This window comes from uncultured Methanobrevibacter sp. (genome assembly GCF_900314695.1).
GTDB lineage: Archaea > Methanobacteriota > Methanobacteria > Methanobacteriales > Methanobacteriaceae > Methanocatella.
Window position 1 is genome coordinate 1 of sequence record NZ_OMWD01000019.1, and the last position, 57,671, is coordinate 57,671.

A 57,671-nucleotide genomic window follows, 5' to 3' on the forward strand; every position below is an offset into this window, starting at 1 on the left:
GATTTATGCAACTACAAATATTGCTGCAAACACTACTGTAGTTGGCAATACTTTCAAAAATGTTGCTATTTCCGGAACAAACACTACCTTTACAAACAACATTGTAACTGGTACTGTAACCGTAAGTGGTAATAAAAACACTATTGTTGACAATGCTATTGAAGCTACTTCTAGTGAATATGCTATTGATTTAAAATCAACAGTTAATAACACTGTAACCGATAACTTATTATATGCTAGTGAATTAGCTGGTGATGCAGCTGTCAAACATGACAATGAAAACAATACCATAAGTCATAACTATCCGTTTGAATCTGTATTAATTGTAGAAGTTGAGGATATTACTGTTGGTCAAGATGCAATTGTTAACATCAGATTCAATGAATCTGTTGAAGGTACTGTTGAAGTAATACTCAATGGTAAAAAATACGATGTAGATGTTATTGAAGGTAAAGGACAACTTAATGTTTCCGACTTATCTGCTAACAAATACACAGTAGGAGTTTACTTCAATGGTGATTTAAAATACAGTCCTATTGAAAACTCAACTGATTTCACTGTTGAAAAATTAGATACTCAAGTTAATGTTACTGTTCCTAGTGATGTTGAAGCTGGTGCGGAAGTAGCTATTGATATTGTTATTCCTGGTGCAACCGGTAATGTATCTGTATTTGTTGATGAAGTAGAAGCTGTTGTTGCTTTAGATGAGAATGGTACTGCTCAATTTATCATTCCTTCAGCTGAACCTGGTGAACATAGTGTTGTTGTTGTCTATTCTGGTGATGATAGTCATGCAGCTGCATCCAATACAGTTAAATTCACAGTAGATCCTGAATTCTACATGGATATTGACGCTGATGCAATTTATGGTGAAGATGCTATTGTTGAAATTAACCTGCCTGAAGATGCTACAGGTAATTTAACCATAACTATTGGAAACGAAACTTACACTGTTCCTGTTGAAGATGGTTATGCATCTGTTGAAATCCCGGACTTAGCATATGGTGAACACAACATTACTGTCGCTTACTCTGGTGATGACAAATATAAAGCAGCTTCAAAAGAAAGTACTATTGATGTACAACCGGACATTGAAATTCCTGATGAAATCGATTTCAATGATGAAGATGAAATTTCAATTACATTGCCTGAAGACGCTACCGGTAATTTAACTGTTAGTGTTGATGGTGTTGAAACTGTTGTTCCTGTTGTTAACGGTACTGCTAGTGTTCCATTAGAAAACTTAACTCCTGGTGATCATAAAATCAGTGTTTTATACTCTGGTGACGACAAATATGATTCAGCATCTGCTGAAAAATCTCTAAGTGTTGTTCCAGCAATTGAAATTCCAGAAAAAATCACAACTGATGATGATGACTCTATTTCAATTGACTTGCCTGCTGATGCTACCGGTAATTTAACTGTTAGTGTTGATGGTGTTGAAACTGTTGTTCCTGTTGTTAACGGTACTGCTAGTGTCCCATTAGGTGAATTATCTTCTGGTGACCATAATATCAGTGTTTCATACTCTGGTGATGGTAAATACTCTGCTTACTCTAAATCTGTAACTGCAAGTGTTGCTAAAACAAAACCTACTATTAATGTTACTGTTCCTAGTGATGCACAAGAAGGTAAAGTTGTTTCTATTACAATTACATTACCTGATGATGCAACAGGAACTGTTTTCGTTGATATTGATGGAAATGGTTACTACACTCATGTAAACGGTACTACAGTTCTTAATATTAGTGGATTGACTGGTGGAGATAAAAACATTACCTACAGATACACTGGTGATAACAAGTATGAGGAAGCAAGTGGAAATCTTTCCGCATTCATCTTGTTTAAACCTAAACTCACCAATAGTAAAAACTTCGCTATGTACTACTTTGATGGATCTAAATTCACTGTACGTGCATGGGGAATTGATGGTAAAGTTGCTGCAGGTGAAATTGTAACAATTACACTTAATAAGAAAACTTATAAAGTTAAAACCAATAAAAATGGTGTTGCATCTTTAAAAATACCTAACACAGTGAAACCTACCAAAAAATACACTATTACTGCACAATATAAAACAGCAAAAGTATCAAAGAAAATAACTGTGAAACAGATTTTAAAAGCTTCAAACAAGAATGTTAAAAAATCTGCTAAAAAACTTGTATTATCCGCTACTTTGAAAAAGGTAAAAGGCAAATATCTTAAAGGTAAAGTCATTAAGTTTAAATTCAATGGAAAAACTTACAAGGCAAAAACCAACAAAAAAGGTGTTGCAAAAGTTACCATTAAGAAAAATGTCATAAACAAACTCAAAGTCGGTAAAAAATACACAGTAAAAATCAGTTACTACAAAGATACTATATCTAAAAAAGTTACTGTTAAAAGATAGGGATTTTTATTAATCTCTACTTTTTTCTTTTTTTATTTTAAAACTATTTTTTTGTTATTTTCAAGTAAACTTTATAAACTATTTTTTATAGATATTACAATATCTTTTAATAATTTTTAATTATACTTGTATAGTTGATGATTATTTGAGACAACGACCTCATGGAGGTGATACGCATAGGTTTGAATAGAAAATTAATTTTGGGATTGATTATTCTTTGTATTATTTCTATAACATCAGTTTCTGCTGCAGAAATTGACGTTAATGATACTTCAGACTCTTTAAATTCTCTAGAAGTTCAAAGATTATCTGTTGATAATAGTTCCCTATTGTCTGATGTGGATGAAGAAGTTCCGGATGAGCCTGATTTGGTATTCAATGATACAATTTATATTACCTCTCAAAATTTTGATGATTATTTTGACAATAATGTTTTAAAATCAAGATGTTCAGGTAAAACATTGATATTTTCACAAAATTTTGAAAATCTCGGTAAAATAGCTATTCGTGCAGATAATGTTGTTCTTAAGGGAATAGGATTCACTTTAAAAAACACAGTATTTGAATTGGATGCAAAAAATATCACTCTGACAGATTTAAAAATGGATTTGGATAGTGAATTTGCAGGAAATGATCACGCAGGAATATTGATTTATTCTGATGATGCTGTTTTAAACAATCTCGATATTAATTATATTGTTCCTCTTAATGTTCAAGCATACGGTATATTTGCTGATGGAAATGAATATAATCCGGTTAGAAATCTTAAGATTCGCAATTGTAGGATAAATTTTGAAGGCCATAACAATGATGTTGATGTGTACAATTGTGCACTGAAATTATCGTACTGTACAAATGCGATAATAACTAATAACACAATCAGTGCTGAATTGCCTTTAAAAGACATCATATTCGGTGCAAATGGTGCTGAATTGGCTTCAGATTTGGTTTTAACAGTGGGTGTGGAATATTGTGACAATTTGTCATTTGTCGGAAACACTCTTTTGTCTGAAATCAATAAAAGACCTGAAAATTCATATCCTTCACAGGATTGTATGCTGATTTCAAAATCTCAAAACTCATTAATAGCGAATAACACTATTAATATGGTTGATTTTTTAACATTTCCAGGTATTGACAATTATCTTTATGGGTTAGATATCTATAATCTAAATAATTTGACAGTCATTTATAACAATATTTCTATTATAACAACTGGTGGTAAATTAGCTGCGGGTACTGCATATCCTATTCAGATTACCGGTCCGATTTCTGATGTTAACATCACTAGAAATGATTTATATTCATTTTCCAACGGTCCGAACATAGGAATTTATTCTCAAAATTTCTACGGCGCAACATCTTTGTCAATCACTAACAACAAGATTAATGTTACTGGTTTGGCAGGTACACATGAGTGGGCTTTAGTGGCAGGTATTGAATCTCAGGATACTCATTCACACATCGCCAATAATACAATTGAAGTGCATAGCGTTGGGGATGTGTCAGTAAATGATAATCTATATGGTATCAGTTACCGTCAAAGTACCTCAGGGGACCATCAATATAACATTCATGATAACACGGTATTCAGTGATGGATATTATTCCGTTAACTTATTAAGTTCGGTGGATTCTAAAATATTCAATAATTTATTGGTTTCATATAATCCAAATGCTGATCCAAGCAAGAGCGGATATAAATATGGGGACATTTCAGCACATAAGAATATGGAATTCTATAACAATCCAGTCATGAAGGCATTCGATTACTTTGCTTCTCGTGAAAATAGTGTTGACAATGGCAATGAATTTAATTATAATCCAAATAATAATAAGGAGATTTCCAATAATGTTGATGGAAGTAAGATATCCAATGGTGAAACAAAAAAACAATATTCATTCAATCCATTGATTCCAGGTTCTAAAAAAAATTCTGGAAGTCAGGATGATGGTGAAACAGGTAAACTTCCAATAGATGATTCCCAATCCGGTGATGATAAACCTTCAGACAATAAAGATGATGAAGGCTCCGGAGATAATCAACACAGCGGTTCAAAATCATTAAAGGATTTATTACTTAATTACATTAATTCAAATGCTGAAAACGGTAAAGAAGATACAACTTCAAATACTGATGGTGGAAAAGTAAAAACAAATTCTTTTGATGGTCATCAGCAGAATGTTAATGTGGAATCAAACAGTTCTGATGTAACTCCTTCAACTGAAGGTACTGATTCCGCTGCCAGTGAATCAAAATCAACCGCAAGTTCAGATTCATCTGCAGGTGAATCTTCAAGTGTAAGTAAAAAGATTTATGAAATTGAGGAGAAAAACGAAATTGAAAGGTTCATCCCTTCAATTGTCATGATTATTCCAGCATTAATATTATTATTGATTGGAATCAGACGCAAAAAATCAACTTTGGAATAAATTAGTTGCTTAAAACTAATTTATACTTCTTTTTTTTTTAACTGCTATTTTTCAAGATAATTATATATATTTTATTTTACATACCTTAAAATATCATTGACAAATGATTATTTATAAAATTTAATTTAATCAAAATGAGGTATTTAATTTGAAATTTAATAAAGTATTATTAATAATTTTTATTATCTTTTCAGTGTTTTTATTAATATCTTCAGTTAGCGCTTCGGATTTAAGCACTAAGGAATTTAATAATTTATCTGAAAGCAATAATGATTATTTAAATGATAATGGAAAAATAATCTATGTTGATAGTGTTAATGGTAATAATGCAAATGACGGAAGCTCTCAGGATTTGGCTTTAAAATCAGTGGATAAGGCATTAAAATCATCTAAAGATAATTATACTATCAATTTGGCAGATGGAACCTATAAAGGTACATCAAATACTAGGTTAACCATTGACAAATCATTAACTTTTGTCGGTTCAGGCAATACGATTTTCGATGGTCAGGGAAGAGATTACATTTTTATCGTTTCCGACAATGTGGAAGTAACCTTTAAAAATATCAAGTTTGTGAATGCATACAAATCTCCTGTATCATACTCAGTTTCATATAACAATAATGTCTATGGGGCTGCATTGGACATTAAGAAGGCTGATGTTACCATTGAAAATTGCCAGTTCATAAACAGTGTTTTGTATTATGATACTGTTGACAAATACATTTATGGAGGGGCAGTAAGCAATTTTGGAGATCTGAAAGTCCTCAATTCCTATTTTGAAAACAATACTGCACTGTCCACATCAGGTTTATTTTCTTATGGTGGATCCATTTATAATAGGGGGAATCTATTCATCAATAATTCCAAATTTAACAAATCCATGAGTGTTGATTTTGGATATGGTGCAGGTATAGCCAATGATGGTAATGCAACAATGGAAAATAGTATTATAACAAATTCACGTGCCCTTCAACAATGTAAGGGGTCTGCAATTTATAATGCTGGTGATTTTGTTTTATTAAATTCCATTATCGAAAACAATTATATCGAAAAGGCTGGTTTCAACATTATTTATGGTGCTATTTATAATTTAGGCAATCTTCAAGCCAGAGGATCAATATTCAGAAACAACACTGGAAATTATGAAGCTCCAATGCTTGCGTATAAAGGTTCTCCTAACATTTATAATGCAGGTAACCTGAATTTAACTTATAATGCATTCATGGACAATGCAATATTCTTTGGAATTTCCAGAGATATATATTTCAACGGTGGAGAGGCGATTTGTCTTGATAACAATTGGTGGAATACTAATGATAATCCTTATTTAGACGGTTCAAGGGTCAATATCAATCAGGTTAACTCCTGGCTGGTATTTAGTTTGGTGCCGGAATATTCAATGTTGAACATTGGTGAATCAGTTAAAATAAATGCTTCATGGACAATTAACAATAATAAAATACCTCAAATCAATATGTTTCCAATGTTTAATGTTACATTCACAACTTCTTACGGTGAAACATTACAAAAACAATTAATCAACGGTAAAGGCGATTTTATATTTAATCATTCTCAAAACAAGGGATCATTTTCAGTATATGCCAACGTAGGTAACTTCTCTCAAAATGTAACTGTGGATGTAGGTAAGGTTTACACTTCACTTGCTGTAGAAAATAATGAAAACATTACATTTTTAGATCCCCTTAAAGTTGCAATCACAGTAACAAGTCAGGATAAATCAACTCCGACAGGAGTCGTATCTCTCTATATTGGAGGTAATGTATATAAACTGAATTTAAACAATGGAAAGGCCAATACAGAAATAACTGATTTGCTTCCTGGTGACTATACCATGAAAGTGGTGTATGAAGGGGACGAAAATCACTTTAAATCATTTTTCAACAAAACAGTTACAATCAAAAAGCAGGTTGTGGATTTATCAGTTCATATTTCTGAAATTATGATAGACCAAAGGGGTTCTGCTATTGTTTCTCTTCTTCCTAAGGGAGTGCAGGGCCAGGCAATAATGTATATTGATGGTGTCAGAAAGAAAATTGTCTATCTTTATAACGGAAACACAACAATTTCATTAAACAATTTTGGAGAAGGTGAATACAACATTACCTTCGGATTTGTTGAAAGCAATTATTACTATGCAGCCAATGCAAGCGCAATATTGAAGGTAACAAAATATGATTGCAGCTTAAACGTGACTGCCAGTGATATAGATGTGGGTCAAAATGCAACAGTTCTAGTTAATGTAGTTCCAAATACTCTCAGGGGTGAAGCAATTTTAACTGTTAATGGTGTAAATACCACTATTTATCTGGACAATGACACCACATCAATCAATTTATACGAATTGCAGGCAGGAACTTATGATGTAACTGTATGGTTTGAGGGAGATGCCAAATATGTCTCTTCAAATGCATCAACTTCATTCAAGGTGTCAAGACAGGAAACCTCTTTGGATGTGGTGGTTGATCAGGATGAAAAAAATCTAAACGGTACTGTCACTATAAATATTAATCCTGCAACTTGCACTGGAATTATTGGACTTTATATTAATTATAATCACTATACTGCAAATATCACCAAGGGTAAAGTAAAATTCAATGTCAAATTCGACAAAGGAACAAATTATGTCTTTGCATATTATGAAGGAAATGAAAATTGCTCTGATGCAACATGGAATACAACAATTGGTGTTGCGGATGAATTTGTTTTCATAGGCGAAAATTCAACCGGTTGGAATTATAATGATTTTAATTATTCGGTAAGGTTGTTGGAAGTGACAGGCATTCCGATGCCTAACAGAATTGTAACAATAGATTTCAATGGAAACAAATACAATATAACAACAGATGACGACGGATATGCATACTTTGATTTAAATCTTCCAACAGGTAGTTATTCCATTTCAGCAACTTATAAAAATGCAACAATCCATAATGATTTGACAGTAAAGGACATTAAATTTAATTTAACGGCTGAAGATATTCATTATGGGGAAATGGAAAAAATTAAAGTCGACTTTGATAATGGTGTATCTGGTAATGTCAATTTCATAATTGAAGGAATTTTAAGTAAAACAATTGAAATTGTTAACAACACAGCAATATGTGAGGTATCTGGCTTAAACACTGGAAATTACACTGTTAAAGTGATATACTCAAATGATAAATTCACAAGTGAAGAGATTAAAAGTACTTTTTCAGTAAATAAGGCTAATTTGATTTTAAATGTTTCTGCAGATGACTGCACCTATGATGTTGACCAGATTATTAGGGTGATTGACCTTAAAAATGCCAGTGGGAATCTAACTTTCAAAGTTAATGAAAAGCAATACATTAAAGAGATTAAAAACTCTGAAGTTATTCTAAACTTATCCAAACTATCTACTGGTCAATATTCATTGGATATTTATTATTCTGGTGATAACAATTATTACGATTCTACTTTCACTACTATATTTTATGTAAAAGAGATGGCCAGCGATGTAATTTTACGGGTGAATGATACTGTTTACGGTGAAAATATAATTGTCGTTGCAACACTTAATGATAATGCAACTGGTATTGTACGCTTCAAATCAGGCAGCATTACAAAAGATATTGAAATAGTTGAAGGTGTTGCTGTCTGGACATTTTCAGGTCTCGATGTTGGAAATTATAATATGACTGCAGAGTATTTGGGTGACCATTACTATATCAACTCAAAAAATTCCACCTCTTTCAATATTGCCAAAGCCAAATCCCAAATTTCAATATCAGTCGGTGAAGTATTGCTTAATGAAAATATTAGAATTTATGCTAATTTAAGTCCTAATGCAACAGGAAAAGTAATTTTCAGCATGATTGGTTATTATTCACCTAGAAGTAAGAATATCATTGATTCAAAAGCTATGTGGTACATTTCCCCATTGCAAACCGGAGAGTATACAATCATTGCCAGTTATAATGGTGATAACAACTATTATGCTTCAAATACCACTTATGAATTAAATGTAACTCAAAAAAGATCCATATTAACAGTTGAAATTGACGATGTCGGATTGAATGACAGGGTAGTTGCAAGAATCAATTTAAATTCAACTGAGGGAGATTTGATTAGTGATAGAATTACTTTAAAAATAGGTGATAAGTCATATTCAATTTTAGTTAACAATGGAAAATCCTCATTTGTCATTGGAAAATTGGCTGAGGGCAATTATTCTTTCCAGGCTACCTATAATGGAAACGAAAACTATTCCAAAAGTTCATGTGAAGGCAAATTTATTGTACGTGATACATTATTGAATGTTGATTTGACTGCTAAGGATGTAGTTAAATATTACAAGGGTAGTGAACAGTTAATCATCTATTTAAAATCCGAGTCCGGTAAAGCCATTGTTGGCGAGTCAATTTATGTTAAACTTAACGGAAAAGAGTCTGAAATTTTAACTGACAGTTCCGGCAAAGCAGTGCTCGATTTGAATTTGCCTTCTGGAAATTACGTTGCACTAATATTTTTCAATGAAACTGACAGATATCGTTCAGCTTCAACCAATGCATCAATCAATATTTCTAAAACTGTTGAAGGAATTGATGTAATTAAATTGTATGGTACTGGAACACAGTATTTTGCAATATTTTGTGATTCCAACGGTAAGGCTTTGGGAAATACAAAAGTCACATTTAAAATTGGAAGCAATTCCGTTACCACAAAAACATTGCCTAACGGAATATCCAAACTAAATATTAATTTTAAGGTTGGAAGTTACACTATTGAAGCAAAAAATCCTGTAACTGGTGAAAAGGCATACAATAATATTTTGATTTTCAAAAGATTAGCGGGAAATAAAGGCTTTTCACAATACTACGGTGCAAATAAAAATTATAAGGTGCGTGCCTATGGTGATAACGGAAAGCCTGTCGGTTCAGGTGTAAAAGTTAAAATTAGAATAAATGGAAAGACATATAATGTAAAAACCAATAAAAAAGGTTACGCATTGTTTAAAATTAAACTTAAGCCTAAAACTTACACAATTACAGCTACCTACAAAGGATATAAGGTATCCAATAAAATTAAGGTCAAATCAACAATTATTACTAAGAATTTATCTAAAAAGAAATCAAAAACCGCAAAATTCAAAGCCAAACTAGTTAACAAAAAAGGTAAAATATTGAAAAATAAGAAGATTACTTTCAAATTCAAAGGTAAAAAATATGTTGTTAAAACAAACAAAAAAGGAATAGCTGCCATTACTATAAAATCCTCTTTAAAAGTGGGCAAGTATAAAATAGTCACTAGCTATGGGAAACTAAAGGTTTCAAATAAAATTGTTGTAAAAAAATAGGGTTTTTTCAAACCTTTAATTTTTTTATTTTTTTTATGTAGATTACTGATTTCATTTTATCTGATTTTTATCATGCTTTCATTATTTTTAATTTATCTCCTCATAATTTTGCATTTGTGAGTTAAATATTATAATATAATTTACCAATATTTCATTTAAACGCAATGAAAAATCTTATTAATTTTTTCATCCAAAGTTATAATCATGATTTTCAAACTTCAAGCCAAAGGTCATAAAAATGTAACCTCTCATCACAAGTCCACTTTTGAAATTACAAAAGATCCTGAAATCGGTCCAACTGCAGATTGCATTGTAGGAACAGGTGCTGATAAATCAATGCTTGACTTTCCTCAGGAACTTAAAGATAAAATCGCCAACTCAAAAAGCAGAATAACTGTTATTTTGGATACTGAAAACGGTCATGATGAAATTGTCGGCTTTGGCCATGAGGATTTGACCTTGACTCATCCAACAGATATTGTGTGCAGAACTAGTGATTATACCTGTTCAAGGACATTGATGATTAAAGCAGATAAGGCTGCAAAAGATTTGAATCAAGATTTGATTGAAGATTTGAAAAATGATGGGATTATGGAAGTTACCATAAAGGTTGATACTTAAATTAAATTTTTTAGAAAAATTAGCTTTTTTTTAATGTCTATACTGTAGTTTTACCTCACGATACTACTCATTAGACATTAAAACCATTTAATAGATTTCGAGGTTTTCTTCATTGAATTGAACTACCCCAACTTATAGAAGTTGGGGATTCTTACTTCACGTTTTGTTAATAATTTATTTTTAATTTAATTTATGGTTTGAGAATTCAAAAGTCGTGAAAATTGTGATAAAAATAGTTAACTTTAAATAAGTTAAGGGATATATTTTTTTATAACTACTTTTGTTTTATGCGGGGGTGGTCGAGCGGTCAAAGGCGCTAGGTTGAGGGCCTAGTGGGTTAGTCCCTTCGCGGGTTCAAGTCCCGTCCCCCGCACCATTTATATAAAAATTCTTATTTTGAAAAGTTTATTAATCATTAAATCAAATATATTTCTCAATTGGAGGAATTTAATTTGATTAAAAAAACATTTTTTATTTTATCAATTTTTGCATTAATTGTCCTATCGCTATCCTGTGTAAGTGCAGCAGATACAGGTAATAATGCTACAGCTAATCTTGAAGACTTGGCTGGTGAAATCAACTCAACTGATGTTGGTGAAACACTTAATCTAAATCAGGATTACAAAAGCACAAATTCATCAAATCAAATTATAATTTCAAAATCAATCACAATTGATGGAAACAATCATACGATAGAGGCTCCTGATGTGGAAAGAGTGTTTTTGGTAAATGCGGATAATGTCTGCATTAAAAATTTAAATTTTATCAATTCAAAAGCAACAGGCCTTGCTGGGGGAGTCATCTCCTGGTGGGGAAATAATGGCTCATTGTCCAATTGTAATTTTGAAAATAACTCTGCTTCATCAGCTGCAGGGGCAGTTTTGTGGAAAGGAAATAATGGACTTATTGAAAACTGTAATTTCATGAACAATAATGTAACTTACGGTCCTGCAGTCGGCCTAACAAGTGGTGAGAGTTTTGATCCTCACCAGATTCACATTCAGGTGGTAAACAGTGAAGGGGGAGCTCTTTATTTGCAGGGATATAACCTTCTTGTCAATAATTGCAATTTCCTGAACAATCTTGCACTTTTTCATGGCGGTGCAATTTGCGTTCATTGGTATAGCAATGTAACAATTTCAAATTCCCGCTTTAAAAACAACTCTGCAGCAGAGTATTCTGGTGCACTACATTTGGATGGAGATAATCCAACTGTTATAGGATGCGATTTTGAAAATAATCATCAGAAGGATTTGCAGATTCATGCACATGCAGCTATTGCCAATTCCACTTTTGATTGTCTCTCTTCTATTGAAGATGAGTATAATTCATCTTACATTAATGTAACATTCAGATATGGCAATTCATTTGAAGATTTGTCTTTAAAAATTAACAACACTCCTGAAGGAGGTGTTTTAGTTTTAGATAGGGATTATATCTACATCAATGGATCAAATAAGGGAATTCTAATTAATAAAACCATTATAATAGATGGTAATGGCCATACAATTGATGGAAATAATGCATCAAGAATTTTTAACATAAGCGCAGACAATGTAGTTATTGAAAACATCAATTTCATCAACGGAAATCCGATTGCAAAATACTTCTCAAGAGATATTGGGGGCGGAGCAATTTATTGGAATGGTGCAAATGGTAGGGTTAAAAACTGCAACTTCTCAAACAATGTGATTCGTGGCATTGAAGATGACCCGTTCGATAAGGAAGAAGAAATTGTCATGGAAGATGGGACTATCATACATACTATCCGATTCCGCCAAATGGGTGCAAAAATAACTGAAGGTGGAGCAATAGTCTGGAATGGAACAAACGGCACTGTTTTGGATTGTGTATTTAGAAATAATCATGTCGGATATGCAAATTCTGGTGGAGCTATCCAATGGAAAGGTGATAATGGAAAGATATTGAAATCCCAATTTTACCAAAATGATGCATGGTGCGGTGCTGCAGTCTGCTGGGTTGGAGACAACGGATTTATAAGCGAATCAACAGTAATGGACAATGGATTTTTCGATGGAGGAATATACTGGTTTGGTAAAAACGGAACAATAGTTCACTCAATTTTGGTTGGAAACGGATATCCTTTAGTATTGAGATCCAGCGAAAAATTAACTGCAGAATATAACTTCTGGGGAGATACAATTTACAATATCTCCAAAGTGGAAAAACCTGATTTTGTATCTAAATGGCTGGTCTTAAATTACAATCATGACGGTAAATTTATACTCAAAGGTGATAACATAACTGTTCGTTATGATTTATCCTATTTGGTAGATAAGGATGGAAACGTGTCACGTTACAGTGATGCTTCAGGTCTTTATGATGGTGAAATTAATTATACTGCTGAAAGAACAGGATATTTGGATATAACATTTGACAATGGCATCAAAATAAAAATCGATGCTAGGGAAGCTATTGTAAGCAGTGATGTAACCAAATATTATCAAAACAGCAAAATTTCTTTTAAAGTCACTGTCTATGATTTTGTTGGAAAAGTCGTTTCAAAAAAAGTTAAATTTACAGTCAACGGTAAGAACTATTTTGTCGAAACCGATAAAAATGGTGTTGCAACTTTAAAATTAAAATTCAAACCTGGAAAATATACAGTTTATTCTTCTTATGGGGATGCAAAAGTTAAAAATAAGATAATAGTTAAGAATACATTAATTACTAAAAATATTTACAAAAAATTCAAAAAATCAGGTAAATTCTATGTTAAGGTTTTAAATTCAAAAGGAAAAACATTCGCCAAAAAAGTAGTTAAAATTAGTTTTAAAGGGAAAACCTATAAAATCAAAACCAATAAAAAAGGAATAGCTACTTTAAAAATTTCTAAGAATTTAAAAATTGGAAAACATATAATTAAAACAACTTATAATGGTTTAACAAATACAAATAAGATTATAGTTAAAAAATAACTATTACTCTTATTTTTTTGTTAAATATTCTTTTTTTCATTTTTAATCAGTTTCAAAAGTTCAATTGGATAATTTTAATAACCTTTTTATTAGATTAAATTAAAAATTATAATTAATTAAAGTTTATGGTGATAATTTATGAAAGCTGTAATTCCAGCAGCAGGTTTTGGAACAAGATTTTTACCTGCTACTAAGGCACAACCTAAGGAAATGTTGCCTGTTTATGACAAACCTACTATTCAGTATGTTATTGAAGAGGCAGTGGCATCAGGTATTGATGATATTTTAATTGTAACTGGTAGAAACAAAAGATCTATTGAAGACCACTTCGATAAATCCTTTGAACTGGAACAAACATTGCAAAGCGCTGGTAAAGATGACCGTTTAAGACAGGTTCGTGCAATTACTGATTTGGCTGATATCTGTTATGTAAGGCAAAAAGAACAGAGAGGACTTGGAGATGCAATTTATTGCGCTGAAAAGCATGTTGGTGGAGAACCATTCGCTGTTCTTTTAGGTGATTCAATCACTAAAGGTCCAACTCCCTGCACAAAGCAATTAATTGATGTTTATGAAAAGTATGGTGCATCTGCAATTTCTCTTGAAGAGGTTCCAAAGCATAAGGTAGAGAGATATGGAATCATTAAAGGAACTGAAGTGGAAAAGGATGTTTATAATATTGAAAAACTTGTTGAAAAACCATTGGCCCACCAAGCTCCTTCAAATCTTGCTATAATGGGAAGATATGTTTTGACCCCTGATATTTTTGATAAAATTGATGAAACAGAACCTGGTGTTGGTGGTGAAATTCAGCTTACCGATGCTCTTCAAAAATTGGATGCAATTTATGGAGTTACATTTGATGGAAAAACTTATGATATAGGTAATCGTTTCGAATGGCTTAAAACTTCAATTGAATTTGCAATGGATGATGAAGAGTCCAAAGATGATTTGATGGAATATATGAAAAAAGTGATTAGTCAAAATGAATAGTTATTTCATGTAAAATAACTTTTTAACTCTTTTTTTTATGGATGATATTATGCAATATCGGTTGATTGAAAAAACCGGCGATGAAGTTTCTGCTTTAGGTTTTGGGGCAATGCGCCTTCCTTTAAAAAATGGTAAAATTAATCGAGAATTGGCTAAAAGGCAAATCTATTATGCAATTGATAATGGTGTTAATTTTATAGATACTGCCTATCTTTATGGAGACAGCGAAAAATTTTTAGGCGAGATTCTTCAGGGTGAGTATAAGGATAAGGTTAAGATTTGCACAAAGCTGCCATCCATTCATGTTAGAAAATATGAAGATATGGAAAACTTTTTGGATGAACAGCTAAAACGACTCCAAAGAGATTATATTGATTATTATCTTATCCATTCAGTTGATTTGAAAACCGTTAACCGACTGCTTAAGAAAGGATTGATAGATTTTTTAAACAAGGCAAAAAGTGAAGGCAAGATTAAGCATGTTGGATTTTCATATCATGGTGTTAAGGAGGAATTCGACTTATTGATTGATGGCTATGACTGGGATGTGGTTATGGTTCAGTATAACTACTTTGATGAAAATGTTCAGGCCAGCACTGAAGGTATTGAATATGCTGCTTCAAAAGGAATGGGTATTTTTGTAATGGAACCTTTAAAGGGAGGTATTCTTGCAGGTAAAATGCCTAAAGATGCTGAAGAAATTTTCAAAAAAGCAGATTCCACCAAAACAACTGCACAATGGGCACTTCAATGGGTTTTAAACAATCGCAATATTTCCTGCGTATTTTCCGGAATGAATTCCATTGAACAAATTGAAGATAATTTGGTTGTTGCTAATTCCACAACACCTCTGTCCATGACATTTGAGGAAATGGAAACTGTGGAACTTGTCAAAAGAGTCATGAGAAATTCTTTAAAGATTAACTGTTCTACTTGTGGATACTGCATGCCATGTCCTCAGGGCGTCAATATTCCAGAATGCTTAAAAACATACAATGAAAAATACTTGTTCGATCATAAAGGTTTCATAAACACCTCATTGATAGATTACTATCAGTATGTTGGTGGAATCATGGGAAAAGCGGCCAATGCTGGTTTATGCAATGGCTGCGGCAAATGTCTGAGGAAATGCCCTCAAAAATTGGACATCATTTCCGAGCTTGAAAAAGTTAAAAAGGAATTTGAATTTCCAGGAATCAAATATATCCTTCCGATTGTTAAAACTGTTGGCATTCCAATATATAAATATGCCATTAAGCTAATTAATCGCTAATTATATCTTAAAAGATAATATAATTCAATAAATAATTTGTCTTCTGTTTTTAACCAGTTTTGTGACATGACAAAATCAATGCTTTCAGCCCATACGTTATCTCTTACTATGTTGCTTACTTCGATAAACAATGGATTGCTTTTTTCTTTCATGAACAGGTCATATAGATCATTAGGCATTTTAATCACTTTAATTTTAAATTTAATTTATTCTATCTGTTTATATGGTATTTAAAGCTTGTTGAAGTCATTTTGAAAAATTGCAGTCATTTTTACATATTATTTAAACTTTTCGGATAGTGAAAAATTAATATAATTTAAAAACTAATTTTAGATTATAGGTGAAAATATGAAACTTGAAGAATTATTGGCACCATGTCCAAAATGTGGTTCAAAAGATAAAATTGCTCACAGAAAATTATTAGACAATCACAGGGCACATGCAGAAATGGAAACTGTAAAATGTGAAGAATGTGGTTATATTTTCTTTGTAAATGATGATATGGAAGAAGATGAAAAGAAAAAACTGTTAAATGAATTAAATAAGATACATGGTTAAAATGACATTTCATGTAATGATTATCCCTACTCTTAACTGTCCATCAAATTGTAAATATTGTTGGGGTTCTGAAAATAAAAAAGAAATGATGGATTTGGAAATTATCGACCAGATATGTGAGTGGTTAGCTGATTTTAGAGATGATAAAGTTCATTTCACTTTTCATGGCGGTGAACCTCTTCTTGCAGGTTATGACTTCTATGAGTATTCTTTGGAAAAGTTATCCCAATTGCCAAACTTCGAAGGATTTTCCCTTCAAAGCAATATCTGGCTTTTAACAGATGAATTGATTGATTTATTTGTTAAATACAATGTTGTTGTAAGTACAAGTATTGACGGACCGAAAGAAATAAATGATTATCAAAGGGGAGATGGATATTTTGATAAAACAATGTCCCGATATGAACTTGCAAAAAGCAAGGGGTTAATCATTAACTTTGTTTTGACAGTAACTGATTATTCTAAAGATTTCTCAGATGAACTGTATGATTTCTTTAAAAATGAAAAAATGAACCTTAAAATACATGCTGCCCTTCCGTCACTGAGGGGTGACAATGCTGATCCATGGGCTCTTGATCAGGAGGAACATGGTAAACTGCTTGTAGATTGGTTGGACAAGTATCTTTATGATTTGGATAAGTTCACTGTTATGGATCTTGACCATATCTGTAAATCTTCACTTAGAAGAAGAGGCACTCTCTGCACATTTGCAGATTGTATAGGTACAACATTGGCGGTAGGCTCTGACGGTTCGATTTATCCATGTTACAGATTTGTTGGAATGCCTGAATATGTTTTAGGAAATGTAGGTGTTAATCCTAGTTTTGATGATTTAAAGGAATCTGATGCATGGGCAAAACTAATGGAATTTAGAGATTATGTTGATGAAAACTGTAAAAAATGTCGATATGTTAAATATTGTGAAGGTGGATGTCCTTATAATGCTATTGTTGCATATCAAACACCTCAGGCAGTTGATCCTCAATGTACTGCATATAAAATGATATTCGGAGAAGTTTCAAAAAGAATGAATAAAGAATTTGCCAAATCAGCCTTTGGAATGGGCGCACCTGCTCCAAGAAAAGAAGGCGAACCATTTAGCATCATGGATTTGGCGATGAAACCTTGATGATAATTATGGATAGTGATATTTTAGAAAAATTATCAGATTTGGAACATAGGCAATGGTGTGAATGGTCTGGTTCAGTATCTAAAGATATATTTTCATTAATCACTATTTTGGATAGGTTTGAAGACGATTTGAGTGATGATGAAAAGTTGACTGTATCCAGAATTAAAGACAAGTTGGCTCGTTGGGATAATTTACATGTAAATTATTCTGATTTGCCTGAAAATGAAAAGGAAAAGGATAGAATCTATGCTAAAAGAGTATTGTCTATTCTAAATGATTAATTTTTCTGTAATCTAATTATAGAATGCTCTGTGGCTGGAAAGTCAATGGGATAATAAATTATTTGTAATTGCAAATATATTTCTGACTAATTTTTTAAGTAATACGTGGTATTTAAATAAATCCAAAAAAAGTAATACTTTATATACTATATTTTACAAATATGTATCATAGTAATACTGAGTATTTAAATGAACTCAAAAAAAGTAATACTTTTGGGCTGTTTGGTACTTACTGAATTTAATTTTTTAATTGGTTTCAAGATTTTGGAATTTCCATTGAAAAATTTTTGAGTAATACTGGGTATTTAAATAAATTAAAAAAAAGTAATACTTTGAGGTGTTTTTGAATGATTGATGAAATAACTGACTTTCTATTCGGACTAAAAATGACTATTATTTCCGGCATATTTTTATTGATTGCAGTTATTTTTATGATTTTTGGAGTTGAAACTCCTATTTATTTAAACCCTGCATGGGGAACAGTAATAATAAGTGGTATTCCGATGTTATTGCTGGCAATGACCAGATTAATTCGTGAAAAATGGATTTCATCTCCACTATTGATTGCAATAGCAATGGTGGCATCCCTTTTGATTGGAGAGATATTTGCAGCAGGTGAAGTTGCATGGATTATGGCATTAGGTGCACTTCTTGAAGATTGGACTGTTGAGAGAGCTAAAAAAGGTTTAAGAAATTTAATTAATTTAACTCCACAAACTGGAAGAAGGATTGTTGATGGTGTTGAAGAAGTAGTGCCTGTTGATGATATAAAAATCGGGGATACTTTAAGAATTCTTCCGGGTGAAAGCGTTCCAGTTGATGGTGAGATAATAAGCGGTACTTCATCTCTAGATCAATCAATTATGACTGGTGAATCATTGCCAATTGATAAGGAAGTTGGTGATGAGGTATTCTGCGGAACCATGAATATGTATGGTGCGATTGATATAAAGGCAACCAGTTTGGGTGAAAATTCATCACTTCAAAAATTAATAGACCTTGTTAAAGCAGCCGATGAAAAACAGGCTCCAACACAAAGAATTGCTGATAAATGGGCTACCTGGTTAGTGCCGGTAGCATTAATAATAGCAATTGGAGCTTGGTTAATAACTGGTAATATAGAAAGAGGTGTTACAGTTTTAGTAGTATTCTGTCCATGTGCATTAATTTTAGCTACACCAACTGCAATTATGGCTGCTATTGGTCAAGCAACAAAATATGGTGTGCTAATTAAATCTGGTGAAGCTTTAGAAACCTTGGGTGGATTAAATACATTGGTATTTGATAAAACTGGAACTTTAACTTACGGTAATTTAGAAGTTTCTGATGTTATTTCTGTAAAAGAAGATCTGACTGATTTGGATTTGCTTAAACTCACTGCTTCATGTGAGAAATTAAGTGAACATCCATTGGCTAAAGCTATTGTAAATAATGCAAAAGAAGCTGAAATCGACATTGAAGAGCCACAAGACTTTAAAATGTATCCTGGAAAAGGTGTTACATGTAAAAATTCTTATGGTCATGTATATGCAGGAAACTCCAAATTTCTATCTGAAAACAATATTGATATAAATATTGATACACAGCTAAATAAATTAAAAAATGAAGGTAAAGCTTCAATTATTGTTGCATTGGATAGTGAAGTTGTTGGTTTGATTGGTTTATCTGATGTAATACGTGAAGATTCCAAAAAAATGATTGATAGTTTACACAACCTTGGAACTGAAACAGTATTGCTTACAGGAGATAACACAGAAACTGCTAATTACTTTGCATCACAAGTTGGAATTGGTAAAGTCTATGGAAATCTGTTGCCAGAAGAAAAACTTTCATGGATTGAAAAATTCAAAAGTGAGGGCAAACAGGTATGTATGATTGGAGATGGTGTAAATGATGCACCTGCACTCAAAACAGCTGATGTTAGTGTTGCAATGGGTTCTGTTGGAAGTGATGTAGCAATAGAAGCAGCAGACATTGCACTTTTGGGTGATGATATAGGTAAGATTCCATATCTTAAAAAGCTTTCTAATTCCACATTATTTACAATCAAAGCAAATATTGCAATTTCAATGACAATTAATGCAGTAGCTATTGTATGTTCTGTATTGGGACTCTTGAATCCTGTAACCGGAGCTATTGTTCACAATGCAGGATCATGTCTTGTAGTTCTTAATGCAGCATTATTATATGATAGAAAATTCGATGACTCCATCAAGAAAATAGACACAAAAAATACGGAACACTCACATTATCACTTCCATGATGACGGCGAGCATTCTCATTCCCATGAAGGTGTTGAAATAATTGATGAAATCAAAACTGAAAAAGGAATAAAGCATATGCATGTACACAAACATGCATTGGATAGACAAAGTTGTGAACCATATCACAACTGATTATTTTCTTTTTTTTAAAGAGTGTCTTCAATACTATTTTTTTTTTATTTTGGTTTCTGCCAAATTGTTTTTTTTTTGATTTTTTGTCAAAAAATTTTTTAGTCTTATTTTTATTGTTTTTACCATATTTTAATTATAATATAACAGGCAAACAAATACACAAAACCATCCAGAATACGGTTCAGAAATCCAAAAACAATGAACCAAATAATTGAAAAACAAGAATATAATTCGTTATATCAAAAAAATAGTGCCGGCCACACCACACGGTGCGACCAAAACATTCAAAAAAATTGCATTAAACGATTTGTTAACTCAGTGACTCAACCATATTTACAAGTGTATCCATATCATAATGAGTACTTAGAACCATAACCATTTCAACGTCTTTGATTCTTAAAGCTCCATTCAATTCATTTGCACCGATTTTATACATGTCACCAGTTTTTGTCACATTAGCACCTTTAGCTTTCAAATCTTTAAGGGTTTTATTGACTAATGAGTCATCCACATCAGAACTCATTAGATATGTGACGTTCATATCGTTTGCAGAGTCAGAATATGATACTGCATCATCTAAAAGTCCGCCTGATGAATCGGTTTTTTTGAATGTTGCGTTTTTAGGAACTTTCAATTTGAAATGGCCGTCAAAGTCATGGTCCACAAGTTCTACTGCAGCAGAAACTCCACCCATTACAAGACCGAGTGTTGCCAAAACAATCAATATTGCGAATATCTTTTTCATATTGTATCTCCTTTAATATAATTTGACCGCTTTGAGGACAATGCATATCAAAAAGTTCAACTGAACCATACTGAAAGCAAATGCCCTTGTCTAGCCAAGTTACTCTTATCAGCCCATTTCATCACCAATTACGAAATTGATGATAAGTGCACTAATAATATAAATATATATGAAAATTCATTATATAAATTACTTTTTAATTAAACATATGTCAAGTCACTTAAAACTGAATCTATGATTCCTTGAAAATTTGTCCAATGGAAATTTTGACGGACAACCAATCATTAAAACTTTAAATATTTTGAATGATAATAATATGTTTAGGTATTACTATGAATGATAAAATAATTTTAGGACTTCCAAAGGGAAGTTTAAACAATGTGAAAAGAGGAAATACTCACCAATTATTTGTTGATGCAGGTTATGAAGTCAAAGGATATGAACCTGGTGATGAATCTTATGAAATTGAAATCTTAAATGATGATGATATTGTAGCATTTTTAACCCGTCCGCAATCCACTCCTGTTGAGTTGAACAGGGGAATGGTTGATATTGCAATTGTTGGTGAAGATTGGATTAAGGAAGAATCAGTTTTAAGACCTACAAATACTGTAAAACTTGGGGATTTGGACTATGGTAAAACCAGGTTGATAGTTGCTGTTCCTAAGGAATCTCCATATGATAATCTCTCAGACTTTTTCAGAGCAAATAAGGATAGAAAAACTCCAATTTTATGTTTCACTGAATATCCTAATTTGACCAGAAAATTCATCATGGAAAATGAGGTATATCAAGAAATGTATGGTGATTCAGTGCCTTTTGTCCAAGTTAGGGGATTGACTGATGGTGATAATGAAATGGTTCAGGTCATTAACTCTGATGGGGCTACTGAAGTTTACATAGCTAAAGGTGCTGATTTTATTGTTGATAATACTCAAACAGGAAGCAGCTTAAGAAAAGCTGGTTTAAAAGAGATTGAAACCATATTGCATTCTTCAGCAGGTCTTTATGCTAGTGAAAAATGTACTGGTGAAAAACTCAAAAAAGCTCAAATGATTTATGAGCAGTTATTGGGTGCCATAACAGCTAAAAAATATTTTGATGTAAAATTCAATATTGCAAACTCAAAAATTGAGGAAGTTTCCAATTATCTGGTTGAAAACAAGTTATGTGCTGATGAACCTACACTTACGCCAGGTTCTGATTTTACACAGATTAACGTGTTAATTCCTAAAGCTAAATTCCCTGAAATGATTGATGCTATTAAAGGTTTTGATGCAACTTCCATTATCAGAAATGATTTGAAACAGTTAGTTGAATAATCATTTATTTTCTTTATTTTTTTTTAAATATTTTTTAATATTATTGTTTTCCAATTTCAACTATCATTATTTATCATTAACATTTATAAAGTATTTCAAACATATTTAATAATAATTAAATTATTTATTATGGGGATAAATATGTTAACATCTGTACAAAAAGAAATTTTACAAACCCTAATTAACTTATACCAGTCTTCCAATGGTAAATCAGTCAAGGGTGAGGATATTGCAGAGGTCATGGGCAGAAATCCTGGAACAATTCGTAACCAAATGCAATCCTTAAGAAGTTTAGGTTTAGTTAAAGGTGTACCGGGTCCTAGAGGAGGATACAAACCAACAATTGAAGCTTATCACTCTTTAAACATTTCAGTTTCTGATAAGGATTCAAAGGTACCGATTTATAAAAATGGAAAAAGGGTGGAAGATGTTTCTGTTGCTAAAATAGAATTCACTAGTGTTCCTCAACCTAGTGAATGTGAAGCGGCAATTAAAATTTTAGGAAGCATTAAAGATTTAAATCTTGGAGATATCATCAGTATTGGCCCAACACCCGTAAATAATTTAGGAGTTATTGGTGAAATTGTAGGAAGGGACGATATGGACAATATTTTATTGGTTGATACCACTACAATCAGAAGTATTCCAAAACAAACAGTCGGAGATATTGCAAGCAGGGATGTAAAATCATTTAAAATTGATTGCTCTGTTAAAGAAGCTGCTAAAAAGCTAGTCGATAATGAAATTGATGGAGCACCTGTTATAAAAGATGGTAAAGTTGTTGGAGTATTTACATTAACTGATCTTGTTCAGGCAATAGCTGATGATAATGAAAACAAAAGTGTTGGAGAGTTAATGTCTACAAATGTGGTAATTGTTAATGAAGATTTAAAAATAGCTAACGCAATTGAAGTAATGCTTAAAAAATCTATTTCCAGATTGATTATTGCAGATAATGATAATAATTTACTTGGAATTGTTACAAGAACAGATTTAATTAATATTATTACTAATTTAGAACAATTTCCAATTGTAACCAATTAATTTTTTAGTGATTTAATGAAGGTAAATCAAATTAATGTCAATCAAGATATGAAAGTATCAGATTTATTAAATCAGTTTGATGAATCTGGTGTTTTGGGTGCGGGTAAAGTAGCACGTGCTTGTAATATATTGGTGGATATGATTTTAGATGAGGATATGAGCGTATTTTTAAGTTTAGGTGGTCCTTTAATACCTGGGGGTATGAGAAATATTGTCACAAAAATGATTGATGAAGGCCATGTTGACTTGATTGTAGCAAGTGGTGCAAATATTACTCATGACCTTGTTGAGGCTTTTGGAGGATCTCATTATCGGCATGAAGGAAAAGATGATGAAGAGCTAAATGAAGAGGGTATAGGTCGTATTGCAGATATTAATGTTGGATCTGATGATTTTACAATTTTTGAAGAGGAAATCATTAAAATCTTTGAAAAAATTGCTTCAAAAAAGAAAGTTGTTTCAATTCAGGAATTGCTCTATGAAGTAGGTTTGCAGGTTGAGGATGAAAACTCCTTTGTTGCAACTGCTGCAAGAAATGATGTTCCGATTTTCGCACCGGGGCTTATTGATTCAATGATGGGTCTTCAATTATGGATTTTTTCACAGGACCACGATTTCACGATAAGTGCTGCAGGGGACATGCCTTTATTGTCAGATATTGTTTTTGATTCTAAAAAAGTAGGTGCAATCCTTTTAGGCGGTGGCCTTACTAAGCATTACACTTTAGCATCAAATGTAATTAAAGGTGGTCTTGATGCTGCTATTCAAATTACGATGGACAGGCCTGAAGCAGGTAGTTTAGGTGGTGCTCCACTTGAAGAGGCAAAATCATGGGCGAAGGCTAGATGTGGATCCAGTCTTGCAAGTGTTGTTGGAGATGTTACCGTTATTTTCCCATTGATTTATGCTGCTGCATTGGATAAAATCAGCAATGATTAAATGAGTTAGATTATTTTAGTATTATTATTTTATGGGTTTTAGGCAATATTACAGAAAATAATGTCTTGAATTTATTTTTGAACATCGCTATGTGATAAAAAGTTGTATTATTATTGCTTGCGATTGTGGTGTATTTAATATTTGGATTTTTTTTGATTTTTTATATTTGATGAAAGTTTGAATTAAAAAAAGAAGTAAAAAGGAATTTGAAATTCCTTTAAATTTAGTCGTCTCCGAGTTCAATACCCATTTTACCTGCTACTCTTGCGAGTAATACAGTAACAATAACAGCAATAATGGTTACAACTATAGCATATATGAATAAACTTGGAAGAGCATCTCCAGTACCTATAAATTGTTCGATTAATTTTTGAATAGCACCATTCCATGCTAAACCTGCAACAAATGCGAATGCGGTTGTAATCAATCCTAAAATTGTTTCCATAATTAATTTTGTTACTTCGTTTGCCATGATTTTTTCCTCCATTTAAATAAATTTGTTCAAAGATAATAAGAACAATATTATTTTTATTTCTTTTGATTAAAATAGTTTAGTTTCAATTCAATGATTCGATTAATTTCGCACATGCTTCTTTTGGATTATCTGATTCGTAAATACTTCTTCCAACAATAATTGCATTTGAATATTCCAATGTTTTTTTACCATCTCCTCCCTGCTTTCCAACACCTGGAGAGATGATAAATGAGTCTTTTCCAACAATGTCGCGAATATCTGACAATCTGTCAAGCCTGGTTGCTGGTGCAACATAGTTTGTGATTCCCATATCAACACCCATCTGAGCTATTGCATCGGCATTTTTTTGCAGAAACATTTTAGCTCCAGGATGTGACATTTCTGTCAGTAAGAACAGTTCTTTGCCATGTTTATTTGCCATGTCGAGACATGCCTGTACGCTGTCAGATCCGACAAAGCCATGGCATATGATTGCATCTGCTCCTGCTTTGAATGTTTCGTCGCAGATTTTTTCGTTTGTTGCATCAATGTCAGCCACTTTAAAATCACATATTACTTTAAATCCAAATTTATTTTTCAGTTTGTTTATTATTTCAAGGCCTTCGGCCAGTGCCAGCGGGTATCCGATTTTAATTGTATCGATGTATTCTTTAATTGAATCGCAAATTTCAATAGATTCACTTTCACTCATCACATCTAGGGCTAAAATTAAGTTGTTTTTTATGTTCATGTTATCATCTTTTGGTATTTTCATATTAAAATAATTAGGTTATCCTAAATTTTGTTTAATGTATTACTAATAATATTTATATATAATAAGGTATATAATATCATTATCAATAAAACTTTAATAAATTTTAATTATATTTTAAATTTTTATTGAGTTATATATCAATTAATATTGATAGGTTATTTGGAGGAAATTATTTATGCATATTATGGAAGGATATTTACCATTGAACTGGTGTATTATATGGTTCGTCATATCATTCATCGTTGTAGCATTTGGTTTATATCAAATTAAGAAAATCGTAGATGAAACCCCTGAATCCAAAGCTTTACTCGCAGTAAGTGGTGCATTCATGTTCGTCTTATCATCTTTGAAATTACCTTCTGTTACTGGAAGTTGTTCTCACCCTTGTGGTAACGGATTAGGTGCAGCATTATTCGGTCCTGCTGTAACCGCAGTACTTGCAACTATTGTACTTTTATTCCAAGCATTATTACTTGCTCACGGTGGATTAACTACTTTAGGTGCAAACATATTCTCTATGGGTATTGTTGGACCATTAGCAGCATGGTTAATATATAAAGGTTTAACAAAAGCTAATATTTCATCAACTGTTGCAATCTTCTTTGCAGCATTCTTAGGTGACTTATTGACTTATGTAGCTACTTCATTCCAATTAGCTATTGCTTTCCCTGCTCCAAGTTTCGGATCAGCATTAACAAAATTCTTAGTTATTTTCGCAGTAACTCAAGTACCATTAGCTATTGGTGAAGGTCTATTAACTGTAATTATCTGGGACAGATTAAAAGCTTACAAACCAAAATTATTAGATAAATTAGGTGCTTTAGCTCCTAATGAAGCATAAGGTGATATAAATGAAAACATCAACATTAATTATATTGGCTGTTGTCTGTATCATATTATTCATTGCACCATTAATAATGTTTAATGGTCATGGAGAAGATGACGGATACTTTGGTGGTGCAGACGATGCAGCAGGTGAAGCTATCGAAGAAACAGGTTTCAAACCTTGGTTTTCATCTATATGGGAACCACCTAGTGGTGAAATAGAAAGTTTATTATTCGCTCTTCAAGCAGCTATAGGTGCAATCATTATTGGATATGCATTTGGTTATTGGAGAGGACAAGGTAAAGAAGAATAATTTTATTCTTCTTTTATTTTTTCTTTTTTTTTAAAGTGATTTTATGAAATTTGATATGGATTATATTGCACATCACAATGAATTAACAGAATTTAATCCTTACTTTAAATTGTTTTTAACAATCATATTGTTAATTGTTACATTAGCGCTTGATAATCTATATTTTGATGTATTCATATTTGTTGTAATGTCTATTGTCATTTTAGCCATTGCAAAAATCAACTACAAATCCTATTTAAAATTCCTGTCAATTCCAATGGCATTTCTTGTTATAACATGTATCTTTTTACTGTTATTCTTTGGAAAGGGCGAGGTAATATATGAAACAGGAATATTTGGCATAGTGGTCACTGATGATTCTTTTCATTATGCGGTTTATACATTTATGCGTGTAGTGGGTTGTTTACCAATTTTAGGTTTTTTAGCACTTACAACACCTATAGCAAAGATTTTAAATTGTCTCAGGACTTTGAAAGTCCCTAAAATCATGATTGAAATTGCACTTTTGATGTATAATGTCATTTTCATATTCCTGAATGAAATCGATACCATGCAGAAAGCCCAAAACTCTAGGTTGGGATATCATTCCTATTGGACTTCATTCAAGTCTTTGGGTGCTCTTGCAAGTACAATATTTTTGAGATCCCTTGATAAAAGCGAAACATTACAACATTCTCTCGATTCTAGAGGATATACAGGTGAACTTCCTGTTTATGTACCACCAAAAAAGGAGGAATAATATGTTAGAAGTAAAAAATATTAAATATGCTTATAATGCTGATTATCAGGCTCTTAAAGGAGTTAGTTTAAAGGTTGAAAGGGGAGAAATGGTTGCTCTCTTAGGTAAAAACGGTGCAGGTAAGTCAACTTTGTTTTTACATTTAAATGGGATTTATGAACCTGATGAAGGTCAAGTTTTCATTGACGGAGAAGAATTGAAATATGATAAAAAGTCTTTACTCAAATTCAGACAAAAAGTTGGTATTGTGTTCCAAAACCCTGATGACCAAATTTTTGCTCCAACAGTAGAGGAGGATGTGGCTTTCGGACCTCTTAATTTAGGTTTGCCTATGGAAGAGGTTCAAGACAGAGTTGAAGAAGCACTTGCTCGTGTTGGAATGAGTGGCTTTGAAAAAACAGCTCCGCATCATTTAAGTGGAGGTCAAAAGAAAAGAGTTGCTATTGCAGGAATTCTTGCAATGAAACCTGAAGTTATGGTTTTGGATGAACCTACTGCAGGTTTGGATCCTCAAGGAGTAGTTAATCTTCAAAAATTATTGAGGAATTTAAATGATGAGGGAATTACAATTATTATTTCAACTCACGAGGTGGATTTAGTTCCAAACTATGCTAAGAGAGTATTCGTTTTGGTTGATGGATTATTGATTGCTGAAGGCACTCCTAGAGAAATATTTGCACAACCTGAAATATTAGAACAAGCTAATTTGAAAGTTCCTATTGTTACTGAATTATTCCAAGACCTTGAAAAGGAAGGATATGACATGAATGGGGACTATCCGTTAACAATTGATGAAGCTAAGGATAAGTTTTTAGAATTGTTAAACAAAAACTAATTTTTTTTTAAATCAGATTTTTTTCATAATTATACTGCCCAAAGTATTACTTACAGTATTAATTCATAATACTTTTTAATTATTAACTAAACATTTATATTATTAAAGACATATTTTTTCATAAGGTGAATTTATATGAGAATTGGAATTTGTGACACTACATTTGCACGCTTTGATATGGCTTCAGCAGCTATTGATGAGCTTAAAAATAATGCTTATGATTTAAAAATAATTCGTGAAACTGTTCCTGGTGTTAAAGACTTGCCTGTAACAGCTAAAATTCTCATTGAAGAAGAAAATTGTGATATTGTAATGGCACTTGGAATGCCTGGACCTATGGAAAAAGATAAGATGTGTGCTCATGAGGCATCAACAGGCCTTATCAATGCACAGCTCATGACAAACACTCATATTTTGGAAGTATTTGTCCATGAGGATGAAGAGGAAGATCCTGTTGAGCTTGCAAAGCTTGCTGAAAACAGAGCACGTGAACATGCTCAAAACCTAATTAAAATGATGTATCACAGAAAAGCAATGAGAAAAGAAGCTGGAATGGGAATGCGTGAAGGAAAAGAGGATGCAGGACCATTATAATTAAAGGTGTAAAATGGAATATGAGATAACTGCCGAAGATAAGAATGCAACATATGTGGTTCTTCCGGCATATAATGAGGCAACAAGAATCCAACCTGTATTGGAATCTATTGCAGAGAAAGGATATAATATGGTCATCGTCAATGACGGTTCAACAGACAACACTTTGGATGTTATTCTTGAATCTAAAAGAAAATATCCGAATCAAATTCATGTCTTTTCTTTGATGATTAATCGTGGTGTGGGTGTTGCTACACAAACAGGCTTTGATGCCGTTTTGAATTTTAATCCAAAATATGTTGTCAGTATGGATTCGGACGGTCAGCACTCAGCTGATGATTTGGATAAGGTAATAAAACCATTGGTTACAGGTGAAGCTCAGGCTGTTATTGGTGTAAGGCCACTGGAGGATATGCCTAGAAGCAGAAATTATGCCAATGCAATCATGAATTTTTTAACAAAGATTTTTTATAGAGTGGATGTAAGCGATTCCCAAACAGGTTTCAGGGCAATTACCAGAGATGCATTGGATAAAATTACCATTAACGCTACTGGATATCTCATATCTTCAGAATTCATACGTGAAATCAATGACAATGATATTCCATTTGCAGAAGTTCCAATCGAAACAATATATACTCCTGAAACTCAGGCAAAAGGAACAAATACTACTGCTGCAATAAAAATATTGCTTCAGATGATTAAACATCAATTTTAAGGTGATAATATGTTTTTATATTCTTTAATATTTCCAATAATTTCCATTATAGCGATAGTTTGGTTTACACTCAGATATTTAAGGGGAAAACATTCTGCAGTTACAACTGTATTATGGGCTCTTTTCTGGATTATTGTAGCAATATTTTCACTTTTCCCAAATTTAAGTAATCAATTCGCTAAATTAGTGGGTATAACTCGTGGTTTAGATTTTATTATCATTTTAGTATTCATAGTATTGTTCTATACTATTTTAAGACTTTACTTTATTGTAGATAAATTGCAGAATGACTTGAATACTGTTGTAAAGCAGGTCGCAATACAAAATGAAGTTACTCTTGATGATGAAGAGGAATAATCCATGTTATATTTTAGAGGATGCACTGCAAGGGAAAAACAAAATGGCATTGCAAAAGCCACTGAAAGACTTCTTGAAATTGCAGGTGTCGATTTTCACACATTGGATGATGAAAAATGTTGTGGATCTGTTTTGCTTAGAACTGGTTTTGTCGATGAAGCGCAAGAGCAAATCAAAAAGAATACTAAAATTTTAGAGGGAGAAATCATTGTCACTTCCTGTGCCGGTTGTTATAAAACTTTAAAAGATGATTATGAAGGTTTGGTTGTAGTTCATATTTCACAGCTTTTATATGAACTGATTAAAGAAGGCAAACTTAATTTTTCTAAAAATGAAATGAATGTTACTTATCATGATTCCTGTCATTTGGGTCGCCATTGCAATGTTTTCGATGAGCCTAGGGAAGTAATAGAATCTGTTGCAAACCTGATTGAAATGGAAAATATTCGTGAAAACAGTCTGTGCTGTGGTGCTGGTGGGGGTGTAAAATCAGCATATCCTGAAATTGCTGATGAGATGGCATCTTCAAGGATAGGTCAGGCAAAGGAAACGGGTTGTGAAACATTGGTTACTCCATGCCCTTTTTGCAAACTCAATCTGGAAAATGATGATATTGAAGTTTTGGATTTGACTGAATTTTTAGTAAAATATGGTGATGTAAATGGAGAGCAGTGAACTTGAAACAATGAGAAAATCTTTCAGTACAGTTAAAAAAAGATCAGGCACTATTAAAGATTCAGCATCTACCAAAAGACTAATCAAAAGAGTTCAGGAAATTAAAAAGTTCTCCATTGAAAACAACGAAGAGTTATTAAATCATGCATTGGAATCATTTAAACGCAACGATATTGATTTTAAAATTGCCGATTCATCTAAGGATGCATTGGATATTATTGACGAATTGCTTGTGGAATATGATTGCACTACAATTGCCAAAGCCAAATCAAATACATTAGGTGAAATCAATCTTAAAGCACATCTTAAAGGAAGTAACATTGATGTTGTCGAAACTGATTTGGGTGATAGGATACTACAACTTAAAAAGACTGATAATAAACCTGTTCATCCAACAGGCCCTGCTTCTCATTTAAATATTTCCAAGATTGCGGATATCGTTAACGATTCATTGGATGTTAATGTTGACCCTGAAGCTAGGGAAATCATGGAAATTGTCCGGCATGATGTGTTGAAACGTCTTGAAAATGCCAATGTAGGTATAAGTGGAGCCAATGCAATAGCTGCTGAAGAAGGCTCTCTTGTAATGGTGCATAATGAGGGCAATATTTCAATAGTTTCACTAAAAGATTTGCATATAATTGTAGCTGGAATTGATAAGATTGTACCTTGTCTTGAAGACGCAATATCAATTGTAAAACTAGAAACAATTTTTGCAACAGGCAATTTTGTAACATCATATATGAATGTAATATCAGGGCCATCAAAAACAGCCGACATTGAAAAGAAACTCTTAAAGAACATGTATGGTGCTGAAAAAGTAGTTGTCATTCTTTTGGACAACGGAAGAAGTGAAGCTACTGATGAATGTCTTTATTGCATAGGATGTGGAAATTGTGTAGTTCACTGTCCTGTATATAATGCCGTTGGAAATGAATTTGGTTTCAATAATTATTTGGGCGGTCGTGGAGTGGCAATGTCCAAGTTTATTGAAGATGAAGAGACTTGCTATGATTCTGGCCTTTATATGTGTACTTTATGTGGATTATGTACTTTAAACTGCCCAGTAGCTATTCCGACAAATGAAATAATTGAAAATATGAGAAAATTATCTGCTGAAGTAGGATTCTATCCGAAGGCTCACGGCAAAATAAAAGAGAATATTTCTAATAATGATTCTCCATATTAACTACTTTTTTTTAAAAAAACAATAGTATTATAAGTAATAAGAAAGTAATATTAATATATTATAATATTATATTTTATTGGAGGAAATTTATGCTTCTATTAATAAGTCCTATAAATCGTGAAGAGGCTCTTGAATCTATTGAAGGCGGGGCAGACATTGTTGATGTAAAAAATCCTAAGGAAGGTTCTTTAGGTGCTAATTTCCCTTGGGTTATTAAGGAAATCAGGGAATTAACTCCTAAAGATAAACTTGTTAGTGCTACTTTAGGTGATGTGCCTTACAAACCAGGTACAGTTTCCCTTGCGGCAATGGGTGCTCATGTTTCTGGAGCGGATTATATTAAAGTTGGATTATATGGAACAAAAGACCATGATGAAGCGGTTGAAGTCATGGAAAATGTTGTCAAAACTGTTAAAGATGTAAGTGAAGATACTATTATTGTTGCAGCAGGATATGCTGATGCTCATCGTGTAGGTGCAGTAGGTCCTATGGAAATTCCAAAAGTTGCTAAAGATGCTGGATGTGACCTTGCAATGCTAGATACTGCTGTTAAAGACGGTCATACATTATTCGATTATTTAGATATTGATCAATTAAAAGAATTTGTAGAAGAAGCTCATGGTTATGGTTTATTGACTGCGCTTGCAGGATCCGTTAAAAAAGACCAATTAAAACCATTAAATGATATTGGCTGTGATGTTGTCGGTATCAGAGGAGCTGCATGTGTGGGTGGTGACAGAAATACTGGTAAAATACACCATACTGCAGTAGCTGAGCTTAAAGAATTATTGGATTCATTCTAATCAGGTGTAAATTATGTCATTTTCAAAAAAAGTTCAAGAAGCAAGAATGTCTTATACTTTTGATGATTTTCTCTTATCTCCTAATGCAAGTTATGTGGAGCCTAAAGATATTGACACTACCATAGAATTAGGTAATGGAATTAAATTAAATATTCCAGTACTTAGTGCAGCTATGGATACTGTAACCGAAGCAGACCTTGCAATCGCTATGGCTCAACAAGGTGGTGTAGGAGTAATTCATAGGAATATCTCACAAGAAAGACAAGTTGAAGAAGTAAAGAAAGTAAAAAATGCTGAAGATTTAACTATTCGTGATGTTATTACTATTCCTCCAGATTCCACTGTTGCTGAAGCTCAATCTTTAATGCATGATGAACTTATCAGTGGTTTGCCTGTTGTTGATGGTGATAAAATCATGGGTATTATCTCAAAAAGAGATATCAGACCAGTTTTAAAATCAGAACCATCCACAGCAATTAAGGATATAATGACATCGGATGTTGTCACTGTTGATGAAGGAGTTTCTACCGAAGAAGCGTTAAATGTTGCATATGAAAATAAGGTTGAAAGACTTCCTGTCGTTAATGATGGTAAATTAGTTGGAATTATTACCATTAAGGATATCTTAAACCAAAATCAATATCCGAATGCTGCACGTGACGATAATGGAAACTTTTTGGTTGCTGCTGCATGTGGACCGTTTGATTTGGAAAGGGCAATGGCTCTTGACCAAGCCGGTGCAGATATCATTTCCATTGACTGTGCTCATGCTCATAACATGAATGTGGTCAAATTCACTGAAACAATCAAAGATAATATTGATGCTGAATTATGTGTAGGTAATATTGCTACAGCTGAAGCTGCTGAAGATTTAATTTCTATGGGTGTAGATGCACTTAAAGTAGGTATTGGTCCGGGTTCAATGTGTACTACTCGTATCGTAGCTGGTGTTGGTGTACCTCAACTTACTGCTATTTCTGATGTTGCTGATGCTGCCGCTGATTCTGGAGTTCCTGTTATTGCTGATGGTGGTATAAGATACTCTGGAGATGTTGCTAAAGCTATTGGTGCAGGTGCAGATGCGGTAATGCTTGGAAACCTGCTTGCAGCATCCTTGGAAGCTCCTGGTGATATTGTAGTAATGAACGGTAAACAATACAAAAAATACCGTGGAATGGGTTCTATGGGTGCAATGACCAGTGAGTATGATGGAGGATCAGACAGATACTTCCAAAGTAATAAAAGTAAAATGAACCATACTAAGTATGTTCCTGAAGGAATTGAAGGTGCTGTACCATATAGAGGAACAATTGCAGAAATATTATTCCAGTTAGTAGGTGGTTTAAAATCATCTATGGGTTATTGTGGTGCGAAAGATATAGCTGCAATGAAAGAAAATGCAAGATTTGTTAGAATTACAAGTAGCGGTATTAAAGAATCCCACCCTCATGACTTGTTGATTACTAACGAAAGTCCTAATTATCCAACTCTTGAATAGTTGGATATTTTTTAATTTTTGTTTTGATGAGAATCCAGTGAAAAATTTGATTTGTAGGAAGAAGTATTTTCTCATCAAAATTATTTATATTTCAAAGAGAACCTTGTGTTTTCTATTAAATTAACTAGTTTTAAGAAAACATTTAAATATTAGTAAATGCTATATTATCATATTAGATAATTTTATGATTATTTTAGATAATCTATGTAAATTAAAATAATTTACATTTTAATTAAATTTTATTGATTACGGAGAGAATATAAATGGCAAGAACTAAAAAAGTTGGTATCACAGGAAGATTTGGTGCAAGATACGGAAGAAAAGCAAAAAGATCTGTAAAAATCATTGAAGAAAACATGAAAAAAAATCATGTTTGTCCTAAATGTGATAGACCTTATGTAAAAAGACAAGCTGCTGGAATTTGGAAATGCAGAAAATGTGGTGCAGTATTCACTGGAGGAGCTTACGTTCCTGAAACTCCTATGGCAAAATCTGCAGCACGTAGTATCAGAGATATTCGTGTGGAGGAATAGACTTTGTATAGATGTCCACGTTGTGGAGCAGAAGTAGACCATAAAAGCTACATGGAAAATAAATGTCCTAAATGTAGATATAGGATTTTATTTAAAAATGTTCCAGAAACAACTAGAGTTATAAAAGCTAGATAATTTATCTGCTTTTAATATATTTTTTTACTATTTTTGATTTTGTATGTTAATTTCAACTTCTAGGAAACCTTCTCAAAAAACCAGGAAGTTCTGTAAAAATTTAGCCCATTCAACAGGTTCAACTTCTGTTAACAGGGGTAAAATGAATATGCGTGAACTTCTTTTGAAGGCTTTGGAGTTAGATGAATTTAACTTAGCAGTTGTTAATGAACTTAAAGGAAATCCAAGTAAAATTACTTTTTATTCTAACAAAGGTGAAGTTTTACTTGTAATTCTCATTGGAGCTTCTCTTGAATTTGAAAAGTTAAATATTGCTCCATCCAAATTAAAAATAGTGTCTCATGTTAAAAAACTCGATGTCTTAAGTGAAATTTTGGACATTGAGCTAGCTGATAAAGCAGAGGATAATTATATATTAATTTCTAGTGATGATGATTTGGTAGCTAAAATTAATTTTATCAATAAATTCGGCGATAAAACCAATTTTCAGATCAATGTAAAGAAAATCTTAGAGGGTACACATGAGTGAAGGTCCTCTTGAATCTGTCAAAAGTGATATAGTTATCGAATTTGAAAGTAGCGCTCAGGCTAAAATAATTTATGATTCTATTATATTGGAATTCGATACGGCTCCGGATTTTAGATCATCAATGTCTATAGAATTGGAAGATTCTAAAATATTAATCAATATTGATGCAGAGGATTCCACCTCTTTTAGAGCTTCCATTAACTCGGCGATTAAGTGGATTAAATTAGCATTAGAGATAAATAACTTAACAAATTAATGTTCATATATAATTAAATAGGTGATATAATGGAGATTCCAGAAAATATTCAAAATCAATTAAATCAGTTTCAACAATTACAACAACAAGCTCAAGCAGTAAATATGCAAGTTCAAAATGTTGAAGTTCAAATTCAAGAAACTGAAAAAGCTTTAGAAGAACTCAAAAAAACCGATGAAAATACTGAAGTATTTAAACAAGCAGGTACTTTACTTATTAAAGTGGAATACAGCGATGCTTTATCTGAAATGGAAGAAAAATTAGAAACTCTTCAATTAAGAAAACAAACTATGGCTCGCCAAGAAGAAAGAGTCATGAAAAAACTTGAAGAGATGCAAGCTACTATTCAAACTGCTATGCAAGGAATGGGCCAATAGGCTTATTTTCTTAATTTCTTTTTTTCATCGATTTTTATGTCAAAGTTAAAAGTATTAACTCAGGAAGATTTGTCTAAAATTTCAGATGATTTTGGCGAAATTTTAGAACAGGAAGTTTCAAAAGTAATTTCCACTAAGGAATTGGAAGATTTAGATTTGGATATTGTTCTTAGTTATGAAAATGAACAATTGGACGTTGATGTTGATGTTGGAGTAATTTTTGATGAGCTTTCAGAAATTAATCAAGATCAAATCACTAAAGCCATTGATGAAGCTTATTTGAAGTTTGATTCTTATATCGATGACAATTTCAGAGTTTAATTATTTTTTTTAAATATTTGTGTAATACTTTTTTTATATTTTTTAGTAATTTAAGTAATACTTTTTTATAAAAAAGTATTTATATTATAAAGTTCAACTATTACATAAGTTTGAAGTAATTGCAATAGCTTAGCAATATAAGGACAAACACGTAATACTATCTTTCAAATTCCCTCTTTTAGTTACTTCAAACTGCCTACTTTATTTTTTTCAATTTGACTTTATCAAGCAAATTTTATTATTTTTCACGGGATTATGGATTTTTAAAAAGGTGGAGTTTATCTTTATTTTTAATTTTTTATAATATGTTTATTTTTTAATAAATCAATTAAAAATTTTTTAAAATTTTTATAATTTTTCTACAATTCATATATTCAAGTTTACTTTAATTTTTTTAAACTTTAGTAACATTTATATACTATGTAAATTAACTTATTAAATAGAGGTTCATAACATATTTGTTATTAATCGAAAATTGATCATTATTTTTAGTATACTCGGAAGGGGCTAAAAAACATTTTAGCTCTTTCCACCTCCTTACGATTTTTTTAAATACTTGTTTTATATAATTATAATTATGATTAAAAAAATACCTGTAATTGATTTAAAACAACACCAGGCTGTAAGTGGCAAATCTGGCATGAGAGATACTTACCAACCATTAAGAACTGTTTTTGCACCATCTTCCAATCCCGTTGAAATTGCTCAAGGATTAAAATTAAACGGTGCCGATGAGATGTACATTGCTGATTTGGATTTGATTGAATCAAGCGGTCACAACATTTCCGAAATTAAGTTGGTTAATACAATTTTGCCTGTAATGTTTGATGGTGGTGTAAAAAACTGCGAATCCTTTGATTTTTTCCTCGATTATGCTTATAAAATTATTGTCCCAACAGAAACTATAGAAAGCATTGAAGAGATGGAGAAAATATTTGAAAAATATCCTAAAGAAAGAATTGTTGTAAGTATTGATGTAAAAAACAATGAATTATACTCTAAAAATTTAGATTTAAATTTATCTGAGTTTAAGAAAATTTTAAAGAAATTGGATCCCAATGAAATCATTCTTTTGGATATTACTGGTGTCGGTACAGAAAAAGGATATAATCAAAAACTTTTAGATGAATTTGAAGATATGAAAGAAAAGTTAATTATTGCAGGTGGTTTGAATAAAGAATCTATTGGTGAACTAGATTCTCAGGGTATAAAAAAAATATTAATTGGAACTAGCCTACATTCCGGCGAAGTAGGAATTCTAGATTAACATTCTTAAAATCACATATGGCAGTAAGCAAGCTATAACGAATAATGTTATTCCTAAACCTAATTTAGTTTTGCTTTCTTCAAGTGAACCAGAAATAATCATTATTAATGCTAAAAATCCTAAAATTACTGGTAAAATATGAGAAAATATAGTTGTTCCTATAGTCGCCATTTTAAATCACTATTATATTTATTTATTTTTAAGTTATTTAAAGATAACTTAATTGTACTTTAAATTTTTTATTTTTAAGATTTAATAACTTTTTTATTATATTATTGTTAAATATTATTATTATGAGAATTGATAAGCATCATCATCACAAAAAAGCTGGTGATAATTTAGCATTTGTTTTTTTCATGAATCTCGCATTCAATATTATTGTCCTTGTTGGGGCGTTTGCTACCAACAGTATGGCGATTCTTGCTGATTTTATTCATGACATGTCGGATACCATTTCAATTGCATTGGCTTGGGTACTGGAGCATGTTGCCCAAAGGGATTCAACAGATAACTATTCCTATGGTTATCAAAGATTTTCAATTCTTGGCGCAGTCATAATTTCCGTTTTTGTGATTGTAATGGCTTTTGTAATTTTGTCGGAAGCAATTCCAAGACTGTTTTCGCCGGAGGGTGTTGATGCTGAAGGGATGCTGATTGTTGCAATTGTTGGAATAATCTTCAAATCACTTTCAGTTTACCGTTTGCACGATGGGGAGACATTCAATGAAAAGGCAATTTTGTTCCATCAGTTGGGAGACATATTTGAATGGATTGCCATTTTGATTTTAAGCGTTATATTGATATTCTGGGATGGTGCACCATATCTTGATCCTTTTGTTTCAATAAGTATTGCTATCTGGTTGATATTCAATTTGGGAAGGAATCTTTATAAATCCCTGGAAGTCCTGCTTCAAAAGACTCCTGATAATTTCGATGTTGATGAGTTCAAATCACAAATTTTGGCAATTGAGGGCGTAAATCATATTGATGATTTTCACATTTGGTCACTTGACGGAATTGATTCTGTTATGACTCTAAAGGTCAATGTTGATTTTGGAGAAAATGTTGAGGAAATTAAAAAAGAGATTTATAATATTTCAAACAGATATCATGTTGTTGACATTACTATAGAATTTGATTAATTCAGAGATCTTTTTTTAATTAGCAAATGGATGATTGTTATGACTTTGGTTGTTATCGGACCTGTGACAAGGGATCTGGTTGTTATCGGAAATGAGAAGTCTCATAAGGTAGGTGGAGCGACCTATTTTCAAAGTTTCGTTTTTGAGCAGTTTTACAAAGATTATTTGGCGATTGTAAATTGTGATGATGAAAATCTTGTCAGTGATTTTCCTGATTTGAGTAAAGTTAAGGTAATTAAAAAAGACAATACTCATTTTTTTATTAATTACTATCCTTTTGAGGATAATTTGGATATTCGTAAGCAATTAAGCAATTTCGCAGATATTTCAATTTTACCATCTGATTTAGAGGGGATTTTGCCGGAAAAAATTGATGCTTTTGTCATAAATCCATTAAATCGTCAAGATTTCCCTGCTGAAACCATGGAATATTTGAAAAGTTTTAACGTTCCGATATTCATTTCTGTACAAGGTTTTTTAAGAGTCCCTGGCATGAAAGATAATGAAAATTACGCTATAAAATTAGATAACTTTGATGATTTGAGTAGCATTTTATCAGGGGTTCATGTAATATTCATGGATGAAGGTGAAGCAAGCATTGTTGGGTGTGAGTTTGATGTATGTGAGATGGTCATAACCAACGGTTCCAATGGGTCTAGGATTATTGGTGATGGGGAAATTAAAATTGATGCTGTGAAATGTGTTGATGTTGTGGATACAACAGGTTGTGGGGACACTTATATGGCGGCATATATTTCTCAGAAATTATTGTCTAAATCAACTGAAAGCGCTGGAAAATTTGCATCTAAGATTGCAGGTGAGAAAATAAAAAATTCAGGACCTTATTTTAGCAACGATTAGATTGGTAGTCTAATTTGATGATTTCAATATTGTTATTTATTCATTTTTGAATTTTGCAACTTTTTAATTAAAATTACTTTATTTAGAAAACTTTATAAATTAATATTATTATATTTATATAATGTATTTCTAAATTTTTTAAACACTACAAGGGTCATCATGTTAAATAAGTCAAGTAATATAATTGAAAAGGAATTTAAAAATCTACGTAAGGAGCTATTGGATTTAACTTTAAGAAATCAACTTCTTAATTTTAAAACAAGAGCTAAAACCATTACTATCGTAAATCAGTCTCCTGTAAACCTTTTTCAAACATTGGTTCTCCAAGATAATAAGATGTATTTTGTAGCCAATAAGAAGGATAAAAAGGAGGATAAGTCTTCTGTATGGGATCATATTCCATTCGATTTTTCAAAGTTTTCAGAAGGAGACAAGAAATTAGCTACTGATTTAACTCCAAAAGAGCTTCAAAAAAGATTATATTACATTAACAATCAAGCAAAAACAATGCTTCAGGAGCAAGGTTATAACATTTTATATTTGGCAATTGGATTTTTGCAATGGAAAGACAAATCCAAACCAAGACAAAAAAATAATGCTCCATTGGTGTTAATTCCAGTTGCAATGGAAAGAAAAAAGGTTGGTGAATCATTTAACCTTGAATGGACTGGGGAAGATATTCAAACAAACATTTCTCTTAAAGCCAAATTGTTGGAGGCAGGAATTGAACTTCCAGATTTTGAATTCAAAAGATATGGTGAAGTGATAGACCATTATATTGCAAGTGTCAGAAGGGCAGTATCAAGAATGGATGGATGGGAAGTAAACAATAATGTGGCCTTAGGATTCTTTAGTTTTACAAAGTTTGTAATGTATAATGACTTAAACCCTGAAGCATGGGAAGATAATGTTGATTTAACTAAAAACGAATTGATTCAGGCTATTTTCAATCCTGCAAAAAATGACCAGGAAGCATTTAAGGAAGAAGATATCGACTCACAACTCGAATATCGGGACATGTACCAGGTGCTTGATGCCGATTCATCACAGATTGCCGCCATTCAGGATGTAAAGGCAGGGCGTAATCTCGTTGTAGAGGGTCCGCCGGGAACCGGTAAGTCACAAACAATTGTAAATTTGATAGCGGAATTATTGGCTGAAGGCAAATCTGTTTTATTTGTTTCAGAAAAGATGGCTGCACTTGATGTTGTAAAGGACAGATTGACTGGTGTAGGTTTGGGCAAATTTGTATTGGAGCTCCATTCCCATAAAACCAGACGTAAAAAATTCCTGAAAGACTTGCAAAAGGCAACCAATGTGAGGGCTCAGGATCCATTAAACATTGACCAGACCATTCGTAAATTGGAGACATTGCGCCGTCAACTTGATGATTATTCTCAAATTATTCATAAGCCGGCATTTGCTGTTAATCTATCTCCTTTCCAATTATATGGAATGAAGGAATCAGCAGATGATCATTTTTCAAGAAAAAATGCTTTAATGCCATTGGTTAGATTCCAAAATCCTGAAACAATAACTCTTAAAGAATTGGATGACATGAAAGTGTCTTTGGAAAACCTTGCTGAGTTGTATCAGACAATCTCTAAGGAAAACCCTTGGAGCAAATGTTCACCGAAAAGTTTGCTTCCAGCTGATTTAAGAGAAATCGAGATGTTAATCAATGATACTTTGCATGCATTGGATAATTTCCTGGTTGAAAGGGGAAGAGTCTATGACATTTATGGAATCAAAAAGCCGGATACATTGAATGAGTTTCAAAATTCACTTTCAGCTTTTGAAGTTATCAAATCTCAGAATGCTGAATTAATCGATGGGAGCATCTTAAAATCAGGGGCATGGAATAATAACAATGATGATGCATTTAAACTAATACAGGAGCTTGAAAGATATCAAAGATATTCTGGAATTTTAACTAAATTCAATCAAAGTATTTTCCAGGTGGATATTGACAGGTTAATATATGAGTTAAGAAATATTTCAACTAAAAAATTCAGATTCTTCAATAACAAGCAGCACATAGAACTTGTTGAGAGATATTATGCAGTTCCTGTTCCTGGAAGTGTTGATGAGATTATAAGAGATTTGCAGGAAGCAAAAGCAGTTATAAAAATAAGAAACAATTTGGAAGCTAATAGGGCATTGGGTGAAAAATATTATGGTGCATATTGGCATTTAAATGCAAATCCAAATGATTTAAAAGAAATTGCCAGATGGATGAATGAATTCACTGCACTCGTGCGTGATGGAACATTTTCCGAAAATACCATTGATTTGATGAGTAAGGATTTATTTGATATTAAACCTGAAAGGGATCTTGCAGAATATATAGATTCAGGTGAGGAATTCGTACGTGTACTTTCGAAACTTAAAGATAAATTGAATCCAAGAAGTAAATTAATATTCAAAAGGGAAACCGGTGATGTGAGTTTTGAAGCATGGCAGGAGCAATTGTACAAATGGAGAGGCCAATTGTCAAGTCTTCATTTATGGTCTCAATACTTAAATACAAAAAATTCCTTAAAAAATTCTAACGCTTCCATGTTTGTTGATTCCATTGAAAAAAGAAACATTAAAAAAGATGATATTGAAGCTTTGGTTGATGGAAATTTTGCAGATTCACTTTTAAATATATTATTTGTTGAAAATCAGGAATTAGCTACATTTATTGGAGAATTGCATGAAAATAGAATCCGTGAATTTAAGGATTTGGATAAAAAGATATTGGTTCTAAACAGAAAAAGAATTTTCCATAAATTAAACAGCAACATTCCGAAGATATTTGGCGGAACAGAAAATCCTCAGGCAAAAATACTTGCAGGAGAATTTACAAGAAAAAGCGGACACATGCCAGTTCGTAAACTCTTGGAAAAAGCTGGAGGGATGATAAAACAAATCAAGCCTTGTTTTATGATGTCTCCATTATCAATTGCACAATATTTGGATCCTACAAATGAGGAATTACAATTTGATGTTGTTATTTTTGATGAAGCAAGTCAGGTAAAACCGGAAGATGCATTGGGTGCATTTATGAGGGGTAAAACTGCTGTAGTTATGGGAGATACTCAACAATTGCCTCCAACTTCATTTTTCGATCAAATGTCTGATGCAGATAGTGATGAAGAGGAAGCAACTTCTCTGGATATGGAAAGTATTTTGCATTTATGTAAACTTTCATTCCCTGTAAAGATGCTTAAATGGCACTACAGGTCACGTCATGAATCATTAATTTCCGTTTCAAACAGGGAATTTTATGATGATGACCTATTGGTATATCCTTCCCCTTCACATTCAGACCCTGAATTAGGTTTGAAGTTCCATTACAATCCAAATACTGCATATGATAGAGGTTCATCCTCCGCAAACCCTCTTGAGGCAAAGGATGTAGTTGAAGAAATTTTCAACCATTTCGAAAAATATGGGGATACTAAAAGTTTGGGTGTTGGAACATTTTCTGTTGCTCAAAAAAATGCCATTCTTGAAGAATTGGAGGTTAGACGTAAGGAAAGGCCTGAATTTGAAGCTTTGTTTTCTGATAATAAGGATGAACATTTCTTTGTTAAAAACCTTGAAACAATTCAAGGGGATGAAAGGGATGTTATTCTAATCAGTGTAGGTTATGGTTATGACAATGACAGAAAAATGTCTCTTAACTTCGGTCCGTTAAACCAAGACGGTGGGGAAAGAAGGCTAAATGTATTAATTACTCGTGCAAGAGAAAAATGTGTTGTTTTCTCTAACTTCAAGGCATATGATATGAAATTAACAGCCAATCCTCCATATGGTGTAAAATCCCTTAAAGAATTTTTAGAATATGCTGAAAACTTGACTTTAGGAACCCAAGGACCTGAAATGCATACTAAAGAACCGTTTGAAGATGCAATTGCCAACTATTTGGAAGAAAACGGTTACATTGTTGATAGACAAATCGGTTGTGCAGGATTTAGAGTTGATTTGGCTATTGTCGATGATGAAAATCCAGGAAAATATATTTTGGGAATCACAACTGATGGAAAAATGTATTCATCAAGTAAAGTAGCTCGTGACAGAGACAGGTTGCGTGAACAGGTATTGACTGGACTTGGCTGGAAATTGTACCATTTATGGTCTACTGACTGGTATAGAAACAGGGATTTGGGTCGTAAAAAATTATTGGATTTTGTTGAAAAATCCATAAAGCAATCTCGTGAAGAAGAAAAACGAAGAACTGAAGAGGCTAAAAAATTAGCTGAAAAACGTAGAATTGAAGCTGAAAAAAGAGCTGAAGAATTAAGATTAGCTCGTGAAAAAGAAGAAGCTGAAAAAAAAGCTCAGGAAGAAGCTGAATCTGATGATGAAATTAATCCGGAAGATATTGGTCCAAGTGATTTTGTTGAAGTTGAAAAAGTTGATGATGGTGACGTTTTAGAAAAACCTATAGATGTAAGTGAAATCAATCCATCAGAATTCTTCGAAGATGACAATCATGAAAAATCTACAAAAAATGAAAAATTAGATGATGTTGAAACCGTTTCTGAGTTTGTTGCTGCGGAAGAGGTTGTTGATGATTCTGTTGATGTTAAGGATGATTCTGAGTTTGTTGCTGTGGAAGAGGTTGTTGATGATTCTGTTGATGTTAAGGATGATTCGAAGAGGTTGTTGATGATTCTGTTGATGTTAAGGATGATTCTGAGTTTGTTGAAAATGAAATTGTTGATTCTTCCGAAGTTAATGTTACTCAAGATAAATCAAAAAGTGATGATGACTTGAATGATGTTTATGTAGAAAATGACTCTGAATTCGTTGCTGATATTCCTGAATCTGCTGATGAAGAAAAAGCAGATGATTCAAAAGTAGAATTGGCAGAAGATGAAGATAAATCCTCTGATGATGAAGTATGGGAGTCAAAAGATGAAGATACCTCTCAAAATGATGATGCTGAGGTTTGGGAAGAAGATGATGGAATCTCTCCTGAAGATAATGCAGAGGTTTGGGAAGATGAAAAAGATTATTCCGATGATGAATCTGAAAATAAATCTTCAAACCCTATACGTGATAAAATCAAGTCATTTTTCAAACATGATGATTCTGAAGAAAAGATGGATAAAAATCCATTATTTTCAGGACTTAGGTTTACTAAGGATTTAGGTAAAAATTCAGATTTAGAAAAAGAATTTGAGGATTCTCTTAAACAAGATAAATCATCTGATGATAAGGTTGATTTAGGCTCTGATGATGACTATATCTATGTGGACCACAGTCATGATGATGAACGCTTTTTAGAAGATGAAGAAGAACCTATAATCTTTGATACACATGAAGATATTCAAGATGATGCAGATAATTTAGATGATGATTCTATTATTGTAGACCACAGTCATGACACAGTTAAAAAAGATTCTATCAATGAAGAAATGACATCAGAAAATGTCAAAAAAGATGATGATTCTTTCAATTTCAAACAAGAGCCGATTAATTCTGATGTTGATGATATTAAATTTGACTCAAATGTAGAAGATCACCCTGGTGTTGATGATATTAAATTTGATTCAGATGTAGGCGACCATCCTGGTGTTGATGATGTTAAAATTGAAAACATTGGGGATGATGAAGTCATAGAAGAAAATAATTTTGATAATCCTAAAGAAAATGATGATAAGGTTGATTTGGGTTCTGATGAGGACTATATTTTTGTTGACCACAGTACTGATGAGCCAATCGAAGAATCTGATGATAAAGAAAATATTGTTGATGAAGATTCACAACCGAATATTGAAGAAAGACAAAATGATACTAAATCAAAAATGAGGCATAAATTGGATTCATTCATAGCTGATGTTATTAATAATGCAGAGTCTCAATTGGAGCCTGAAGAAATTGAAACCCTTCGCGGTGAAGTAATTGATGAAGATATTGAATCATCACATAAGCCTGCTCCTGAAGATGAATTTGTTGTTGAAGCTGAAATTGTAACTGATGGTGAAGATCTCAATATCTTTAATGATGTGCTTCCAGATTTAAATAATGATGTATCAATAAATGATGATGAAACCGAGAGTATTGAAGATTATAGTGATTTAAAAAGGCCAACTCCAAAAACAAACTTTGAAGATGAATTAAATATTTTCAATGATGACTTGCCTGATATGAGAAATGATGTTCATGATGAAGCGACTAACATTGTTGACAGGGCAATGGATGAATTTATGGAAGAAGTATTCAGCAGTAATGATTCATCTAATGAAAAATTCACTGAAACCATTGAAAATGATGATACGGATATTATAGAAAATGAAAACAGTAAAATAAATTCTGATAATCGTGATGATTGGTCTGTAGGTAATGATGATGTTGGAATAAATTCTGATAATCGTGATGATTGGTCTGTAGGTAATGATGATGTATAATCGTGATGATTGGTCTGTAGGTAATGATGATGTTGGAATAAATTCTGATAATCGTGATGATTGGTCTGTAGGTAATGATGATGAAGTAAATTCCAATAACTCTAGTGATGAATCTATAAATGAAGATGGCGTTACTTTCTATCAGGGGTCTAATGATGTAAAAAGCAAACTCAGAAAAAATAATTTGTATTATGATGATGAAAAACCTAGGTCAGTTAGGGATTCAATTCTAGGATTTAAAAAAGACATGCAATATATCAACAAATCATTAAAGGAAATAGAAAATCCTACTAAAGTTGATTATGTTTCTGTAGTCGATAGGACTGAGGAGTATAATCCTGAAGATTACCTAAATATGCCGAGTGATGATGATTCCCAATTGATTATTGATCGTGAAGAGGAATTGACATTTGCTGAAAAAGAGGAAAAAAGAATCGAAAGAGAGCTTATGGCAGAATCTATTGAAGAAGATTTGACTGATGATGTTATTGTCAATGTTAACAATAAGCATGTCCAGGAGGAGATAAAAGACCAAACTCTTGAGGACATCATTCAATCTGCAAATGAAGATTATAAGGAAATTGAAAAGGAAAGATATAAAAATAACAATACCCTAAAATCTTTCGACGATAAGAAACTTCCTGGAAAAAGAAAACTGGAAGACAGTATTTTTGATTATGTTGAAGTTACTGACATTGGTATTCATTCCTCTGATGAACTATACAAAAAACCATCCTCTGAAGTTGCCAAATCCATCAATGCCATTGTAGATGTTGAAGGACCAATTCATGTTAATGAAGTTATAAAGAGAGTTAAAGACAGCTGTAATATTAAAAGAGCAGGTTCCACTTTGAAAAAGACTGTAAATTCAGCTATAAGTGAATCAGAAAATTCAGGTGATATAATCAAGATTGGTGACTTTTTATATGATGCTTCAAACAACAATGTTGTTATTAGAAGACGAAATAAACCTAATATTGATTTAATTTCTGATGAGGAAATCTCTAAAAACATTGAATTAGTCTTGCTTCACAAACAGAATATGACCACAAAACAAATTGCTAAGGAAACTTCACGCAATTTCGGATTTAAATCAACTTCCAAAAAGACAGCTGACAGGATTAATGGTGTTTTGGATTTGATGATTGCAAACAATAAAGTTAAAATTACCAATGATGTTGTTGAACTTAATTAGGGGGTTTTTAAATGTCTACAAAACTCAAATCTCCTGATAACTTGCCTAATAAGCCGGGTGTCTATATAATGCGTGATGATACGGATACCATAATTTATATAGGTAAGGCAAAAAATTTAGTCAAACGTGTAAAGTCTTATTTTCGTGAAAAGCTAGATAGGCCGAAAACTCAAATATTAATGAGTCATTTTGACAGTTTGGAGTATATTGTTACTAATTCTGAAAAAGAAGCGTTAATTTTAGAGGCTACTTTAATTAAAAAGCATCGTCCCAGATATAATGTTCAACTGAAGGATGATAAAAGATATCCCTATGTAAAGATTACTTCCGAGAGCTTTCCTCGATTGGTCATTACTAGAAATGTTACAAAGGATGGAATTTATTTTGGACCGTTCACTGATGTTGGTTCGGTTAAGCAAACTGTAAAATTCCTAAAATCATTATTCAAAATAAGAACTTGCCGCAATATGGATGGGCCATGTCTTAATGCTCAAATTGATTTATGTTATGCGCCATGTGATGGTAAGATTTCAGAAAAGGAATATTCTGAAATTATTAACAAGATTGATTTGTTTTTCCAAGGAAAATATTCAACTATTGTTAAGAATCTCAAAGAAGAAATGGCTGAAGCTGCAAAAAATGAAGAATATGAAAAGGCAGCAGTAATAAGAGATCAAATTGCATCAATCGAAGAGATAATGGAAAAGCAATTTGTTGACTTGGTGGATGATGATTTGGACCAGGATGTAATAGCTATTGCACCAAGTAAAAATGAAGTTGTTGTTATCATAATGCCTATAAGAAACGGTAAGATTGTAGGGCGTGATGACTTTTTAATGAGTGGTTCACAATATGATTCATCATCTGAAGTATTATTTGCATTTATTCAGCAATATTATGGATATAACAGGCATATTCCAAAACAGATTCTTTTGGATGAAGACATAGATGAAAAGGAATTGCTTGAAGATTGGCTAAGTGATTTGAGAGGAAATAAAGTTCATATTAAGGTTCCTCAGAAGGGAGTTAAATTACGTTTGGTAAAAATGGCTCGTAAAAATGCCGAAATTATCCAGCATCAAAAGAAAAAGATGGAAAATGCATTAATAGAACTTAAAAAATACCTCAAACTAGAAAATTTACCTCGTGTAATTGAAGGATATGATATCAGTAACATTTCCGGTAAGTTTGCCGTAGGATCAAAAGTTTCATTTAAAGATGGAAAACCTAATAAAAAAATGTACAAACATTTCAAAATGGAAACTCCAGGACCTAACGATTTTGCTATGATGGAAGAACTATTGACTCGCAGATTAAAAATGGTTGATAGAGATCCCGAACCGGACTTAATAGTAATCGATGGAGGTAAAGGACAACTTGGTATGGCATGTGGTGTTTTAGATAAATTGGACCTCGCTCATATTCCTATCATTGGTCTTGCTAAGGAATTTGAAGAGATATATGTTCCAAACACCAAAAGACCAATTATTATTCCAAAAAATAATAAAGCGTTGCATTTGCTTCAGCAAGTGCGTGATGAATCTCACAGATTTGCAATAACATACCATAGAAAGTTACGCAGCAAGAATATTCAAGCCTCTTCACTTGACGATATTGCTGGTGTTGGTAAAAAACGTAAGGTTGCTCTTTTGAAAGAATTTGGCACATTGGAAAATATCAAAAATGCTTCAATAGAAGATTTAGCTAAAATAAAGGGCATGAACAAGAAAACGGCTGAAAATGTCTATAATTATTATCACTAAACTATCTACTTTTTTTTCAAAATTTAGCCTATTTTCCATTAACTTTAAATATAAGTATTTTAATAATGTTTTTATAATAATTGTAAAAGGTTTAATGAATATGGTTAAATGTCCCCGGTGTGGCTATGAAAATTCCGCCACAGCTACTTATTGTGATAACTGTGCCTATCTTCTAACTGATCATAAAGGTAATAGATTAAATAATAATAAAAGAACAAGCAGTTGGAATATGGGTGTTGCTAAAAAAATTGTTATTGTTTTGGGTATTGTTGTAATTGCTTTGTTATTATTCTCTTTTGTTTATAATAATTCCCAACCATCTTCTGAAGAGGCTTTAAATGTCATTACGGACAATGGAAGTCTAAATCATTCTGATTCTTATCCTTATACAGCAGTCGTAAAATATGATGGCAGCTGGTTTTCAAGAATGGGTGATCCAAATTACCTTGTGGATGAAGCAGGTACTGGTCAAAAAAGAGTTCTTTTGGATTGCGCATCTTGGGAAAGGGTACATATTATGGCTCAAAAAGAAGATGCTGGTGAAGGCAATCTTACTATTCAACTTTTGAAAAATGGTAATGTTGTAGCTCAAAATTCAACTACAAATGCTACTGGAAGTATTGAAATAAATTATAATTATTAAAAAAATTATAATTCATTTATTTTTGCTTCAAGCAGTTCAATTAGTTCATCAGTTTTGTAAAGACGAATTTCCTGTTCTTCTTTATCTTTGAAGATTCGGATAAATTTTGTAAGGTCATTGCATAATTGGTCGTATTGAATATTTAATGTGTTAAAGTTAGATAGTAGTCCAAATGCTTTTTCTTGGTCTAATTTTGGGTTATCTTGTAATATTCTTTCAATATTTGCAAAATGAGTTTCAATCATTATTTTTTCTTGCTCTAAACTGTCCATATATTCTTGAATTTTATTTTCACTAACCATTTAAATCACTTGTTTTAAATCTTTAATAATTAAAATATAAATACTTATACTGATAAAAATTTGTATGTTAAAAAAGGGGCATAAAGAATGATAAAAGTTGAAAATGTAAGTAAAGATTATGAACTTGATGACGGTACAAAAGTTAAAGCTTTAAAGGATGTTAGCTTCGAAGTTGAAGAAGGTGAAATACTTGGAATCATGGGGAAAAGTGGTTCTGGTAAAACAACACTTTTGAGAGCTTTAAGAGGTGTTGAACATATTGATGCTGGAAAAATCACTGTTGATGATACTAGTGTTGAAGCTGGAGCATCCCAATTTTATTATAATAATCTTAAAAAAGTCACTGCTATTCATCTTCAAAGATCATTTGGTTTATGGCCGGATACCGTACGTGAAAATGTTTTAAGAAAATTATATGCTCGCAGGTACTTTGATGAAGGTGATGCAAATTTTGAAGTTGCAGAAAGTGAATTTGGCCAGGAAGCTGATGAAATACTGGAACTTGTTTCTTTAACTCACAAAGCCGACCATTATGCATCTGTTTTAAGTGGTGGTGAAAAACAAAGGCTTATCATAGCAAGACAACTTGCAAAACAACCGAAAGCTCTGCTTCTTGATGAACCTGCAACAATGGCATGCCCCAAAACAAAACAAGAGATATTGGATGCAGTTAAAAAAATCAACAAAGAATTAAACATTACTGTTATTTTAGTTTCTCATTTGCCTGATGTTCAGAAGTATTTGGCTGACAGGGTTATTTTACTTGAAGATGGTGAAATAGCTGATGAAGGTTCTCCTGATGAAATCTGTGACAAATTTATGGAAGGTATGGAACCTATTGCAGATATTGAAAATATTTCATCTGATGAAGATGTCATCCATGTCAATGATGTTTTCAAAAGATTCTACCTGTTAACCGGCGGAGAAGTTTTACAAATTGAAGATATTAATTTTAAAGTACAAAAAGAAAACATATTAAGCTTGATAGGACCTAGTGGTGCAGGTAAAACTGTACTCTTAAGAATGCTTGGTGGACTTGACGACCCTGACAAGGGAGAAGTTTTATACGATGTTGATGGTGAATGGGAGGACATTGACATTCCGGGAATGGGTCGTATGAAAATAAGGTCCAAATTGGGTTTCATGCACCAGGAATTTGCATTAAATCATTATGCTACTGTACTTGACCAGTTGGCTGTACGTTTGGGATATAAAAATCAGGATATTGTAAAAGATGCACGTAAAAGGGCTGAAAAAATTGGTCTTAGTGAAGAGTTATTGGATTCATTCTATTTATTAACAGATTTACCTGAAATTGAAGCAAAAGAACGTTTACGACAAGTCGGTTTAGATGCTGAAATCTTAAATGATTTATTCCCTAAATTCCCTGAGACTGCTACCAAAGAGGCTGTTGAAGATATCTTTGAAAGTCTTGATTTGGATTTGGAAATTTTAAATAGAAAATCTTATGAATTGTCTGGTGGTCAAAAGGTACGTGTCATGCTTGCATTGATTCTGGTTTCAAGACCAAAATTCCTGCTTTTAGATGAACCATTTGGAGATTTGGACCCAGTTACATTGAGAACCGTAACTAATTCACTTAAAAAGATTTCAAAAACTTATGGTATTACTGTAATTATGGTATCACATAATACTGACTTCATTAAAGAATTAAGCAACCGTGCAATATTCATGGATGATGGAAAACTTATTGACGATAGCGAAGATATTGACCAAATTGTAAACAATTTCATTGATTTCTGTCATGCAGACTATTTGACAGGGGATAATTAGATGTTTGATGTGATAATGGTTCCTATTGATGGGTCTGAGTATAGTTTCAAGGCGGCTGATGTTGCAATTGAAATTGCTCAGAAATTTTCTTCTAAAATCGCTGCTGTTCATGTGCTGGAAGAATTTTCATTTAACAGTTATGATTCTGAAGAGGATTCAGGTGATGCACTTTTAGCAAAAGTCACTAAAAAAGCTAATGAAGTTGATGTTGAAGTTGTAGAACATTTGCTTACTGCTGATCCTCTTAGAGACATGAAATTTATAGCAGATCAAACTCGAGCAGATTTAATTGTTATACATGCTCACGGATCCAATAATAACAGGTTTGTATCATTTGATGAAAATGATGTTTCAGACACACAAATTGGTTCAGTTTCAGAAAGGCTGTTGAGAAATTCTGAAGTACCTGTATTGCTTGTTAAATAATTAATTTCTTTTCTTTTTTTCATTGATTAAATGGTTATCTTTTACTAAACTTTTAAATAGTATAAAAAACTTAGTATTCATAACATAAACTATTTAATTTAAGGAGATATTTATGATTGTTAAAGATTGGTGCTCATTCTGCGGAGAATGTGCTGGAGTTTGTCCAAGAAATTTAATTCAAGTTAGAGAGTATGCTTTAGTATTTAATGATGATGACTGTAAAGATTGTGATACTTGCATTAAAGCATGTCCAATTGATGCATTAGAAAAAGAGGACTGATTATTATGATTGAAACTGATGTTATTGTAGTAGGTTCAGGACCTGCAGGTTCTAGCGCAGCAAAACACGCTGCTTTAGGTGGCGCAAAAGTTATTTTAATGGATAAAAAGTCAGAAATTGGTTCACCAAAAAGATGTGCTGAAGGTGTTTCAATTCAAGGATTAGAAAAATTGGGAATTGAACCTTCACCTCGTTGGGTAACTAAAGAAATTGAAGGTGTAAGAATTCAAACACCTGACGGAACTGACGTATGGTTAACTAAAGATGAAGTATCATTGCCTGAAGCAGGTTACATCTTAGAAAGAAAAGTCTTTGATAAACATATGGCAATGGATGCTGCAAGAGCAGGTGCTGAAATCAAAATTAAAACTTTAGTCACTGGTATTGAAAAGATAAATAACGGTTACATTGTTGAAACTGAATGTATGGGCGAAAAAATTGACTACAAATGTAAAATATTAATCGCTGCTGATGGTCCTGAAGGTCACGTTGCAAGATGGGCAGGCTTAAGACCAGCAGCAAAAGCAAAAGAAATGGAATCCGGTATTCAATATGAAATGTGTAATGTTGAATTTGAAAAGCCGGGTGTAATTGAATTTTACCTAGGATCATGCGCACCTGGTGGTTATGTATGGATTTTCCCAAAAGGGGATGACATTGCAAATGTCGGTTTAGCAATTTTACCTCACAAAGCTGAAAAAACCGCTAAAGAATACTTGGATGACTTTGTAGCTAAGTCACCATATTTGAAAAATGCTCAAGCTGTTGAAATGAACGTAGGTGGAGACCCTGTAGGTGGAATGACTAAAAAACTTTATGATGATAATATAATGGTTGTTGGAGATGCAGCAGGTCAAGTAAATCCATTGACTGGTGGAGGAATTATTTCCGGTATGACTGGTGGTATGTGCGCTGGTCAGGTAGCTGCCTTGGCTATTAAAGAAGATTGTTCCAAAAAATTCTTGAAACAATATGATAAAATGGCTCATGAAGAATTAGACCACGAAATCAAAAGATACAAAAAAGTACAGGAATACTTGCTTACATTATCTGATGAAGAACTTGACAGTATTGCTCATGCTTTCCAAGGTGAAAGCTTTGAAAAGATTTCAACAACTGAAATAGTTAAAAAATTAATCAAAGTATCTCCAAAAGCATTACTCAAATTAGGTAAATTCGTTTAGGTGTTCTAATTGATTTTAATTACTGGAGGCGCTGGTTATATAGGTGCCCATACAAATAAAGCACTTCATAATGCAGGTTATGAAACTGTTGTTGTAGACAATCTCTGTAAAGGTTATGAAAACTTCGTTAAATGGGGAAACTTTGAAAATTATGACTTTGGAAGCAGTGATTTAAGAGAAGTTTTTGAAAAATATGACATTGACGGCGTTATTCACTTTGCAGCTTTTTCATCAGTGGCTGAATCTGTTCAAATGCCACAGAAATACCTTAAAAATAATTATAAAAACACTTTAAATCTTTTAAAAATCATGAGAGAATTCGGTGTTGATAAATTCATCCTTTCATCAACCGCTGCAGTATATGGAAATCCTGAAAAGATTCCTATTACTGAAGATACTGAATTAAAACCAATCAATCCTTATGGACACTCCAAATTCATCACTGAAAAAGCTTTACAAAGGGAAGCTGAAAAAGGTGATTTCAATTATGTATCTTTAAGGTACTTTAATGCAGCAGGTTGTGACTTTGATTGTGAGATTGGGGAACTGCATGACCCTGAAACTCACTTGATTCCATTGGTATTGGATGCGGCAATAGGCAAAAGAGAATGCATTTACATATTTGGGGATGATTATGATACTCCTGATGGAACTTGTATTCGTGATTATATTCATGTTAATGACCTTGCTGATGCACATATCAAAGCATATGAATATTTATGCAATGAAAATGAATCAAATATCTTCAATTTAGGAAATGGTGAAGGATATTCCGTTCGCGAAGTAATTGATATGTGTAAAAAAGTTACAAAACAGGATTTTGAAGTAAAAATTGATGAACGTCGTGAAGGTGACCCTGCAATATTAATTGCTGATGCTTCCAAAATCAATGAGAAATTGGGTTGGAAACCTAAATATGATCTTGAAGAAATTGTTTCTTCAGCATGGAAATGGCATGAAAAAATAAATGGAGTTTAGGTAATTTCCATGGAAAATGAAACTAATGAGTCAAAAATTGATGTTCGTATAATCGTTCAAGGATTGGATATTGCTCAAATGGTTTCAAAGGCTGTCAGTAATATTCAACTTGAAAGAGATTATAATATTATTGTTTCATCTATTATTCCAACTACTGAAGTAAGCATTGTTAAAAAGGTAGCTAAAGGTGCTGACATTATACTTATTGGTAGTTATGGTCGTGATGAAACTTATAATATTCTTTTTAATGAATTAAAAACTGATTTTAACAATGTTGGATTGTTTGATTATAATAATATAATTATTGAAGACGAATCCATAGACTTTAATTTGGCTCAAAAGGAAATCTTAAATTCAATAATAAAATCTACCTTATCTTATTCTTTAAATTTAATTAATATCCACACACTGGAAAATAAACTGATGAAAGTAACTCATAATTATAATAATTTACTGGATGATTATAATCAGGTTTTAAAAGAAAATGAAGTTTTTTCCCGTGAAAACAAGGAATTGCTTGAAGATATAAAGGAAATCAAATCTGAATTTGAATCATTTAAGTTACGTTATGAAGACATTTATTCCCGTGAAATTTTAGAAATTTTTGACTTGAATGAATTGTGGCAAGAAACCTTTAGGCAGGAGTTAACTTCAGAACAACAGGTTGTTATTGCAACAAATAAATTCAAACCGGACAATATTATTGTTGGTCAGGGGTATATAGCATCCCAATCAAAGCAGGAAGCAATTGACTGGTTGAAAATAATTAGGACTGCACTGATATTTGTTGAAGAAAACAAGGAAGATTTAAAGCAAAATCTGAAAGGTATTGATGAACCAAAACCTCCAGAAGTTCGTGATGATTATGAAATTCCGGATACTTTTGAAAATTTCTGGGACTAATTTATAAAAAATAAATATTATTTTATACTAGTTAAAAGAAAATTATAATTATACTATTTATGGGAGTTTGCATATGCAAGGTGAGATTGAAGATAAATGTGGTATTGTTGGGATTTATTCCAAAGATGATTCTAAAGACGTTGCATCCTTTGTTTATTATTGTTTATATGCTTTACAACATAGGGGTCAGGAATCTGCAGGTATAGCTACTTTTAACCCTGAAAAAGGTTTGAATTATTACTGTGGGATGGGTTTAATTACTGATGTTTTTAAAGACTATGAAATCCAGAATTTGTCCGGAAACATGGCAATAGGTCATGTAAGATATTCAACTACAGGACAGTCAAAACTCGAAAATTCACAGCCTTTTGTAACTGATTTTGATGATGGATTTATAGCTATGGCTCATAATGGGGATATTGTTAATTCCGATGATTTAAGAGATGAGCTTATAGCTGAAGGCTATGAATTCAAATCCGATACTGATTCTGAAGTAATTTGTTATATGCTTAAAAAGGAGCATTATGACAACAATAAAGATATTTTGGATTCCATTGAATCCGTTTGTGATAAATTAGTAGGATCTTATGCATTAACAATATTGGTTAATGGTGATTTATATGGTGTACGTGATCCTATGGGAATAAAACCTCTTGCTGTTGCTAAAAAAGGTGATGACTTTATTCTTGCTTCCGAAACCGTTGCTTTTGATGTAATAAATGCTAAATATGTTAGGGACATCAAGCCTGGTGAAGTTGTTTACTTTGAAAATGATGAAATTAAATCTCACATGCTAGAAAGTGCCGGTAGATGTAAGCTTTCACATTGTATGTTTGAATACGTTTATTTTGCAAGACCTGATAGTACTATTGATGGCATTAATGTTTATCAGACCAGGATGAATATCGGTCATCAGTTATATGAATTGTATCCTATTGATGCGGATGTTGTAATTCCAGTGCCTGATTCATCAATCCCTGCAGCTATCGGATATTCCAGAGCTTCCGGAATTCCTTATGGTGAAGGATTAATTAAAAATAGGTATGTTGGAAGAACTTTTATCATGCCGACTCAAGAAGAAAGGGAATTGGCTGTTAGACTAAAACTAAATCCTATTAAAGATGCAATTAAAGGTAAAAAGATTATTTTAATTGATGACAGTATTGTTAGGGGAACTACTTCCAAACAATTGCTCGACTTAGTAAAAGAAGCGGAACCTGCTGAAATTCATTTCCTTGTAGGTTGTCCTCCGGTTGTTGCTCCATGTTTCTATGGTGTCGCAATGGCTACTAAAAAAGAATTAATTGCCGCCAATTATAGTGTCGATGAAATTCAAGAGCAATTAAATATTGATTCTTTAGGTTATATTACTTTACCTGCTTTGGTAGAAGCTATTGGAATGCCTAAGGAGAATTTATGTTTGGGTTGTCTTAACGAAGAATATCCTACAGAACTTCCTGAAGGTCTTGAAGCTGAAACTTATTATAAACCTTAGATATCATGGTTGAATTATTAGCTCCGGCTGGAAATTTTATATCATTACGTGCCGTTTTGGAAAATGGGGCGGATGCAGTTTACTTTGGTCTTGACGATTATAATATGAGGGCCAATGCAAAAAACTTTTCAATAGATGATTTAAAAGATGTTTCTAAAATTGCCAGTGAATATGGGGCTAAAACTTATTTATGTACAAATGTTATTTTAAATGAACGTTTGGCTCACGAATTAAATGATAATTTGGAGGCTATTTCTTCATCTGAAATAGATGGACTTATTTTATCTGACATTGGACTAATTGAGGATACTGCATCTCACGGACTTGAAGCTCACATCAGTGTTCAGGAAAATGTTACCAATTCATTTACTTTAAAAACACTGAAAAAATTAGGTGCCAAAAGGGCAATTCTTTCACGGGAATTGTCTTTGGACGAAATTGCCGAAATCAGCAAAAAATCTCCAATAGAAACTGAAATTTTTATTCATGGAGCAATATGCATGGCGATTTCAGGAAGGTGTTTTTTAAGCTATGGATTATATGGTCGCAGTGCAAATTGTGGGGACTGTCTGCAGCCCTGCCGTAAAAATTGGACATTGACATATGAAGAGGGAGAAGATAATGTTATTAACTTCTCGGATGTTGAAGATGAACGATTTATTGTTACTGGCAGTGATGATGGTAGTTATAGGACAAACTTTT

General features: G+C 32.5%; 53 protein-coding genes and 1 tRNA gene (1 of these 54 running past the window's edge). 48 read left to right on the forward strand and 6 right to left on the reverse strand.

Going from position 1 to position 57,671, the window contains the following annotated elements:
- From QZN45_RS07225 to QZN45_RS07260, 8 genes are all read left to right on the forward strand, one after another.
- Window positions 1–2,389: Ig-like domain repeat protein (locus QZN45_RS07225; RefSeq protein ID WP_296812177.1), on the forward strand; the 2,389-nt coding region annotated here is incomplete at its 5' end.
- A gap of 182 nt (window positions 2,390–2,571) precedes the next feature.
- Window positions 2,572–4,821: a right-handed parallel beta-helix repeat-containing protein gene (locus QZN45_RS07230; protein WP_296812180.1), complete on the forward strand. Its 2,250-nt coding sequence runs from the start codon at window positions 2,572–2,574 to the stop codon at window positions 4,819–4,821.
- Window positions 4,822–4,969: 148 nt separating this feature from the next.
- Entirely contained in the window at window positions 4,970–10,162 is a 5,193-nt protein-coding gene (locus QZN45_RS07235; RefSeq protein WP_296812182.1) for an Ig-like domain repeat protein, read from the forward strand.
- Between the two features lie 204 nt (window positions 10,163–10,366).
- Window positions 10,367–10,783 (forward strand): DUF371 domain-containing protein, encoded by a 417-nt coding sequence (locus tag QZN45_RS07240; RefSeq protein ID WP_296812184.1) that lies wholly within the window; start codon window positions 10,367–10,369, stop codon window positions 10,781–10,783.
- A gap of 289 nt (window positions 10,784–11,072) precedes the next feature.
- Window positions 11,073–11,159, forward strand: a tRNA-Leu gene (locus QZN45_RS07245).
- A 76-nt stretch (window positions 11,160–11,235) separates the two neighbouring features.
- Window positions 11,236–13,722, forward strand: a complete 2,487-nt coding sequence (locus QZN45_RS07250; RefSeq protein ID WP_296812187.1) for a right-handed parallel beta-helix repeat-containing protein — start codon at window positions 11,236–11,238, stop codon at window positions 13,720–13,722.
- A 138-nt stretch (window positions 13,723–13,860) separates the two neighbouring features.
- Window positions 13,861–14,715, forward strand: coding sequence for a UTP--glucose-1-phosphate uridylyltransferase GalU (gene galU / locus QZN45_RS07255; protein WP_296812190.1), 855 nt, complete (start codon window positions 13,861–13,863; stop codon window positions 14,713–14,715).
- A 49-nt stretch (window positions 14,716–14,764) separates the two neighbouring features.
- On the forward strand, window positions 14,765–15,988 hold the full coding sequence (locus QZN45_RS07260) for an aldo/keto reductase (protein WP_394346772.1): 1,224 nt from the start codon (window positions 14,765–14,767) through the stop codon (window positions 15,986–15,988).
- Here the strand turns inward: QZN45_RS07260 and QZN45_RS07265 are convergent.
- Window positions 15,985–16,167 (reverse strand): hypothetical protein, encoded by a 183-nt coding sequence (locus QZN45_RS07265; protein WP_296812194.1) that lies wholly within the window; start codon window positions 16,165–16,167, stop codon window positions 15,985–15,987. The two genes, QZN45_RS07260 and QZN45_RS07265, sit on opposite strands and share 4 nt — an antisense overlap.
- 169 nt (window positions 16,168–16,336) lie before the next feature.
- Here QZN45_RS07265 and QZN45_RS07270 point away from each other — a divergent pair, with 169 nt between their 5' ends.
- The 4 genes from QZN45_RS07270 (at window position 16,337) to QZN45_RS07285 (ending at window position 20,355) form a co-directional block, all read left to right on the forward strand.
- Complete coding sequence (locus QZN45_RS07270) at window positions 16,337–16,546, forward strand: TIGR04165 family Cys-rich peptide (protein ID WP_292609357.1); 210 nt, start codon at window positions 16,337–16,339, stop codon at window positions 16,544–16,546.
- A 1-nt stretch (window position 16,547) separates the two neighbouring features.
- Window positions 16,548–17,675, forward strand: a complete 1,128-nt coding sequence (locus tag QZN45_RS07275; protein WP_292881184.1) for a TIGR04083 family peptide-modifying radical SAM enzyme — start codon at window positions 16,548–16,550, stop codon at window positions 17,673–17,675.
- Window positions 17,676–17,683: 8 nt separating this feature from the next.
- Window positions 17,684–17,959: a hypothetical protein gene (locus tag QZN45_RS07280; protein ID WP_296812203.1), complete on the forward strand. Its 276-nt coding sequence runs from the start codon at window positions 17,684–17,686 to the stop codon at window positions 17,957–17,959.
- 347 nt (window positions 17,960–18,306) lie between these two features.
- A complete protein-coding gene (locus QZN45_RS07285) occupies window positions 18,307–20,355 on the forward strand; it encodes a cation-translocating P-type ATPase (RefSeq protein WP_296812206.1) in 2,049 nt (682 codons plus the stop codon).
- A gap of 310 nt (window positions 20,356–20,665) precedes the next feature.
- Here QZN45_RS07285 and QZN45_RS07290 read toward each other — a convergent pair whose 3' ends face one another.
- Window positions 20,666–21,100, reverse strand: a complete 435-nt coding sequence (locus tag QZN45_RS07290) for a hypothetical protein (protein ID WP_296812207.1) — start codon at window positions 21,098–21,100, stop codon at window positions 20,666–20,668.
- 332 nt (window positions 21,101–21,432) lie between these two features.
- On the opposite strand from QZN45_RS07290, the gene QZN45_RS07295 reads away from it, so the two are divergent.
- The 3 genes from QZN45_RS07295 to QZN45_RS07305 all read left to right on the forward strand — a co-directional run bounded on the left by QZN45_RS07295 (window position 21,433) and on the right by QZN45_RS07305 (window position 24,405).
- The gene (locus QZN45_RS07295; RefSeq protein WP_296812208.1) at window positions 21,433–22,422 is read left to right on the forward strand and encodes an ATP phosphoribosyltransferase; all 990 of its coding nucleotides are present in this window, start codon (window positions 21,433–21,435) and stop codon (window positions 22,420–22,422) included.
- Between the two features lie 141 nt (window positions 22,423–22,563).
- Window positions 22,564–23,466, forward strand: a complete 903-nt coding sequence (locus tag QZN45_RS07300) for a CBS domain-containing protein (RefSeq protein ID WP_292609345.1) — start codon at window positions 22,564–22,566, stop codon at window positions 23,464–23,466.
- Between the two features lie 15 nt (window positions 23,467–23,481).
- A complete protein-coding gene (locus QZN45_RS07305; RefSeq protein WP_296812210.1) occupies window positions 23,482–24,405 on the forward strand; it encodes a deoxyhypusine synthase in 924 nt (307 codons plus the stop codon).
- 223 nt (window positions 24,406–24,628) lie between these two features.
- Here QZN45_RS07305 and QZN45_RS07310 read toward each other — a convergent pair whose 3' ends face one another.
- Window positions 24,629–24,877, reverse strand: a complete 249-nt coding sequence (locus QZN45_RS07310; RefSeq protein ID WP_292609341.1) for a DUF5654 family protein — start codon at window positions 24,875–24,877, stop codon at window positions 24,629–24,631.
- Window positions 24,878–24,962: 85 nt separating this feature from the next.
- A complete protein-coding gene (gene pyrF / locus QZN45_RS07315) occupies window positions 24,963–25,610 on the reverse strand; it encodes an orotidine-5'-phosphate decarboxylase (protein ID WP_296812245.1) in 648 nt (215 codons plus the stop codon).
- A gap of 199 nt (window positions 25,611–25,809) precedes the next feature.
- Here pyrF and cbiM point away from each other — a divergent pair, with 199 nt between their 5' ends.
- The 18 genes from cbiM (at window position 25,810) to QZN45_RS07405 (ending at window position 37,599) form a co-directional block, all read left to right on the forward strand.
- Window positions 25,810–26,475, forward strand: coding sequence for a cobalt ECF transporter S component CbiM (cbiM, locus tag QZN45_RS07320; RefSeq protein ID WP_292609339.1), 666 nt, complete (start codon window positions 25,810–25,812; stop codon window positions 26,473–26,475).
- 10 nt (window positions 26,476–26,485) lie between these two features.
- Window positions 26,486–26,773 (forward strand): energy-coupling factor ABC transporter substrate-binding protein, encoded by a 288-nt coding sequence (locus tag QZN45_RS07325; RefSeq protein ID WP_292609337.1) that lies wholly within the window; start codon window positions 26,486–26,488, stop codon window positions 26,771–26,773.
- A gap of 43 nt (window positions 26,774–26,816) precedes the next feature.
- A complete protein-coding gene (gene cbiQ, locus QZN45_RS07330; RefSeq protein ID WP_292609335.1) occupies window positions 26,817–27,512 on the forward strand; it encodes a cobalt ECF transporter T component CbiQ in 696 nt (231 codons plus the stop codon).
- Window position 27,513: 1 nt separating this feature from the next.
- Window positions 27,514–28,347: an ATP-binding cassette domain-containing protein gene (locus QZN45_RS07335; RefSeq protein WP_292609333.1), complete on the forward strand. Its 834-nt coding sequence runs from the start codon at window positions 27,514–27,516 to the stop codon at window positions 28,345–28,347.
- Window positions 28,348–28,482: 135 nt separating this feature from the next.
- Window positions 28,483–28,941, forward strand: coding sequence for a riboflavin synthase (gene ribC / locus QZN45_RS07340; protein ID WP_292608987.1), 459 nt, complete (start codon window positions 28,483–28,485; stop codon window positions 28,939–28,941).
- 13 nt (window positions 28,942–28,954) lie between these two features.
- Window positions 28,955–29,659, forward strand: a complete 705-nt coding sequence (locus QZN45_RS07345; protein WP_292881198.1) for a glycosyltransferase family 2 protein — start codon at window positions 28,955–28,957, stop codon at window positions 29,657–29,659.
- Window positions 29,660–29,668: 9 nt separating this feature from the next.
- Window positions 29,669–30,016: a DUF2304 domain-containing protein gene (locus QZN45_RS07350; RefSeq protein ID WP_292608981.1), complete on the forward strand. Its 348-nt coding sequence runs from the start codon at window positions 29,669–29,671 to the stop codon at window positions 30,014–30,016.
- Between the two features lie 3 nt (window positions 30,017–30,019).
- Window positions 30,020–30,691 carry a (Fe-S)-binding protein gene (locus tag QZN45_RS07355; protein WP_296812212.1) on the forward strand — a complete coding sequence of 224 codons (672 nt, stop codon included), beginning with the start codon at window positions 30,020–30,022 and terminating at the stop codon, window positions 30,689–30,691.
- The gene (locus tag QZN45_RS07360) at window positions 30,678–31,880 is read left to right on the forward strand and encodes an LUD domain-containing protein (protein WP_296812214.1); all 1,203 of its coding nucleotides are present in this window, start codon (window positions 30,678–30,680) and stop codon (window positions 31,878–31,880) included. The genes QZN45_RS07355 and QZN45_RS07360 overlap by 14 nt, the downstream gene beginning before the upstream one ends.
- Window positions 31,881–31,969: 89 nt before the next feature.
- Window positions 31,970–32,683, forward strand: coding sequence for a (5-formylfuran-3-yl)methyl phosphate synthase (locus QZN45_RS07365; protein ID WP_292608972.1), 714 nt, complete (start codon window positions 31,970–31,972; stop codon window positions 32,681–32,683).
- A 13-nt stretch (window positions 32,684–32,696) separates the two neighbouring features.
- Window positions 32,697–34,181, forward strand: a complete 1,485-nt coding sequence (guaB, locus tag QZN45_RS07370) for an IMP dehydrogenase (RefSeq protein WP_292608969.1) — start codon at window positions 32,697–32,699, stop codon at window positions 34,179–34,181.
- A 263-nt stretch (window positions 34,182–34,444) separates the two neighbouring features.
- A complete protein-coding gene (gene rpl37A, locus QZN45_RS07375; RefSeq protein WP_292608966.1) occupies window positions 34,445–34,714 on the forward strand; it encodes a 50S ribosomal protein L37Ae in 270 nt (89 codons plus the stop codon).
- A 3-nt stretch (window positions 34,715–34,717) separates the two neighbouring features.
- A complete protein-coding gene (locus QZN45_RS07380) occupies window positions 34,718–34,849 on the forward strand; it encodes a DNA-directed RNA polymerase subunit P (protein ID WP_292608962.1) in 132 nt (43 codons plus the stop codon).
- 142 nt (window positions 34,850–34,991) lie between these two features.
- Window positions 34,992–35,378, forward strand: a complete 387-nt coding sequence (locus QZN45_RS07385) for a ribonucleotide-diphosphate reductase subunit beta (protein WP_296800287.1) — start codon at window positions 34,992–34,994, stop codon at window positions 35,376–35,378.
- Complete coding sequence (locus tag QZN45_RS07390) at window positions 35,371–35,634, forward strand: KEOPS complex subunit Pcc1 (protein WP_292608956.1); 264 nt, start codon at window positions 35,371–35,373, stop codon at window positions 35,632–35,634. Before QZN45_RS07385 ends, QZN45_RS07390 begins: the two co-directional genes overlap by 8 nt.
- Before the next feature lie 29 nt (window positions 35,635–35,663).
- On the forward strand, window positions 35,664–36,011 hold the full coding sequence (locus QZN45_RS07395) for a prefoldin subunit beta (RefSeq protein WP_292608952.1): 348 nt from the start codon (window positions 35,664–35,666) through the stop codon (window positions 36,009–36,011).
- 36 nt (window positions 36,012–36,047) lie between these two features.
- Complete coding sequence (locus QZN45_RS07400; RefSeq protein WP_292608949.1) at window positions 36,048–36,332, forward strand: DUF3194 domain-containing protein; 285 nt, start codon at window positions 36,048–36,050, stop codon at window positions 36,330–36,332.
- A 577-nt stretch (window positions 36,333–36,909) separates the two neighbouring features.
- Complete coding sequence (locus QZN45_RS07405; protein WP_292608946.1) at window positions 36,910–37,599, forward strand: HisA/HisF family protein; 690 nt, start codon at window positions 36,910–36,912, stop codon at window positions 37,597–37,599.
- Here QZN45_RS07405 and QZN45_RS07410 read toward each other — a convergent pair.
- Complete coding sequence (locus QZN45_RS07410) at window positions 37,591–37,770, reverse strand: hypothetical protein (RefSeq protein WP_292608943.1); 180 nt, start codon at window positions 37,768–37,770, stop codon at window positions 37,591–37,593. The two genes, QZN45_RS07405 and QZN45_RS07410, sit on opposite strands and share 9 nt — an antisense overlap.
- Window positions 37,771–37,892: 122 nt before the next feature.
- Between QZN45_RS07410 and QZN45_RS07415 the strand changes: the two genes are divergently transcribed.
- The 7 genes from QZN45_RS07415 (at window position 37,893) to QZN45_RS07445 (ending at window position 49,607) form a co-directional block, all read left to right on the forward strand.
- Window positions 37,893–38,741: a cation diffusion facilitator family transporter gene (locus tag QZN45_RS07415; protein ID WP_292608940.1), complete on the forward strand. Its 849-nt coding sequence runs from the start codon at window positions 37,893–37,895 to the stop codon at window positions 38,739–38,741.
- A gap of 39 nt (window positions 38,742–38,780) precedes the next feature.
- Window positions 38,781–39,602, forward strand: coding sequence for a PfkB family carbohydrate kinase (locus QZN45_RS07420; protein WP_292608937.1), 822 nt, complete (start codon window positions 38,781–38,783; stop codon window positions 39,600–39,602).
- Between the two features lie 159 nt (window positions 39,603–39,761).
- Complete coding sequence (locus QZN45_RS07425; RefSeq protein ID WP_296812217.1) at window positions 39,762–44,369, forward strand: DUF4011 domain-containing protein; 4,608 nt, start codon at window positions 39,762–39,764, stop codon at window positions 44,367–44,369.
- Window positions 44,366–46,006 carry a hypothetical protein gene (locus QZN45_RS07430; RefSeq protein ID WP_296812219.1) on the forward strand — a complete coding sequence of 547 codons (1,641 nt, stop codon included), beginning with the start codon at window positions 44,366–44,368 and terminating at the stop codon, window positions 46,004–46,006. The genes QZN45_RS07425 and QZN45_RS07430 overlap by 4 nt, the downstream gene beginning before the upstream one ends.
- Window positions 45,999–47,201: a DUF3320 domain-containing protein gene (locus QZN45_RS07435; RefSeq protein ID WP_296812220.1), complete on the forward strand. Its 1,203-nt coding sequence runs from the start codon at window positions 45,999–46,001 to the stop codon at window positions 47,199–47,201. Before QZN45_RS07430 ends, QZN45_RS07435 begins: the two co-directional genes overlap by 8 nt.
- Window positions 47,202–47,212: 11 nt before the next feature.
- A complete protein-coding gene (uvrC, locus tag QZN45_RS07440; protein ID WP_296812221.1) occupies window positions 47,213–48,964 on the forward strand; it encodes an excinuclease ABC subunit UvrC in 1,752 nt (583 codons plus the stop codon).
- Window positions 48,965–49,064: 100 nt separating this feature from the next.
- On the forward strand, window positions 49,065–49,607 hold the full coding sequence (locus tag QZN45_RS07445; protein ID WP_296812223.1) for a zinc ribbon domain-containing protein: 543 nt from the start codon (window positions 49,065–49,067) through the stop codon (window positions 49,605–49,607).
- 5 nt (window positions 49,608–49,612) lie between these two features.
- On the opposite strand, the gene QZN45_RS07450 is transcribed toward QZN45_RS07445, so the two are convergent.
- Window positions 49,613–49,909 carry a hypothetical protein gene (locus QZN45_RS07450; RefSeq protein ID WP_292609460.1) on the reverse strand — a complete coding sequence of 99 codons (297 nt, stop codon included), beginning with the start codon at window positions 49,907–49,909 and terminating at the stop codon, window positions 49,613–49,615.
- A gap of 87 nt (window positions 49,910–49,996) precedes the next feature.
- Between QZN45_RS07450 and QZN45_RS07455 the strand changes: the two genes are divergently transcribed.
- From QZN45_RS07455 to QZN45_RS07490, 8 genes are all read left to right on the forward strand, one after another.
- Entirely contained in the window at window positions 49,997–51,703 is a 1,707-nt protein-coding gene (locus tag QZN45_RS07455; RefSeq protein WP_296812225.1) for an ATP-binding cassette domain-containing protein, read from the forward strand.
- A complete protein-coding gene (locus QZN45_RS07460) occupies window positions 51,704–52,129 on the forward strand; it encodes a universal stress protein (protein ID WP_296812227.1) in 426 nt (141 codons plus the stop codon). It abuts the gene before it with no gap.
- A 112-nt stretch (window positions 52,130–52,241) separates the two neighbouring features.
- Window positions 52,242–52,409 (forward strand): 4Fe-4S binding protein, encoded by a 168-nt coding sequence (locus tag QZN45_RS07465; protein WP_292609466.1) that lies wholly within the window; start codon window positions 52,242–52,244, stop codon window positions 52,407–52,409.
- Between the two features lie 5 nt (window positions 52,410–52,414).
- On the forward strand, window positions 52,415–53,593 hold the full coding sequence (locus QZN45_RS07470) for an NAD(P)/FAD-dependent oxidoreductase (protein WP_292881228.1): 1,179 nt from the start codon (window positions 52,415–52,417) through the stop codon (window positions 53,591–53,593).
- Between the two features lie 9 nt (window positions 53,594–53,602).
- Complete coding sequence (gene galE / locus QZN45_RS07475) at window positions 53,603–54,571, forward strand: UDP-glucose 4-epimerase GalE (RefSeq protein ID WP_292609470.1); 969 nt, start codon at window positions 53,603–53,605, stop codon at window positions 54,569–54,571.
- A gap of 9 nt (window positions 54,572–54,580) precedes the next feature.
- Window positions 54,581–55,474, forward strand: a complete 894-nt coding sequence (locus tag QZN45_RS07480; RefSeq protein WP_296812229.1) for a hypothetical protein — start codon at window positions 54,581–54,583, stop codon at window positions 55,472–55,474.
- A gap of 73 nt (window positions 55,475–55,547) precedes the next feature.
- Complete coding sequence (gene purF / locus QZN45_RS07485; protein WP_296812231.1) at window positions 55,548–56,969, forward strand: amidophosphoribosyltransferase; 1,422 nt, start codon at window positions 55,548–55,550, stop codon at window positions 56,967–56,969.
- A gap of 5 nt (window positions 56,970–56,974) precedes the next feature.
- A protein-coding gene (locus tag QZN45_RS07490) for a U32 family peptidase (RefSeq protein ID WP_296812233.1) crosses the window boundary here: on the forward strand, window positions 56,975–57,671 show its 5' portion. 551 nt of this gene lie beyond the right edge of the window; 697 of the gene's 1,248 nt are visible here — the first part of the coding sequence; the start codon lies at window positions 56,975–56,977; its stop codon lies off the right edge, out of view.

Bases quoted from the DNA above. Each gene is read 5' to 3' on its own strand.
- cbiQ (WP_292609335.1), top strand. From the start codon at position 26,817: ATGAAATTTGATATGGATTATATTGCACATCACAATGAATTAACAGAA.
- QZN45_RS07305 (WP_296812210.1), top strand. From the start codon at position 23,482: ATGAAGGTAAATCAAATTAATGTCAATCAAGATATGAAAGTATCAGAT.
- galU (WP_296812190.1), top strand. From the start codon at position 13,861: ATGAAAGCTGTAATTCCAGCAGCAGGTTTTGGAACAAGATTTTTACCT.
- pyrF (WP_296812245.1), bottom strand. From the start codon at position 25,610: ATGAACATAAAAAACAACTTAATTTTAGCCCTAGATGTGATGAGTGAA.
- QZN45_RS07435 (WP_296812220.1), top strand. From the start codon at position 45,999: ATGTATAATCGTGATGATTGGTCTGTAGGTAATGATGATGTTGGAATA.
- QZN45_RS07455 (WP_296812225.1), top strand. From the start codon at position 49,997: ATGATAAAAGTTGAAAATGTAAGTAAAGATTATGAACTTGATGACGGT.
- QZN45_RS07405 (WP_292608946.1), top strand. From the start codon at position 36,910: ATGATTAAAAAAATACCTGTAATTGATTTAAAACAACACCAGGCTGTA.
- QZN45_RS07385 (WP_296800287.1), top strand. From the start codon at position 34,992: ATGAATATGCGTGAACTTCTTTTGAAGGCTTTGGAGTTAGATGAATTT.
- QZN45_RS07270 (WP_292609357.1), top strand. From the start codon at position 16,337: ATGAAACTTGAAGAATTATTGGCACCATGTCCAAAATGTGGTTCAAAA.
- QZN45_RS07465 (WP_292609466.1), top strand. From the start codon at position 52,242: ATGATTGTTAAAGATTGGTGCTCATTCTGCGGAGAATGTGCTGGAGTT.
- QZN45_RS07350 (WP_292608981.1), top strand. From the start codon at position 29,669: ATGTTTTTATATTCTTTAATATTTCCAATAATTTCCATTATAGCGATA.
- QZN45_RS07415 (WP_292608940.1), top strand. From the start codon at position 37,893: ATGAGAATTGATAAGCATCATCATCACAAAAAAGCTGGTGATAATTTA.
- QZN45_RS07395 (WP_292608952.1), top strand. From the start codon at position 35,664: ATGGAGATTCCAGAAAATATTCAAAATCAATTAAATCAGTTTCAACAA.
- QZN45_RS07240 (WP_296812184.1), top strand. From the start codon at position 10,367: ATGATTTTCAAACTTCAAGCCAAAGGTCATAAAAATGTAACCTCTCAT.
- QZN45_RS07470 (WP_292881228.1), top strand. From the start codon at position 52,415: ATGATTGAAACTGATGTTATTGTAGTAGGTTCAGGACCTGCAGGTTCT.
- cbiM (WP_292609339.1), top strand. From the start codon at position 25,810: ATGCATATTATGGAAGGATATTTACCATTGAACTGGTGTATTATATGG.
- QZN45_RS07355 (WP_296812212.1), top strand. From the start codon at position 30,020: ATGTTATATTTTAGAGGATGCACTGCAAGGGAAAAACAAAATGGCATT.
- QZN45_RS07285 (WP_296812206.1), top strand. From the start codon at position 18,307: ATGATTGATGAAATAACTGACTTTCTATTCGGACTAAAAATGACTATT.
- ribC (WP_292608987.1), top strand. From the start codon at position 28,483: ATGAGAATTGGAATTTGTGACACTACATTTGCACGCTTTGATATGGCT.
- QZN45_RS07390 (WP_292608956.1), top strand. From the start codon at position 35,371: ATGAGTGAAGGTCCTCTTGAATCTGTCAAAAGTGATATAGTTATCGAA.
- guaB (WP_292608969.1), top strand. From the start codon at position 32,697: ATGTCATTTTCAAAAAAAGTTCAAGAAGCAAGAATGTCTTATACTTTT.
- QZN45_RS07265 (WP_296812194.1), bottom strand. From the start codon at position 16,167: ATGCCTAATGATCTATATGACCTGTTCATGAAAGAAAAAAGCAATCCA.
- QZN45_RS07325 (WP_292609337.1), top strand. From the start codon at position 26,486: ATGAAAACATCAACATTAATTATATTGGCTGTTGTCTGTATCATATTA.
- QZN45_RS07280 (WP_296812203.1), top strand. From the start codon at position 17,684: ATGGATAGTGATATTTTAGAAAAATTATCAGATTTGGAACATAGGCAA.
- QZN45_RS07460 (WP_296812227.1), top strand. From the start codon at position 51,704: ATGTTTGATGTGATAATGGTTCCTATTGATGGGTCTGAGTATAGTTTC.
- QZN45_RS07425 (WP_296812217.1), top strand. From the start codon at position 39,762: ATGTTAAATAAGTCAAGTAATATAATTGAAAAGGAATTTAAAAATCTA.
- QZN45_RS07400 (WP_292608949.1), top strand. From the start codon at position 36,048: ATGTCAAAGTTAAAAGTATTAACTCAGGAAGATTTGTCTAAAATTTCA.
- QZN45_RS07450 (WP_292609460.1), bottom strand. From the start codon at position 49,909: ATGGTTAGTGAAAATAAAATTCAAGAATATATGGACAGTTTAGAGCAA.
- QZN45_RS07360 (WP_296812214.1), top strand. From the start codon at position 30,678: ATGGAGAGCAGTGAACTTGAAACAATGAGAAAATCTTTCAGTACAGTT.
- purF (WP_296812231.1), top strand. From the start codon at position 55,548: ATGCAAGGTGAGATTGAAGATAAATGTGGTATTGTTGGGATTTATTCC.
- rpl37A (WP_292608966.1), top strand. From the start codon at position 34,445: ATGGCAAGAACTAAAAAAGTTGGTATCACAGGAAGATTTGGTGCAAGA.
- QZN45_RS07295 (WP_296812208.1), top strand. From the start codon at position 21,433: ATGAATGATAAAATAATTTTAGGACTTCCAAAGGGAAGTTTAAACAAT.
- QZN45_RS07275 (WP_292881184.1), top strand. From the start codon at position 16,548: ATGACATTTCATGTAATGATTATCCCTACTCTTAACTGTCCATCAAAT.
- QZN45_RS07445 (WP_296812223.1), top strand. From the start codon at position 49,065: ATGGTTAAATGTCCCCGGTGTGGCTATGAAAATTCCGCCACAGCTACT.
- QZN45_RS07300 (WP_292609345.1), top strand. From the start codon at position 22,564: ATGTTAACATCTGTACAAAAAGAAATTTTACAAACCCTAATTAACTTA.
- QZN45_RS07290 (WP_296812207.1), bottom strand. From the start codon at position 21,100: ATGAAAAAGATATTCGCAATATTGATTGTTTTGGCAACACTCGGTCTT.
- QZN45_RS07365 (WP_292608972.1), top strand. From the start codon at position 31,970: ATGCTTCTATTAATAAGTCCTATAAATCGTGAAGAGGCTCTTGAATCT.
- QZN45_RS07310 (WP_292609341.1), bottom strand. From the start codon at position 24,877: ATGGCAAACGAAGTAACAAAATTAATTATGGAAACAATTTTAGGATTG.
- QZN45_RS07260 (WP_394346772.1), top strand. From the start codon at position 14,765: ATGCAATATCGGTTGATTGAAAAAACCGGCGATGAAGTTTCTGCTTTA.
- QZN45_RS07335 (WP_292609333.1), top strand. From the start codon at position 27,514: ATGTTAGAAGTAAAAAATATTAAATATGCTTATAATGCTGATTATCAG.
- QZN45_RS07480 (WP_296812229.1), top strand. From the start codon at position 54,581: ATGGAAAATGAAACTAATGAGTCAAAAATTGATGTTCGTATAATCGTT.
- QZN45_RS07420 (WP_292608937.1), top strand. From the start codon at position 38,781: ATGACTTTGGTTGTTATCGGACCTGTGACAAGGGATCTGGTTGTTATC.
- uvrC (WP_296812221.1), top strand. From the start codon at position 47,213: ATGTCTACAAAACTCAAATCTCCTGATAACTTGCCTAATAAGCCGGGT.
- QZN45_RS07410 (WP_292608943.1), bottom strand. From the start codon at position 37,770: ATGGCGACTATAGGAACAACTATATTTTCTCATATTTTACCAGTAATT.
- QZN45_RS07345 (WP_292881198.1), top strand. From the start codon at position 28,955: ATGGAATATGAGATAACTGCCGAAGATAAGAATGCAACATATGTGGTT.